This window comes from Pseudomonas sp. A39, from assembly GCF_058145955.1.
In genome coordinates this window covers 1-57,274 of the sequence record NZ_JBYVMD010000036.1, presented here as the reverse complement: position 1 = coordinate 57,274, position 57,274 = coordinate 1, and the positions used below count along the sequence as shown (strand labels likewise).

52 protein-coding genes are annotated in these 57,274 nt (G+C 60.6%); 23 read left to right on the top strand and 29 right to left on the bottom strand.

Going from position 1 to position 57,274, the window contains the following annotated elements:
- Positions 1 to 30: 30 nt before the first annotated feature.
- The 3 genes from tsaB to ppc all read right to left on the bottom strand — a co-directional run bounded on the left by tsaB (position 31) and on the right by ppc (position 4,358).
- Positions 31 to 714, bottom strand: a complete 684-nt coding sequence (tsaB, locus tag AC3ZU9_RS23565) for a tRNA (adenosine(37)-N6)-threonylcarbamoyltransferase complex dimerization subunit type 1 TsaB (protein ID WP_012722568.1) — start codon at positions 712 to 714, stop codon at positions 31 to 33.
- An 88-nt stretch (positions 715 to 802) separates the two neighbouring features.
- The gene (gene adk, locus AC3ZU9_RS23560) at positions 803 to 1,450 is read right to left on the bottom strand and encodes an adenylate kinase (protein ID WP_012722567.1); all 648 of its coding nucleotides are present in this window, start codon (positions 1,448 to 1,450) and stop codon (positions 803 to 805) included.
- Positions 1,451 to 1,730: 280 nt separating this feature from the next.
- On the bottom strand, positions 1,731 to 4,358 hold the full coding sequence (gene ppc / locus AC3ZU9_RS23555; RefSeq protein WP_093544161.1) for a phosphoenolpyruvate carboxylase: 2,628 nt from the start codon (positions 4,356 to 4,358) through the stop codon (positions 1,731 to 1,733).
- 184 nt (positions 4,359 to 4,542) lie between these two features.
- Here ppc and AC3ZU9_RS23550 point away from each other — a divergent pair, with 184 nt between their 5' ends.
- The 3 genes from AC3ZU9_RS23550 (at position 4,543) to lptF (ending at position 6,427) form a co-directional block, all read left to right on the top strand.
- Complete coding sequence (locus AC3ZU9_RS23550; RefSeq protein ID WP_012722565.1) at positions 4,543 to 4,887, top strand: hypothetical protein; 345 nt, start codon at positions 4,543 to 4,545, stop codon at positions 4,885 to 4,887.
- A gap of 288 nt (positions 4,888 to 5,175) precedes the next feature.
- Entirely contained in the window at positions 5,176 to 5,586 is a 411-nt protein-coding gene (locus tag AC3ZU9_RS23545; protein WP_173390380.1) for a DUF4398 domain-containing protein, read from the top strand.
- A 55-nt stretch (positions 5,587 to 5,641) separates the two neighbouring features.
- The gene (lptF, locus tag AC3ZU9_RS23540; RefSeq protein ID WP_012722563.1) at positions 5,642 to 6,427 is read left to right on the top strand and encodes a lipotoxin F family OmpA-related lipoprotein LptF; all 786 of its coding nucleotides are present in this window, start codon (positions 5,642 to 5,644) and stop codon (positions 6,425 to 6,427) included.
- A 29-nt stretch (positions 6,428 to 6,456) separates the two neighbouring features.
- On the opposite strand, the gene AC3ZU9_RS23535 is transcribed toward lptF, so the two are convergent.
- The 16 genes from AC3ZU9_RS23535 to AC3ZU9_RS23460 all read right to left on the bottom strand — a co-directional run bounded on the left by AC3ZU9_RS23535 (position 6,457) and on the right by AC3ZU9_RS23460 (position 23,093).
- On the bottom strand, positions 6,457 to 6,651 hold the full coding sequence (locus AC3ZU9_RS23535; protein WP_012722562.1) for a hypothetical protein: 195 nt from the start codon (positions 6,649 to 6,651) through the stop codon (positions 6,457 to 6,459).
- Between the two features lie 173 nt (positions 6,652 to 6,824).
- The gene (locus tag AC3ZU9_RS23530; protein ID WP_177410680.1) at positions 6,825 to 7,169 is read right to left on the bottom strand and encodes a hypothetical protein; all 345 of its coding nucleotides are present in this window, start codon (positions 7,167 to 7,169) and stop codon (positions 6,825 to 6,827) included.
- A 168-nt stretch (positions 7,170 to 7,337) separates the two neighbouring features.
- A complete protein-coding gene (locus tag AC3ZU9_RS23525; RefSeq protein WP_043204887.1) occupies positions 7,338 to 7,664 on the bottom strand; it encodes a PA3694 family proteiin in 327 nt (108 codons plus the stop codon).
- Complete coding sequence (locus tag AC3ZU9_RS23520; protein WP_046036624.1) at positions 7,661 to 8,566, bottom strand: alpha/beta hydrolase; 906 nt, start codon at positions 8,564 to 8,566, stop codon at positions 7,661 to 7,663. The genes AC3ZU9_RS23525 and AC3ZU9_RS23520 overlap by 4 nt, the downstream gene beginning before the upstream one ends.
- A 27-nt stretch (positions 8,567 to 8,593) precedes the next feature.
- Positions 8,594 to 9,871, bottom strand: a complete 1,278-nt coding sequence (locus AC3ZU9_RS23515) for a flavohemoglobin expression-modulating QEGLA motif protein (protein ID WP_490091421.1) — start codon at positions 9,869 to 9,871, stop codon at positions 8,594 to 8,596.
- A gap of 21 nt (positions 9,872 to 9,892) precedes the next feature.
- Entirely contained in the window at positions 9,893 to 10,441 is a 549-nt protein-coding gene (locus tag AC3ZU9_RS23510) for a hypothetical protein (RefSeq protein ID WP_490091420.1), read from the bottom strand.
- A gap of 16 nt (positions 10,442 to 10,457) precedes the next feature.
- A complete protein-coding gene (locus tag AC3ZU9_RS23505; RefSeq protein ID WP_080567166.1) occupies positions 10,458 to 11,174 on the bottom strand; it encodes a TetR/AcrR family transcriptional regulator in 717 nt (238 codons plus the stop codon).
- A 106-nt stretch (positions 11,175 to 11,280) separates the two neighbouring features.
- Positions 11,281 to 12,783 (bottom strand): lysine--tRNA ligase, encoded by a 1,503-nt coding sequence (gene lysS / locus AC3ZU9_RS23500; protein ID WP_490091419.1) that lies wholly within the window; start codon positions 12,781 to 12,783, stop codon positions 11,281 to 11,283.
- A 95-nt stretch (positions 12,784 to 12,878) separates the two neighbouring features.
- Positions 12,879 to 13,974 (bottom strand): peptide chain release factor 2 gene (gene prfB / locus AC3ZU9_RS23495; RefSeq protein WP_096236834.1). Its coding sequence is split into 2 segments (ribosomal slippage): positions 12,879 to 13,901 and positions 13,903 to 13,974, totalling 1,095 coding nucleotides; the frame shifts between segments, so codons are not numbered across the junction.
- 711 nt (positions 13,975 to 14,685) lie between these two features.
- The gene (locus AC3ZU9_RS23490) at positions 14,686 to 15,687 is read right to left on the bottom strand and encodes a diguanylate cyclase (RefSeq protein ID WP_012722554.1); all 1,002 of its coding nucleotides are present in this window, start codon (positions 15,685 to 15,687) and stop codon (positions 14,686 to 14,688) included.
- A 49-nt stretch (positions 15,688 to 15,736) separates the two neighbouring features.
- A complete protein-coding gene (locus AC3ZU9_RS23485) occupies positions 15,737 to 16,747 on the bottom strand; it encodes a chemotaxis response regulator protein-glutamate methylesterase (protein WP_093541953.1) in 1,011 nt (336 codons plus the stop codon).
- Complete coding sequence (locus AC3ZU9_RS23480) at positions 16,744 to 19,011, bottom strand: hybrid sensor histidine kinase/response regulator (protein ID WP_490091418.1); 2,268 nt, start codon at positions 19,009 to 19,011, stop codon at positions 16,744 to 16,746. The genes AC3ZU9_RS23485 and AC3ZU9_RS23480 overlap by 4 nt, the downstream gene beginning before the upstream one ends.
- Positions 19,008 to 19,706, bottom strand: coding sequence for a chemotaxis protein CheW (locus tag AC3ZU9_RS23475; RefSeq protein WP_012722551.1), 699 nt, complete (start codon positions 19,704 to 19,706; stop codon positions 19,008 to 19,010). The genes AC3ZU9_RS23480 and AC3ZU9_RS23475 overlap by 4 nt, the downstream gene beginning before the upstream one ends.
- On the bottom strand, positions 19,703 to 20,962 hold the full coding sequence (locus tag AC3ZU9_RS23470; RefSeq protein ID WP_064054937.1) for a CheR family methyltransferase: 1,260 nt from the start codon (positions 20,960 to 20,962) through the stop codon (positions 19,703 to 19,705). Before AC3ZU9_RS23470 ends, AC3ZU9_RS23475 begins: the two co-directional genes overlap by 4 nt.
- Complete coding sequence (locus AC3ZU9_RS23465; RefSeq protein ID WP_012722549.1) at positions 20,959 to 21,471, bottom strand: chemotaxis protein CheW; 513 nt, start codon at positions 21,469 to 21,471, stop codon at positions 20,959 to 20,961. The genes AC3ZU9_RS23470 and AC3ZU9_RS23465 overlap by 4 nt, the downstream gene beginning before the upstream one ends.
- Entirely contained in the window at positions 21,471 to 23,093 is a 1,623-nt protein-coding gene (locus AC3ZU9_RS23460; RefSeq protein WP_012722548.1) for a methyl-accepting chemotaxis protein, read from the bottom strand. The genes AC3ZU9_RS23465 and AC3ZU9_RS23460 overlap by 1 nt, the downstream gene beginning before the upstream one ends.
- Positions 23,094 to 23,502: 409 nt before the next feature.
- On the opposite strand from AC3ZU9_RS23460, the gene AC3ZU9_RS23455 reads away from it, so the two are divergent.
- Entirely contained in the window at positions 23,503 to 28,077 is a 4,575-nt protein-coding gene (locus AC3ZU9_RS23455) for a glycosyltransferase (RefSeq protein WP_490091417.1), read from the top strand.
- Positions 28,078 to 28,122: 45 nt separating this feature from the next.
- On the opposite strand, the gene AC3ZU9_RS23450 is transcribed toward AC3ZU9_RS23455, so the two are convergent.
- Complete coding sequence (locus AC3ZU9_RS23450) at positions 28,123 to 28,833, bottom strand: tellurite resistance TerB family protein (RefSeq protein ID WP_012722546.1); 711 nt, start codon at positions 28,831 to 28,833, stop codon at positions 28,123 to 28,125.
- Between the two features lie 168 nt (positions 28,834 to 29,001).
- Here AC3ZU9_RS23450 and AC3ZU9_RS23445 point away from each other — a divergent pair, with 168 nt between their 5' ends.
- The 9 genes from AC3ZU9_RS23445 (at position 29,002) to AC3ZU9_RS23405 (ending at position 41,116) form a co-directional block, all read left to right on the top strand.
- Positions 29,002 to 29,913 (top strand): LysR family transcriptional regulator, encoded by a 912-nt coding sequence (locus AC3ZU9_RS23445; RefSeq protein ID WP_012722545.1) that lies wholly within the window; start codon positions 29,002 to 29,004, stop codon positions 29,911 to 29,913.
- Between the two features lie 132 nt (positions 29,914 to 30,045).
- On the top strand, positions 30,046 to 31,503 hold the full coding sequence (locus AC3ZU9_RS23440) for a gamma-aminobutyraldehyde dehydrogenase (RefSeq protein WP_012722544.1): 1,458 nt from the start codon (positions 30,046 to 30,048) through the stop codon (positions 31,501 to 31,503).
- 73 nt (positions 31,504 to 31,576) lie between these two features.
- A complete protein-coding gene (ydcS, locus tag AC3ZU9_RS23435) occupies positions 31,577 to 32,728 on the top strand; it encodes a putative ABC transporter substrate-binding protein YdcS (protein ID WP_102061729.1) in 1,152 nt (383 codons plus the stop codon).
- A 138-nt stretch (positions 32,729 to 32,866) separates the two neighbouring features.
- Entirely contained in the window at positions 32,867 to 33,901 is a 1,035-nt protein-coding gene (locus AC3ZU9_RS23430; protein ID WP_012722542.1) for an ABC transporter ATP-binding protein, read from the top strand.
- 1 nt (position 33,902) lies between these two features.
- Entirely contained in the window at positions 33,903 to 34,832 is a 930-nt protein-coding gene (locus AC3ZU9_RS23425) for an ABC transporter permease (protein WP_012722541.1), read from the top strand.
- Positions 34,822 to 35,631 carry an ABC transporter permease gene (locus AC3ZU9_RS23420; protein ID WP_012722540.1) on the top strand — a complete coding sequence of 270 codons (810 nt, stop codon included), beginning with the start codon at positions 34,822 to 34,824 and terminating at the stop codon, positions 35,629 to 35,631. Before AC3ZU9_RS23425 ends, AC3ZU9_RS23420 begins: the two co-directional genes overlap by 11 nt.
- A gap of 107 nt (positions 35,632 to 35,738) precedes the next feature.
- On the top strand, positions 35,739 to 37,163 hold the full coding sequence (locus tag AC3ZU9_RS23415) for a gamma-aminobutyraldehyde dehydrogenase (protein WP_490091416.1): 1,425 nt from the start codon (positions 35,739 to 35,741) through the stop codon (positions 37,161 to 37,163).
- Positions 37,164 to 37,263: 100 nt separating this feature from the next.
- Positions 37,264 to 39,126 (top strand): flavin monoamine oxidase family protein, encoded by a 1,863-nt coding sequence (locus AC3ZU9_RS23410; protein WP_490091415.1) that lies wholly within the window; start codon positions 37,264 to 37,266, stop codon positions 39,124 to 39,126.
- 364 nt (positions 39,127 to 39,490) lie between these two features.
- On the top strand, positions 39,491 to 41,116 hold the full coding sequence (locus tag AC3ZU9_RS23405) for a glucan biosynthesis protein D (protein WP_012722537.1): 1,626 nt from the start codon (positions 39,491 to 39,493) through the stop codon (positions 41,114 to 41,116).
- A 53-nt stretch (positions 41,117 to 41,169) separates the two neighbouring features.
- Here the strand turns inward: AC3ZU9_RS23405 and AC3ZU9_RS23400 are convergent, their stop codons facing one another.
- The 3 genes from AC3ZU9_RS23400 to AC3ZU9_RS23390 form a co-directional block, all read right to left on the bottom strand.
- On the bottom strand, positions 41,170 to 41,355 hold the full coding sequence (locus AC3ZU9_RS23400) for a hypothetical protein (RefSeq protein ID WP_012722536.1): 186 nt from the start codon (positions 41,353 to 41,355) through the stop codon (positions 41,170 to 41,172).
- A gap of 270 nt (positions 41,356 to 41,625) precedes the next feature.
- Positions 41,626 to 42,732 (bottom strand): NADH:flavin oxidoreductase/NADH oxidase, encoded by a 1,107-nt coding sequence (locus AC3ZU9_RS23395; protein ID WP_012722535.1) that lies wholly within the window; start codon positions 42,730 to 42,732, stop codon positions 41,626 to 41,628.
- Positions 42,733 to 42,859: 127 nt separating this feature from the next.
- Complete coding sequence (locus tag AC3ZU9_RS23390) at positions 42,860 to 44,761, bottom strand: potassium transporter Kup (protein WP_490091414.1); 1,902 nt, start codon at positions 44,759 to 44,761, stop codon at positions 42,860 to 42,862.
- A gap of 412 nt (positions 44,762 to 45,173) precedes the next feature.
- Here AC3ZU9_RS23390 and AC3ZU9_RS23385 point away from each other — a divergent pair, with 412 nt between their 5' ends.
- The 7 genes from AC3ZU9_RS23385 to tsaA all read left to right on the top strand — a co-directional run bounded on the left by AC3ZU9_RS23385 (position 45,174) and on the right by tsaA (position 49,958).
- Positions 45,174 to 45,497: a type II toxin-antitoxin system RelE/ParE family toxin gene (locus AC3ZU9_RS23385; RefSeq protein WP_093541975.1), complete on the top strand. Its 324-nt coding sequence runs from the start codon at positions 45,174 to 45,176 to the stop codon at positions 45,495 to 45,497.
- The gene (locus AC3ZU9_RS23380; RefSeq protein ID WP_093541978.1) at positions 45,494 to 45,829 is read left to right on the top strand and encodes an addiction module antidote protein; all 336 of its coding nucleotides are present in this window, start codon (positions 45,494 to 45,496) and stop codon (positions 45,827 to 45,829) included. The genes AC3ZU9_RS23385 and AC3ZU9_RS23380 overlap by 4 nt, the downstream gene beginning before the upstream one ends.
- A 181-nt stretch (positions 45,830 to 46,010) precedes the next feature.
- Positions 46,011 to 47,351 (top strand): 30S ribosomal protein S12 methylthiotransferase RimO, encoded by a 1,341-nt coding sequence (rimO, locus tag AC3ZU9_RS23375; protein WP_012722533.1) that lies wholly within the window; start codon positions 46,011 to 46,013, stop codon positions 47,349 to 47,351.
- 97 nt (positions 47,352 to 47,448) lie between these two features.
- Entirely contained in the window at positions 47,449 to 47,916 is a 468-nt protein-coding gene (locus AC3ZU9_RS23370) for a GNAT family N-acetyltransferase (RefSeq protein WP_012722532.1), read from the top strand.
- Positions 47,917 to 48,018: 102 nt separating this feature from the next.
- Complete coding sequence (locus AC3ZU9_RS23365; RefSeq protein WP_012722531.1) at positions 48,019 to 48,729, top strand: rRNA pseudouridine synthase; 711 nt, start codon at positions 48,019 to 48,021, stop codon at positions 48,727 to 48,729.
- Between the two features lie 68 nt (positions 48,730 to 48,797).
- Positions 48,798 to 49,259 carry a YehS family protein gene (locus tag AC3ZU9_RS23360; RefSeq protein WP_012722530.1) on the top strand — a complete coding sequence of 154 codons (462 nt, stop codon included), beginning with the start codon at positions 48,798 to 48,800 and terminating at the stop codon, positions 49,257 to 49,259.
- Between the two features lie 3 nt (positions 49,260 to 49,262).
- Positions 49,263 to 49,958: a tRNA (N6-threonylcarbamoyladenosine(37)-N6)-methyltransferase TrmO gene (gene tsaA / locus AC3ZU9_RS23355; protein WP_012722529.1), complete on the top strand. Its 696-nt coding sequence runs from the start codon at positions 49,263 to 49,265 to the stop codon at positions 49,956 to 49,958.
- Between the two features lie 62 nt (positions 49,959 to 50,020).
- Here tsaA and fpr read toward each other — a convergent pair whose 3' ends face one another.
- Entirely contained in the window at positions 50,021 to 50,800 is a 780-nt protein-coding gene (fpr, locus tag AC3ZU9_RS23350; RefSeq protein ID WP_003189055.1) for a ferredoxin-NADP reductase, read from the bottom strand.
- A gap of 125 nt (positions 50,801 to 50,925) precedes the next feature.
- Between fpr and AC3ZU9_RS23345 the strand changes: the two genes are divergently transcribed.
- A complete protein-coding gene (locus AC3ZU9_RS23345; RefSeq protein ID WP_012722528.1) occupies positions 50,926 to 51,852 on the top strand; it encodes a LysR family transcriptional regulator in 927 nt (308 codons plus the stop codon).
- 3 nt (positions 51,853 to 51,855) lie between these two features.
- Here AC3ZU9_RS23345 and AC3ZU9_RS23340 read toward each other — a convergent pair whose 3' ends face one another.
- The 3 genes from AC3ZU9_RS23340 to AC3ZU9_RS23330 form a co-directional block, all read right to left on the bottom strand.
- Positions 51,856 to 52,224 (bottom strand): diacylglycerol kinase, encoded by a 369-nt coding sequence (locus tag AC3ZU9_RS23340; RefSeq protein ID WP_173390397.1) that lies wholly within the window; start codon positions 52,222 to 52,224, stop codon positions 51,856 to 51,858.
- Positions 52,225 to 52,293: 69 nt separating this feature from the next.
- On the bottom strand, positions 52,294 to 52,944 hold the full coding sequence (gene erdR, locus AC3ZU9_RS23335) for a response regulator transcription factor ErdR (RefSeq protein ID WP_012722526.1): 651 nt from the start codon (positions 52,942 to 52,944) through the stop codon (positions 52,294 to 52,296).
- Between the two features lie 253 nt (positions 52,945 to 53,197).
- Positions 53,198 to 53,917 carry a tRNA-uridine aminocarboxypropyltransferase gene (locus AC3ZU9_RS23330; RefSeq protein WP_012722525.1) on the bottom strand — a complete coding sequence of 240 codons (720 nt, stop codon included), beginning with the start codon at positions 53,915 to 53,917 and terminating at the stop codon, positions 53,198 to 53,200.
- Positions 53,918 to 54,096: 179 nt separating this feature from the next.
- Here AC3ZU9_RS23330 and AC3ZU9_RS23325 point away from each other — a divergent pair, with 179 nt between their 5' ends.
- Together AC3ZU9_RS23325 and AC3ZU9_RS23320 are read left to right on the top strand one after the other, a co-directional pair.
- Complete coding sequence (locus AC3ZU9_RS23325; protein ID WP_034102440.1) at positions 54,097 to 54,537, top strand: PA3611 family quorum-sensing-regulated virulence factor; 441 nt, start codon at positions 54,097 to 54,099, stop codon at positions 54,535 to 54,537.
- A 377-nt stretch (positions 54,538 to 54,914) separates the two neighbouring features.
- Positions 54,915 to 56,027: an LOG family protein gene (locus AC3ZU9_RS23320; protein ID WP_012722523.1), complete on the top strand. Its 1,113-nt coding sequence runs from the start codon at positions 54,915 to 54,917 to the stop codon at positions 56,025 to 56,027.
- 243 nt (positions 56,028 to 56,270) lie between these two features.
- On the opposite strand, the gene recX is transcribed toward AC3ZU9_RS23320, so the two are convergent.
- Positions 56,271 to 56,738: a recombination regulator RecX gene (recX, locus tag AC3ZU9_RS23315; protein WP_012722522.1), complete on the bottom strand. Its 468-nt coding sequence runs from the start codon at positions 56,736 to 56,738 to the stop codon at positions 56,271 to 56,273.
- 8 nt (positions 56,739 to 56,746) lie between these two features.
- Positions 56,747 to 57,274, bottom strand: a 528-nt coding sequence (locus AC3ZU9_RS23310) for a recombinase RecA family protein (protein ID WP_490091413.1), incomplete at its 5' end; no start/stop codon positions are given.

Sequence of the window (57,274 nt, the reverse complement as noted above, 5' to 3'; positions counted from 1 at the left end):
CCCGGCGCGGGGCAAGCCCGCTCACGACAGTTACAGGCCGCGTTCGGCCTTGGTCTGCGCCACTTTATCGCGCAGGTACACAGGTGCGGCCTGATCTGCGGGAATGGCCTCGCCACGCTCAAAAGCAAAACGAGCCAACGTCAGCAGGTCCTCGGCATGAGGCAACATCGCAGCGTCCTGGCCCGCCAACGGCACCGCGATGCGCTCACCATAACCCCAACCGGTGCCCGCACCGAACCAGTCGCCGCTGGCGTCGGCAGGCAGCACCGATGACTCCGGCGGCTGCACGGCTTCAACACCGACCAGGCGCATCTCTCCCGCTGTTTCGCGGTAGCAACCCCAATACACTTCATCCATGCGCGCATCGATGGCTGCCGCAACCTGCTGGGCGCCATGTTCACGCAAGGCGCGCTGGGCCAGCACGGCGAGGTTGGACACCGGCAACACCGGACGCTCCAGCGCAAATGCCAGACCCTGCACCACGCCGATGGCGATACGCACGCCGGTAAAGGCACCCGGCCCACGGCCGAAGGCAATGGCATCGACCGCAGCCAGCGTAGTACCGGCGTCTTCGAGCAGTTGCTTGATCATCGGCAACAGCTTTTGCGCGTGCAGGCGCGGGATCACCTCGTAGTGGCTCGTTACCTTGCCATCGTGCAGCAGGGCAACCGAGCAAGCTTCAGTCGCGGTGTCCAGGGCCAGCAGGGTGCTCATCGGTGTAGGTGTCCAAGTCGAAAAAAGTGCGCCAGTATAAACAACAACGGCCCGCAAGCGGGCCGTTATCCGTGAAGCCGTCGAGGGATCAGCTCAGTGCTTGCAGCACCTTGGCAGTGATCGCTTCGACCGAGCCGACGCCAGGAATGTGGCTGTACTTCGGCTTGCCCTGGGCAGCGGACAGCTTCTGGTAGAAATCCACCAGCGGCTTGGTCTGGGAGTGGTAGACCGACAGGCGATGACGCACGGTTTCTTCAGTGTCGTCTTTGCGCTGCACCAGGTCGTCGCCGGTCACATCGTCCTTGCCTTCAACTTTTGGCGGGTTGTAGACGGTGTGGTACACGCGGCCCGAGGCTTCGTGAACACGACGACCGGCAATGCGCTGGACGATCTCTTCATCTTCAACCGCGATTTCAACCACGGCGTCCAGCTCGACGCCGGCCTTCACCAGGGCTTCAGCCTGGGGAATGGTGCGCGGGAAGCCGTCGAACAGGAAACCGTTCTTGCAGTCTTCCTGGCTGATGCGTTCCTTGACCAGGTTGATGATCAAGTCATCGGAAACCAGGCCACCGCTGTCCATCACGCTCTTGGCGATCAGGCCCAGCTCGGTGCCCGCCTTGACGGCCGCACGCAGCATGTCGCCGGTGGAGATTTGCGGAATGCCGAATTTTTCAGTGATGAACTTTGCCTGAGTACCTTTACCGGCCCCGGGAGCTCCCAGCAGAATGACGCGCATCGATGTGCTCCTCAATTTTTTTATAGAGATGACGCTCGGATTCGCCGCGGGGGGCCAATCGCGTAAAAATAGAATTCGGGCCGCCCAAACGGCCAAAGGCTGATCAAGATACACAGCAGGCCTTAACCACACAAGCCGCCAAAAGTCGCAGGAACCCGCGCCGTGCATGCGTCATAGGTAGGGTGTGCCTGAGTGCAACCCGGCCTCGTAAACGCCGACCGCCCTTTTCAGGGCGGCCGTCGTGGTTTATCTGCAAGCCGTTGAGAACACGCAAAAAACCTTAGCCGGTGTTACGCAAACCGGCAGCAATACCGGCCACGGAGACCAGCAGCGCCTGTTCCAGAGGGCTGTCTTGTGCCGCTTCCTGCTGACGGGAGCGCGCCAGCAACTCGGCCTGCAACAAGTGCAAGGGGTCGAGATAGGTGTTGCGCAGGCGGATGAACTCCAGGGTGTCCGGACTGTGCGCCAGCAATTGCGACTGGCCAGTCAGGCCAAGCACCACGCTGCATGCCTGCGACAATAGGTCGCGCAAATGCGTCCCCAATGGCAGCAGGTCTGGCTGCACCAGGCGCTCGTCATACAGACGGGCGATATCGGCGTCGGCCTTGGCCAGCACCATTTCCAGCATGTCGATGCGGGTACGGAAGAATGGCCACTGCTCGCGCATCTGCCCCAGCAGTTCGCCTTCGCCGCGCTCCAGGGCCTTGCTCAGCGCGGCCTCCCAGCCAAGCCAGGCCGGCAGCATCAGGCGGGTCTGGGTCCAGCCGAAGATCCACGGGATCGCGCGCAGGCTTTCAATCCCGCCCGCACGTCGCTTGGCCGGGCGACTGCCCAGCGGCAAGCGGCCCAGCTCCTGTTCCGGCGTGGACTGACGGAAATACTCGACGAACTGCGGATTTTCCCGCACCACGGCGCGGTAAGCACTGACACCGTCTGCCGCCAATTCGTCCATCAAATGGCGCCAGGCCGGTTCAGGAGGCGGTGGTGGCAACAGCGTCGCTTCCAGTACCGCCGCCAAATAGAGGTTGAGGTTCTGCTCGGCGATATCCGGCAAACCGAACTTGAAGCGGATCATCTCGCCCTGTTCAGTGGTCCGGAACCGTCCTGCCACCGAACCCGGCGGCTGCGACAGGATCGCCGCGTGGGCCGGGCCACCGCCACGACCGACGGTGCCACCGCGACCGTGGAACAACAACAGTTCCACTTGCTGCTCGCGGCAGATATCCACCAGCCGCTCCTGCGCCCGGTACTGCGCCCAGGCGGCGGCGGTGGTGCCGGCATCCTTGGCCGAGTCCGAGTAGCCGATCATCACTTCCTGCGGGCCCTGCAAACGCGTGCGATAGCCCGGCAGCAGCAACAGTTGCTCGATCACCGGGCCGGCGTTATCCAAGTCGGCCAGGGTTTCGAACAGCGGCACCACGCGCATCGGCCGTTGCACGCCCGACTCTTTAAGCAGCAGTTGCACCGCCAACACGTCCGACGCAGCGCCGGCCATGGAGATGACGTACGAGCCCAACGATGCGGCGGGGGCGGCGGCGACTTCCTTGCAGGTGTTGAGCACTTCGGCAGTATCCGCCGACGGCTTGAAATACCCCGGCAGCAGCGGTCGACGATTGGCGAGCTCTTTCATCAAGAAGCTGATGCGCGCCTCTTCATCCCAGTCTTCGTAACGCCCCAGGCCGAGGTAATCAGTGATTTCAGTCATGGCCGCCGAATGACGGCTGGAGTCTTGGCGCACATCCAGGCGCACCAGGAACAAACCGAACGTCACCGCACGCCGCAGGCAGTCGAGCAGCGGTCCGTCGGCGATCACGCCCATGCCGCACTCGTGCAACGACTGGTAGCACAACTCCAGCGGCTCCAGCAGGTCGCGATTGTTTTGCAGCACCTCGGCGGGCGCTGGCGTGCTGCTGCTCAACGCCGTGTGTGCCCACTGGCGCGTGGCCCGCAGGCGTTCGCGCAGTTGCTTGAGCAGAGCGCGATAGGGTTCGACGCTGTCGCCGACCTTGGCTTGCAATGCCGGGCTGGCTTGCTGCATCGACAGCTCGGACGCCAGGTGATCGATATCACGCAGGTACAGGTCGGCCGCCATCCAGCGTGCCAGCAACAGCACTTCACGGGTGACAGGCGCGGTGACATTCGGGTTGCCGTCACGGTCGCCGCCCATCCACGAAGCGAAGCGGATCGGCGCCGCCTCGAGCGGCAAGTGCAGGCCAGTGGCGGCGTGCAGGGCCAGGTCGGCCTTGCGCAGGTAATTGGGAATGGCGTGCCACAGGGAATGTTCGATCACCGCAAAGCCCCACTTGGCCTCGTCTACCGGGGTGGGCCGGGTGCGGCGGATTTCTTCGGTGTGCCAGGCTTCGGCGATCAAGCGTTGCAGGCGCTGGCGAATCTGCTCGCGCTCTGCGGTGGTGAGGTCACGGTGATCCTGCAGCGCCAGTTGGGCGGCAATGGCATCGTATTTCTGGATCAAGGTGCGGCGCGCCACCTCGGTCGGGTGCGCGGTGAGGACCAATTCAATTTCCAGGCGCCCCAACTGGCGGGCCAGGGACTCGTTACTGTGCCCTTCGCTTTGCAGGCGGGCGAGCAATTCCGGCAATACGCGGGACTCAAAGGGTGCCGGTTGCGACTCATCGCGCCGGTGAATCAGTTGGTATTGCTCGGCGATATTGGCCAGGTTGAGGAACTGGTTGAACGCCCGGGCGACCGGCAGCAGTTCGTTTTCCTGCAACTGATTGAGGCTCGCGCTCAATTCATCGCCGGCCCCGCGTCGGTCGGCCTTGGCGCCTTTGCGGATCTGCTCGATTTTGTCGAGAAAAGCATCGCCGTACTGCTCTCGAATGGTGTTGCCCAACAGCTCACCCAGCAGGTGAACATCCTCACGCAAGCGTGCATCGATATCACTCATCAGCCAATCTCCAGCCAGAAATCCGGGACGCGCAGGTCTGTCAGAGTGCCGCTGGCGTCGATTTATGACAAGACTTTAAACCTTGTGAGTTGCAGCTAGTCTCAACACTGAGTCGCCTGCGTTTATCCATGCAGCGACTGGTCACTCATCACCGCCTGCCATCACGGGCTTTATTGAGGTTGCCATGAAAATCCGAGAACTGGCCCAGCATTGGGAAGAAAACGCCAAGGGTCGCTTGACCAAGACCGAGTACGCCATCCACTTGGATGTGGAGTCTGCCGCGAGGCTGGCGGCCATCGCCGAAATGTACCCCAAGCGCCACACTGAAGAACTGCTCGGCGAGCTGATCGGCGCCGCCCTCGAAGAGCTGGAAGCCAGCTTTCCGTACATCAAGGGCCAGCAGGTGATTGCCACCGATGAAGAGGGCGATCCGTTGTATGAAGACGTCGGTCCTACCCCTCGCTTCCTGACGCTGTCGCGGCGTTATCTGCATGATATGTCCGCCAGCAGCGACGAACAGAAGCACTGATACGACCCTGCCAAACCCTTGTACGCCGGGCACTTCACGCGCCCGGCGTACCGCTGCGCAACGCAGAAGTTCCAAGTTTTTTACACTGACCGATCAGTCAGATATTTTTTTAGGCAAATCGCCATCTTCTCTGAACTTTTGAAAAAAGCCTCCGGTCACAGCCAGTAAGCCATCACTTGGAACGGCCGTTTGAAAGGGCTTCTGCTGCTTTATCGCCAGGTCCTCAGCCGCACTCCAGTGACATGGATTTAAATGTTTTTCAGGAGTTATCCAATGGAGTTGAAGACGATGAAGACCAGCACTGCCAAATCCTCGTTTAACCACCTGCGCGGGCTCAAATTGGCCGCGCTGGCAATCGGCACCAGCTTCGTTCTGGCGGGTTGCGCTGGCAATCCTCCGACCGAGCAGTACGCGGTGACCCAGTCCGCAGTCAACAGCGCTGTCAGCGCCGGCGGCACCGAGTACGCAGCTGTAGAAATGAAGTCGGCCCAGGACAAGCTCAAGCAAGCCGAGATTGCCATGCACGACAAGAACTACGACGAAGCCCGTCGTCTGGCTGAACAAGCCGAGTGGGATGCTCGCGTCGCCGAGCGTAAGTCCCAGGCCGCCAAGGCTGAACAGGCTGTGAAGGATTCCCAGAAGGCTGTTGATGAGTTGCGTAAGGAAGGCATGCGCCCGGCTGCTATCCAGCAGAAGTAAGACGCACCCCTTGACCGCATCGCACCTGATATCGAATTGAAAGGACGACACGACTATGCGTAAACAATTGATGATCCCTGCCCTGCTGGCGATGAGCGTTGCACTGGCGGCCTGCTCCACCCCGCCGAACGCGAACCTGGAAAACGCACGGACCAACTTTTCGGCCCTGCAAACCAACCCGCAAGCCACCAAGCTGGCGGCGCTGGAAACCAAGGACGCCAGCGAATGGCTGGACAAGGCTGACAAGGCCTACCGCGATAAGGAAGACGAGAAGAAAGTCGACCAGTTGGCCTACCTGACCAACCAGCGCGTTGAAGTGGCCAAAGACACCATCGTGCTGCGCGAATCCGAAGCCAAGCTGAAAAACGCCGGTGACGAACGCGCCCGCGCTCTGCTGGACGCCCGTGATGCACAGATCAAGCAACTGCAAGACAGCCTGAATGCCAAGCAGACTGATCGCGGCACCTTGGTAACATTCGGTGACGTGCTGTTCGCTACCAACAAGTCCGACCTGAAATCCAGCGGCCTGGTGAACATCACCAAACTGGCTCAGTTCCTGCGCGACAACCCGGATCGTAAAGTGATCGTCGAAGGCTACACCGACAGCACCGGTTCCGACTCGTACAACCAGAGCCTGTCTGAGCGCCGTGCGGCTTCGGTACAACGCGCACTGGCCCAACAGGGCGTGGATATCTCGCGCATCGTGACCCAGGGCTATGGCAAGGAATACCCGGTTGCCGACAACGGCAGCGTATCGGGCCGTGCCATGAACCGCCGCGTTGAAGTGACCATCTCCAACGACAACCAGCCGGTCAAGCCACGGTCTTCCGTTGCTAACTGATTGATTAGCGCAATATAAGAAAACCCACCTCACGGTGGGTTTTTTTTCGACTCATCAAACTGAATAGTGCGATTCGTGTCCTCGGCTGGCATTTCAATCTTCGCGCCCGCCTGCTCATCCATTTGTTGATCGCGCTTGTACCTGCGAGCGGCTTCCTGTTCCAGCGCTACATGCTGCCTTGCCATGGCCAACATGTTTTCCAATACAGGAATATGTATTTTCATCCTCGACCCAATCTATGTAGGTTGCCGCATTTTTTGTGGCATTTGAGAAGAAACGGTTCCGAAATTTCCACAGCAACTGCATGAAGTGCTGCGCCACACATTTCGCGACAGGCTGAATAGCTGTATCAAAATGAAAAAACCGCCCCAAAAGGGCGGTTCAAAAGGGCCGCTGTTTAACCGCCCACCTTGCCTGTGCCCTGAGTCTCCGGCATTTGGATCTGGCCCTGGCCCTGAGCGCCACCTTGACCATCCTGCGCGCCTTGATCGCCCTGCGCACCCTGTGCACCTTGATCATTTTTTTGTTTAAGCAGCTTTTCCAGCAGCTTCATCAGTTCCTCGAGCTCACCTCCGCCCTGGCTGCCCTGTCCGCCTTTAGCACTTTGTGACTGCAGGTCTTTAATTTTACTTTGAACGTCCTGGATCTGCTGATCAAGGCCTTGACTTGACGGGGCGCCACCGCCGACATTACCACCGTTACCCATGCTGCCTACGCCCGATATTCCGTTTATACCTGCCATATATGCTCACTCCAGACTCATAAAAAAATGGACTGATCAGCATTGCCAATCAGTCCATTATCAGTGGTGAGCAAGCGAGGCTGGTTCCGGCCGGCCGAGCGCCTGACAGGCGTTAAATCATTAATCGGTAAGCAAAACGGAGCTTTCCCACACCGATAAAAACCGCGTTCATTGTTGCAATTTAGGGGTTTCCTGCCCCATGCAACGCACGGCCTGCTTCTTGTTGTTGACCAGCACGCCGCTCAGGCCTTTCTGCTCGGTATCGAACATGACCAGCACCCCATCGACGCACTGCGCCACTTGCGCGGCCGGCGTCAGCGAGATCTTGTAGTCCTCGCCCGGCACGGTCTTGAGCAGGGTGAAATCGCTGAGCAACAGCGCATCTTCCGGCTTGGCGAAGTGCAGGTAACCGTAGTACCACAGGCAACCGACGGTACCGATGATGGTGCCGATACCGGTGAGGATCAGCGGGATCATGTTGCGTTCTTCGCTCATTGCGGGCTCTCTGATGAATCAACGTTAGGAGTGGGGTAGTTGGGAATTTCGCCCAGCCGCCGCAGGCCGTTGAAGTGCTGCGGGTCATCGAGGTAACGCAGCATCACGGTTTGCCAAGTCTTGTCGGCAAAGGTCTGTACATGACCGCCTCGGGTCAACTGCAGCACCCTGGGCGGCGGTGCGGCCTGGTACAGGCGAATGCCATTGGCCACGGGCACGATCGGGTCATCCAGACTGTGGAACAACAGCTTCGGCACGCCGGTCAGCTGAGGCATGGCATGGATCGCACTGTCGGCGTCCGGTACCAGCCAGGACAACGGCACCTGAAACGGCCATGTTAACCAGGAGGTGCTCAGGGCGAATTGTCCTACGTCACGATAACTGGCAGGCACGCCGTCCAGCACCAGCGCCTTGAGCCGGGATTGGCGCTCCGGGTGCGCGGCTAGGTAGTGCACCGCCAGCGCACCGCCCAGGCTTTGGCCCAGCACGATCAGTGGCTGGCCTTGGGTTTCAGGCGCTTTGTCGATCCAGGTGAAGGCCGCATCCACATCCTGATAGATCGCGGGCAGCGAGGGCTTGCCTTGCGACAAGCCGTAACCGCGATAATCCAGCAGCAGCACCTGGTAGCCCTGTTCGGGCAGCCACCAACTGCCACCCAAGTGCCAGGCCAGATTGCCACCGTTACCGTGCAGGTGCAGCACCGTGCCCTTGAGCGGCACACCAGGCTTGGCCGGCAACCACCAGGCGTGGAGCTTCACACCGTCGGCGGTGGTGAGGGTGACGTCGCGGTATTGCAGGTGCGCTTTTTCCGGCGTGAACGGCAGGCCGGGTTCGGGGTAGAACAGCAATGAGCTGCAGCCGTTCAATGTGAGGAGCAGGCATAGAATGCCGAGGATTCTCATCCGTTGAAGCCTCGCGAATACCACGGTTTAAAGGATATTGGAGTAATCCGCCTCGATCCGATCCAGGCTCAGGTGGTTGAGGAAGTTGGAGAAGCACATCCACGCCGCCAGCGCGTTCATGTCGCGAAACTGCTCGGGCAGGTACTTGGGCGGCACCACCAGGCCTTCGTCGACCAGTTGGCGCAGGGTGCGCATGTCTTCCAGGGTGGTCTTGCCGCAGAACAGCAGCGGCACTTGTTCCAGCTTGCCTTTGCGCACGGCCAGTTGGATGTAGTTGTAGACCATGATAAAGCCCTTGAGGTAGGACAGATCCTTGGTAAACGGCAGACCGGTCGGCACCGACCCTCGGAATACGCGGCTGGCATTGCCGTAGCTTTCGGCCATCTCAAAGCCTTGCTCGCGGAAGAACTCGAACACCTGCAGAAAATCGGCACCCTCCTCCACCATATGGATCGCGCGGGTGCGGTTGGTCAGCTTGCGCAGACGACTCGGGTAGGAGGCAAACGTGATGATTTCCATCAGGATCGCCAAGCCTTCCTGGGTCACAGTGGACGACGGCGGGCCCTTGGACAGGAAGGTGCAGATGGGCTGGTTCTGGCCATTGAGGGTGGTGCCCACGTGCACCAGGCCTTCATGCACTTCCAGGGCACGCACGTCGCGATCGTTGAACATCGCGTCGGCGCGGATCTTGATGTAGTCCGCGCCCGCCGCCGCGTCGGCGACGATACCGTCGGACTCGAACACGCGGATGGTTTCTTCAGCCTCGCCGAATACTTTATTCAGGCGTGTTTGCAGCAGAGCGACGGCGTCCTTGGCGGTGAGTTTCTTGGCTTCGTCCTTGAGGTCGCCACGGCCGTCGATATTGTTCAGGTAGTCGGACAGCATCAGGCCCAGGTCGGCCAGGGTCGGGTCGCCGGCGTGGAACGCATCAGAGGCGGCGCCGTACAGTTCCTGGGAAATCAGGCCGAAATCCTCGGTGCCACGCGCTTCGAGCATGCGCACCACCATGCGATATTCCCGGCACATGCGGCGCATGATCTGCCCCACCGGGCTGAACTGGCCGAGCCGGCGGGTGATGTCGCGCTCGATGTTCTGGAACTCCAGCTTCACCGCGCTGGAGTCGAACGCCAGTGGCCGGTTGAGATAGTAATCACGGTCAACCGCCGGCATTTCCTTGCCTTTGGCCTTGAGGAACCCCTGACGAATGTTCTCGTCCCACTTCACGGCGTCGAGGACGCGAATCGGTGTTTGCGCCAGCACAATGCGATCAGACAAGGTGCGTATCGTCTGCTGGTAATCGTCCACCCGGTGCTTCCTCTTTAAACGTTATTTGCCCGCACGCCGGTAGCGCACGGCCTCTACGAATACATCGGCATTGGCCGGGTCATCCAGGTAGGCAAACACCTGGTCCAAGGGGCTGTCGACCAGCACCCCGGCGCCTTCGACGGTTTCCACAGTACTGCCATGCAAGTTTTTTTGGCCTATCGCTTGATGAATCTGCTCAAGGTCGAGGGTGTAGACCACCAATTCGTGCTTTTCGCTGATTTCAAAACCCGCCAGGATGAAATGCCCGCCCAGCTTGGCCGGCAACGGCGCTGACAGGTACCAGCGGTTGCCATGGCGCGACACACTGAACAGGTACTCGTCACGCTGGCCTGGCTTGGCTGTAGGGTAGCTCACGGCTTTATAACGGTGCTCACCGACGCGGGTGATGTGCAGGTTGAGCGGCTCGCCCCAGGCGTTTTTGCTGGTCCATTGGCCCAGCAGGGCCGGCGGCGCGGCGTCATGGGCCGGCAGCGGCTCCTTGAAGGTCACCAGGCAACCGCTGAGCAGCAGGAACGACAAGGCGATTACAACCAAACGCCAGGTTTTCATTGGACATCCCCCGGTGTCAGACCGAGGCCAACACCAAATGCATGTAACGCTTGAGGATCTCAAGCATTTCTTCACCGGTCAGAGGCTCTGCGCCGCCCAACAGGCCCTGATATTCCATCCGACTGATTATCGCCGTCAACACTTTGGCATCCTGTTGCGGCTCGCGGGAGCCCAACACCTGGAAAAACTGCCCGGTGCCCTGCAACAGAATTTGCTGATGGGAGCGCACCAGTTCCGCCAGGCGCGGGTTGAGCAAGGCTTCCTGGCGAAAAGCCTGTTCGGCCATCAGGTGTTCGCGACGGTTGGTCAATTGGCGTAGCACATAGTCGGCGGTCAGCCGCGCAATGTCATCGGCCAACTGCGAGCGCGAGGCGGGGCTGCCGTCACCATAGGCGACCATTTCACGCAGCAGGCCTTCGTTACGCACCCACAGCTTGCCCATGAACGCGGCGCTGCGTTCAACGTATTGGGCAAACGTATCGGTGAGCAGGTCATCGATATCCTTGAAATAGTAGGTGGTGGCCGACAATGGCACCCCCGCCTCCGCCGCCACTGCCCGATGGCGCACAGCCCGTACGCCGTCACGCACCACGATGCGCATGGCGGCATCGAGAATGTCTTGCCTGCGCTGCTCGCTGCCCCGACGGCTGGCCTTGCGGCCCTGGTACTGGACGCTTTCAGCCACGGCAGCAGCAATGCCGGCGGCACCTTCTTGAGCCATTACGCGGTTCACGACACACATCCTTGAATAGATCAAAACCTGGCGCTGTTTGCTTGACGCTTATAAACGCCACATAAAAAAGCCGCCTTATAAAAGGCGGCTTCGGATTTCGCTACGGTTACGCTTGCGGCCGCATGTGCGGGAACAAGATCACGTCACGGATCGACGGCGAGTTGGTCAGCAGCATCACCAGGCGGTCGATGCCGATACCTTCACCGGCGGTGGGCGGCATGCCGTATTCCAGGGCGCGTACGAAGTCAGCATCGTAGTGCATGGCTTCGTCATCGCCGGCGTCCTTATCGGCCACCTGGGCCATGAAGCGCTCGGCCTGGTCTTCCGCGTCGTTGAGCTCGGAGTAGGCGTTGGCGATTTCGCGGCCGCCGATGAACAGCTCGAAACGGTCGGTGACGTTCGGGTTGTCATCGTTGCGACGGGCCAGCGGCGACACTTCGAACGGGTACTGAGTAATGAAGTGCGGCTGCTCGAGCTTGTGCTCCACCAGCTCTTCGAAAATCATCACCTGCAATTTGCCCAGGCCTTCGAAGCCCAGCACCTTGGCGCCGGCTTTCTTGGCGATTGCACGAGCCTTGTCGATGTCGTTCAGGTCGTCGGCGGTCAGCTCAGGGTTGTACTCGAGGATCGAATCGAATACCGACAGACGCACGAACGGCTCGCCGAAGTGGAACACCTTGTCGCCGTACGGCACGTCGGTGCTGCCCAGAACCAGCTGCGCCAATTCGCGGAACAGTTCTTCGGTGAGGTCCATGTTGTCTTCGTAGTCGGCGTAGGCCTGGTAGAACTCCAACATGGTGAATTCTGGGTTGTGACGGGTCGAGACGCCTTCGTTACGGAAGTTGCGGTTGATCTCGAACACCTTCTCGAAGCCGCCAACAACAAGGCGCTTGAGGTACAGCTCAGGCGCAATACGCAGGAACATTTCCAGGTCCAGCGCGTTGTGGTGGGTTTCGAACGGCTTGGCTGCGGCACCACCGGGGATGGTTTGCAGCATCGGGGTTTCCACTTCCAGGAAGTCACGCTGCATCAGGAAGCTGCGGATGTGGGCGATGACTTGCGACCGCACGCGGAAGGTCTGGCGCACGTCTTCGTTGACGATCAGGTCAACGTAGCGCTGGCGATAGCGCTGTTCGGTGTCGGTCAGGCCGTGGTGCTTGTCCGGCAGCGGGCGCAGGGATTTGGTCAGCAGCCGCACGCTGGTCATTTCCACGTACAGGTCGCCCTTGCCGGAACGGGCCAGGGTGCCTTCGGCGGCGATGATGTCGCCCATGTCCCAGGTTTTCACCGAGGCCAGGGTGTCTTCGGACAGGGTCTTGCGGTTGACGTAGACCTGGATACGCCCGGTCATGTCCTGGATCACCATGAACGAGCCACGGTTAAGCATGATGCGACCTGCCACCTTGACCGGAATCGCAGCCTCTGCCAGCTCTTCCTTGGTCTTGTCCGCGTATTGCTTCTGCAAGGCATCGCAGTAGTTTTCGCGGCGGAAGTCGTTGGGGAAGGCATTGCCCTTGGCGCGCTCGGCAGCCAGCTTTTCCTTGCGCAGGGCGATCAGGGAGTTTTCTTCCTGTTGCAGGGCTTGCGGGTCGAGTTGTTGGTCGCTCATGTCTTTTGAAATTCCATCACAGGTTCGTTGCCCCCAGCCTTCGGCTGGGGATCGCCGGGCAGGGACGCTGCGTCCCCCCGGCTCCTACAGTCTTTTTACAGGCCCGATTTCAGGCTGGCTTCCAGGTATTCGTCGATATCGCCGTCGAGCACCTTGTCACAGTCGCTGCGTTCGATGTTAGTGCGCAGATCCTTGATCCGCGACGCATCGAGCACATAAGAACGGATCTGGTGACCCCAGCCGATATCCGACTTGGTGTCCTCCAGCGCCTGGGAAGCGGCGTTGCGCTTCTGCATTTCCTGCTCGTACAACTTGGCCCGCAGCATTTTCATGGCGGTGTCCTTGTTGGCGTGCTGGGAACGTTCGTTCTGGCAGCTGACCACGGTGTTGGTCGGTACGTGGGTAATCCGTACGGCCGAGTCAGTGGTGTTTACGTGCTGACCACCGGCACCAGAGGAGCGGTAGGTGTCGATACGCAAGTCGGCCGGGTTGATCTCGATTTCCACCTTATCGTCGATCTCTGGCGAGACGAACACGGCGGAGAACGAGGTATGGCGACGGTTGCCGGAGTCGAACGGGCTCTTGCGCACCAGACGGTGAACGCCGATCTCGGTCCGCAGCCAACCAAAGGCGTACTCACCCTTGATGTGCACGGTCGCGCCTTTGATACCCGCGACTTCACCGGCCGACAGCTCCATGATGGTCGCGTCGAAACCGCGCTTGTCGGCCCAGCGCAGGTACATGCGCAGCAGGATGTTGGCCCAGTCCTGGGCCTCGGTGCCGCCGGAACCGGCCTGGATGTCCAGATACGCGTTGTTCGGGTCCATTTCATGGCTGAACATGCGACGGAATTCAAGCTTGGCGAGGTTTTCCTCGAGACGGGCCAGCTCGGCGACGACATCGCCCACTGCGCCTTCGTCGTTTTCTTCGACGGCCATGTCCAGCAGGTCACGGCAATCACCCAGGCCGGTGTTCAGCTCATCGAGGGTGTCGACGATCTGTGCCAGCGCAGCGCGCTCGCGGCCCAGCTCCTGGGCGTATTCAGGTTTGTTCCAGACAGCCGGATCTTCAAGCTCGCGATTGACTTCGGTCAGACGCTCATGCTTTTGATCGTAGTCAAAGATACCCCCGAATAGTTTCGGAGCGCTCGGACAGGTCCTTGATGGTGTTAAGGATCGGGTTGATTTCCATGGCGGGCAGCACTCGTTGGCGAACTTTTGAAAGCCGGCGAGTATAACGGCAAACGGGGGGGAGCGGCAGTCCGCTGGGCGAAAAGGCGCGGGGCTGGATCATTGGAGTACATATCCGTTTTTTAGGTAACGGCGGCTTATGGTTCCGCTCTTACAGCGGCTCACTTTTGAAAAGCCCAAAAGTAAGCAAAAGGCTCTTGCCCCAACACTCGGCACCTCGCCTAGGCTCGGTGTGCCCGTAATCCGACAGTGATTTGGGGGGCCGCCTAAGATCAAGATCAAAAGCCAGATCAAAAGTAGGGCAAAGCAGGGCAAAAGCAGGCTGATATCTACCTGATGTATGCAGTTCAAACTGTGGGAGGGGGCTTGCCCCCGATGGCAGTGTGACAGCCACAGATGCATCAACTGACACACCGCCATCGGGGGCAAGCCCCCTCCCACATTTTTAACCCAGTAACGCCCCCCCCCAACCCCGGTCGGCTCTAAGGCCGCCGCGCTTTTGCTTTTGATCTGAGGCGCCCCGTCAAACACGCTGGCCGAACGCAGGATTGAATCCGGAGTGAGGGTACACCGAGCCTAGGCGAGGTGCCGAGTGTTGGGGCGAAGCGTTTTTGGTTACTTTTTGCGCTTTTCAAAAAGTGACCCGCTGTAAGAGCGGAACCATTAGTGGCCGTGACCGCAGCAACGGATATGTACACAGAAGCACTCAGCCCTACTCAATCCCCACCTGATTGCGCCCATTATGCTTAGCCGTATACAACCCCTTATCCGCCGCCACTATTACCTGCCGACAATCCGTCCCCTGCTGCGGCGTCATGGTCGACAGCCCAATACTGATGGTCAGACTCGACCCCTCAGTCGGCGCAATGTGCGGAATTTTCAGCGCGGCAACCGCCATCCGCAGCTTCTCAGCCACCAACCGCGCCCCGCCCGGCGAGGTATTAGGCAGCACCAGGGCAAACTCCTCCCCCCCATAGCGCGCCGGCAAATCCGAAGGCCGACTGCTGGCCTCACGAATGGTCGCCGCAACCTTGCGCAAAGCCTCGTCACCTTCGACATGCCCAAAGCTATCGTTGTAGGTCTTGAAGAAATCCACATCAATCATCAACAACGACAGCTGAGTCTGATCACGCATGGCACGGCGCCATTCCAGTTCCAGGTACTCGTCGAAATGGCGACGGTTGGACAGCCCCGTGAGGCCATCGGAGTTCATCAGCCGTTGCAGCACCAGGTTGGTGTCCAACAGCTGCTGCTGGCTGACCCGCAACGCGCGATAAGCCGCATCCCGTTGCAACAGGGTCATGTAGGAGCGCGAGTGATAGCGGATGCGCGCCACCAGCTCGATGTTGTCCGGCAGCTTGACCAAATAATCGTTGGCCCCGGCCGAAAACGCCGCGCTCTTGATCAGCGGGTCTTCCTTGGTGGAAAGCACGATGATCGGGATGTTCTGCGTGGCCGGGTGGTTGCGGTACTCGCGCACCAGCGTCAGGCCGTCCAGACCTGGCATCACCAGATCCTGCAGGATAACCGTCGGCTTGATACGGATCGCCTGGGCAATCGCCTGGTGTGGGTCGGCGCAGAAGTGGAAATCGATATTTTCTTCATGGGCCAGGCCACGCCGCACGGCTTCACCGATCATGGCCTGGTCGTCGACCAGCAACACCATGGCGGCGTTTTCGTCGGTCTTGATGTCGTCGATCTGTAAATCATTCATGTGCAGTCACCTGAATTACTGCCTGCAAGCCAGCCGCGAGAGGTCATGTTCATTTGGCAAAGACCTCCAGCAACCGGGGCGCAATTCTATCCAGTGGGCGAATTTCAACAGCAGCATCGATCGCCGCCGCCGCTTTGGGCATGCCATACACCGCCGAGCTTTGCTGATCCTGGGCGATGGTCAAATAACCTTGTTCACGTAGCAATTTGAGGCCCTGGGCCCCGTCGCGCCCCATGCCGGTCAGCAGCACACCGACGGCATCGCCATTCCAGTGGCTGGCCACGCTTTCGAAAAACACATCGATCGATGGCCGGTAAATTTCGTTCACCGGCTCTGCCGTATAGGCTAGCGTGCCATTCTTCAATAAACGAATGTGGTGGTTCGTGCCGGCCAGCAGCACCACGCCGCTTTGCGGCGGCTCGCCTTCGCGGGCCAGGCGTACCGGCAGGCCCGAGGCGCTGCTCAGCCACTCGGCCATGCCCGCCGCGAACACTTGGTCCACATGCTGCACCAGCACGATGGCGGCTGGAAAGTCGCGAGGTAAACCCTTGAGCAGGATTTCCAGGGCAGCCGGACCACCCGCCGAGGAGCCGATAGCCACCAGGCTTTGACGTTTGCCGGATGCGCGCGCCGGCACGGTTTCGGCGCGCACGCGGGTGCCGCGCTGGCCGATCAGCCAGCCGATATTGAGGATCTTGCGCAGCAACGGCGCCGCCGCATCCTTGGGGTTGCCCACGCCGAGCGGCGGGGTGTCCACCACGTCCAGGGCGCCGTGGCCCATGGCCTCGAACACCCGGCTCACGTTGGCCTGGCGGTCGACGGTCACGATAACGATGGCGCACGGCGTCTCGGCCATGATCTGGCGAGTGGCTTCCACGCCGTCCATCACCGGCATGATCAGGTCCATCAGGATCAGGTCCGGCGTCAGTTCGGCGCAGCGTTGCACCGCTTCCAGCCCATTGCTGGCCACCCACACCACTTGGTGCGCAGGCTCGAAGCTCAAGGCGCGGCGCAAGGCCTCCACTGCCAGGGGCATGTCATTGACGATCGCAATCCTCATGCCCGTGCGCCTCCGATCAGTTCCACCACGGCGTCCAGCAGGGCGTCATCGTGGAAACTGGCTTTGGCTAAATAATAGTCCGCACCGGCGTCGAGTCCTCGACGTCGGTCTTCTTCGCGATCTTTGTAGGACACCACCATCACCGGCAACGATTGCAGGCGACTGTCACGGCGCAAGAGTGTGACCAATTCAATACCGTCCATGCGGGGCATATCAATATCAGTGATCAACAGGTCAAAGTCTTCGGAGCGCAAGGCGTTCCAGCCGTCCATGCCATCGACCGCCACGGCCACTTCATAACCACGATTAAGGAGCAATTTGCGTTGCAGCTCACGCACGGTCAGCGAGTCATCGACCACCAGCACGCGCTTACGCGGTGCCTCGGTGGTTTGTTGGCTGCGCCGCGCAATACGTTCCAATCGGCCGGTGTTCAGCAGTTTGTCCACCGAACGCAACATGTCTTCAACGTCGACGATCAACACCACCGAGCCATCATCCAGCAAGGCACCGGCGGAAATATCCTGGACCTTGCCCAGGCGATCATCGAGCGGCAACACCACCAGCGTACGCTCACCGATAAAGCGCTCCACGGCAATCCCGTACACCGTATCGCGCTCGCGGATCACCACCACTTTCAGCGTTTCTGACGGACTCTGCCCCGCCGGGCGCTGCAACAACTGGCTGGCGGCGACCAGGCCAACATGCCGGCCCTCGTGCCAGAAATGCTGGCGACCTTCCAGTTGCACGATGTCATCGGGCGCGAGGTCACACATGCGTTCGATATGCGCCAGCGGGAACGCATAGGCTTCCTCACCGACTTCCACCACCAGGCTGCGTACCACCGACAGGGTCAACGGCACCTCAAGGTGGAAACGACTGCCCTGCCCCGCCGTCTGCTCCAGCACCACCGCGCCGCGCAGTTGGCGGACCATGTGCTGCACCGCGTCCAGGCCCACGCCGCGCCCGGACACTTCGGTGACCGTGTCACGCAGGCTGAACCCCGGCAGGAACAGGAACGTCAGCAACTCTTCTTCGCTCAGGCGCAGGGCGGTTTCGACCGGTGACAGGTGCCGATCGACGATGGTGCCGCGCAGCCGCTCCAGGTCGACGCCATTGCCGTCATCACTGAGCTCCAGCACCAGCAAACCGGCCTGATGGGAGGCACGCAGGCGGATCAAGCCTTCAGCCGGCTTGCCCGCCAGCAGGCGTTGCTCAGGCATTTCGATGCCGTGGTCGACGGCATTGCGCAACAAATGGGTGAGCGGCGCCTCAAGTTTTTCCAGTACGTCACGGTCGACCTGGGTCTTTTCGCCCTCGATCTCCAGGCGCACTTGCTTGCCGAGGCTGCGGCCGAGGTCGCGCACCATGCGCACTTGCCCAGCCAATACATCGGCAAACGGGCGCATGCGGCAGGCCAGTGCAGTGTCATACAACACTTGGGCGCGCTGCCCGGCCTGCCAGCCGAACTCGTCCAGCTCGGCGTGCTTTTCCGCCAGCAAGGCCTGGGCTTCGCTCAACAAACGGCGCGTGTCGGCCAGGGCTTCCTGGGCCTCGAGGTTCAGGACTTGGGTCTTGAGTTGCCCGTCCAGCGTATCCAGCGCCCGTATCCCCTGGCTTTGAATGCGCTTGAGACGTTGCAGGCTGGCCAGGTACGGCTTGAGCCGCTGGGTTTCCACCAGGGATTTGCTCGACAGGTCCAGCAGGCTGTTCAAGCGCTCGGCGGTGACGCGCAGTACGCGTTCGCCGCCTTCGGTCATGCGCTTGCCTTGACGCGGCGGCTCGCTGGTCACCGGCGGCGCGGGTTCGGGTTCCGGCGGCAGTTCTTCGACGACGGGCGCTGGCTCCGGCGGCGGCGCGACGTTGACAGGCGCCTGGGACGGATCCAGCAGACGCTCCATCAACGCGACGTAGGCCTCGACATCCGCCGGCCCGACGTCATTGCCTGGCGTGGCGATGCGCATCAGCAGATCAGTGCCCTGCAGCAGCGCATCGATATGTTCGGGTTGCAGGTACAGGCGGTTTTCCTGGGCGCTGACTAGGCAATCCTCCATGACGTGGGACACGCTGACCCCGGCATCCACCCCAACGATGCGCGCGGCGCCCTTGAGCGAGTGCGCCGCGCGCATGCAGGCTTCGAGCTGGTCCGCCTGGGTCGGGTTGCGTTCCAGGGCGAGCAGGCCCGCGCTCAACACCTGGGTCTGCGCATCGGCTTCCAGGCTGAACAATTCCAGCAGCGAGGCATCACGCATCTGGTCGGGGGTCATGAGAGGCTCCGGGTCACGGCGGACAACAATTGCGCCTCGTCCAGCCAGCGCAGGCTGCGGCCTTTCCACGGCAATACACCCTGGGTAAAGCGCGCGCTGGCCTGGGTGCCGGACGCCGATGCGGCCTTCAAGGTGCGCTCATCGATGGCATGGATGCCGTCGACTTCATCCACCGGCACCACCACCGGGCCATCCTGGGCGGCAATGATCAACATGCGCGGCATGATGCGCCCGCCGGTGGCGCCGCTGCTGGTGGCGTCCAGGCCCAGCAGTTCCACCAGCGACAAGCACGCCACCAGCGCGCCGCGCACGTTGGCCACGCCGAGCAAGGCGCGGGAACGTTGATGCGGCAGGGAATGGATCGGTTGCAACGGCGCGACTTCCACCAGGCAGCGTGTAGCGATGCCCAGCCATTCTTCGCCGAGGCGGAACATCAAGAGCGAACGGGTGACCACCTCCGTGTCGACTTCGGCCGCCTGCGGGCGTCGGTCGTCCTGCTGCAAGGCGTAGCGGTCCAGCAGACGCGTGGCGGCGGCGGAATACACCGAGCAGTTGCGGCAATGGATATGGTCAGCCAGTAGTGGGCAGGACTTATCGCCATGGATACCGATGCGGTTCCAGCAGTCGTCGATGGCTTGAGTGTCGGCCAGGGTCAGGTCCAGGCCGGTGGTGTCGAGCGCCTCGGTGTTACTCATGGTTTGGACTCACTGTCGGCTCGCTCGCTACGGGCGGCTCGCGCCTGCAGACGGCGCGCCCCCGCACTGTCGCCCCGGGACTCGAGCAACGCGGCCAGGTGCATCAAGGCCTGCGGGTGCTGGGGTTCCAGGTACAAGGCTTTTCGATAATAGCCCTGGGCTTCCAGGGCACTGCCGGCCACGTCGCTGAGCAGCCCCAGCCAGTAAAACACCTGCGCGGCCGGCGGGTGGCTGTTCAAATAGTCTTCACACGCGGCCCGGGCCTCGGCACTTTTGCCTTCGTTGGCCAGGGTGGCGATCCGGCTGAGCAAGGTGCCTGCATCGGAGGGCGCAGCCTTGATCGGCAAGACGTGGGCGCTGACGGTGCTGAACGGCCGAGGTTTAGCTGAAATCGGCGCCGTGCTGCGCGGAGGCGTGGGAGCAGGCGTCGGTATAAACGCTGGCTCGGGCAGCTGCGGCGAGCCCTGCCGGCTGAACGCAAAGGACTGCGGCACCCCAATCGAACGCATGCCGTGGCGCCCCAGCAGGCTGCCTTCGGCCGGGCCGATAAACAGCACACCGTCCACGTGGGTGAGGCCTTTGAGCACGTCGAAGACTTGTTTCTGGGTGGGCTGGTCGAAGTAGATCAGCAGGTTGCGGCAGAACACGAAGTCGTAGGCGGCCTCATTGGCCAGCAGCGCCGGGTCGAGCAGGTTGCCGACTTGCAGGCGCACTTGTTCGCGCACCCGATCGGCGATGTGGAAGCCGTCGCCGTATTCAGTGAAGTGGCGGTCACGGAAGGCAATATCGCCGCCGCGAAAGGAGTTCTTGCCGTACACCCCGCGTCGCGCACGCTCCACCGACAGCGGGCTGACGTCCATCCCCTGTACCTTGAACTGATGCGGCGCGAGGCCCGCATCGAGCAGCGCCATGGCAATCGAATAGGGTTCTTCGCCGGTGGAGCACGGCAGGCTGAGGATACGCAATGCGCGCATCTGCTTGATATCGACCAGGCGGGCCTTCGCCAGGCGCGCCAGGGTCGCAAAGGATTCGGGGTAACGGAAAAACCAGGTTTCGGGGACGATCACTGCTTCGATCAGCGCTTGCTGTTCGTCCTGGGAGCTTTGCAGGTGCTGCCAGTATTCGCCCGGCGTGGGTGCCTGGACGATCTGGCTGCGCTGGCGCACGGCGCGCTCGATGATGGCTTCGCCCACCGACGCGACGTCCAGGCCGATGCGCTCTTTAAGAAAGGCAAAAAAACGCGGGTCGTTGCTCATACGCTCAGCTCGGCAGAAAACAGCACGGCGCGCACGTCATCGGTCAGCAGGTCGTTTACACCGATCCATTGCATCAGGCCCAGCGCATCTTCGCGCACCGGCCCCAGGTAGGGTGCCTGGCGGTTGGCCAGACCGTAGGGCTGGAACTCGGCGGGGTCGCAACGCAGGGTGTCGGTGGCCTGCTCCAGGATCAGTCCCAGCCAACGCGCTTGGGACCCGGCGTCGGGTTGGTAATTGACCAGCACCAGCCGCGTGCTGGTGCGGGCCTGGGCCGGGTTGCCGAAGGTCAAGGCGCTGAGGTCAATGACCGGCACCAGCGCCCCACGATGGGCAAAGATCCCGGCGACCCACAGCGGTGCATGGGCAATGGGTTTCAAAGGCAGGCGCGGCAGCACTTCGGCCACTTCGGTAGCCTTGAGGGCATAGCGTTCCTGACCGATATGGAACACCAGGAACAACGCCTTTTTCGCTGCCGGGACGGCGCCGCGTTTAGCCGCGAGTTCGCTCATCAGACTTTGAAACGCGACACGCCGCTGCGCAGACCCACCGCAACCTGGCTCAGTTCATCAATGGCAAAGCTGGCCTGGCGCAGGGACTCCACCGTCTGGCTGCTGGCATCGCCCAGTTGCACGAGGGCGTGGTTGATCTGCTCGGCGCCGGTGGCCTGGGCCTGCATGCCTTCGTTGACCATCAACACCCGCGGCGCCAGCGCCTGTACCTGGTGGATGATCTGCGACAACTGCTCGCCCACTTGCTGCACTTCGAACATGCCGCGGCGCACTTCTTCGGAGAACTTGTCCATGCCCATCACCCCCGCAGACACTGCGGACTGGATCTCGCGCACCATCTGCTCGATGTCATAGGTGGCCACGGCGGTCTGGTCCGCGAGGCGGCGCACTTCGGTCGCGACCACGGCAAAACCGCGACCGTACTCGCCGGCTTTTTCCGCTTCGATGGCGGCGTTGAGCGACAGCAGGTTGGTCTGGTCGGCCACCTTGACGATGGTCACCACCACCTGGTTGATGTTGCCGGCCTTCTCATTGAGGATCGCCAGCTTAGCGTTGACCAGGTCGGCCGCGCCCATCACCGAGTGCATGGTCTCTTCCATGCGCGCCAGTCCTTGCTGGCCGGAGCCGGCAGCCACCGACGCCTGGTCGGCGGCGGTGGACACTTCGGTCATGGTGCGGACCAAGTCCTTGGAAGTCGCCGCGATTTCGCGCGACGTGGCACCGATCTCAGTGGTCGTCGCGGCCGTTTCAGTCGCGGTGGCCTGTTGCTGCTTGGACGTGGCGGCAATTTCGGTCACCGAGGTGGTGACCTGCACCGACGAGCGCTGGGCCTGGGACACCAGGGCCGTGAGCTCGGTCATCATGTCGTTAAAGCCGGTTTCGACGGCGCCGAACTCGTCCTTGCGCTCCAGGTTAAGGCGTTTGCTCAGGTCGCCGTCGCGCATGGTTTCGAGGATATCGACGATGCGTTGCATCGGCGCCATGATCGCACGCATCAGCAACAGGCCGCACAGCCCAGCAGCCAAGATGGCGATGAGCAGCGACACGGCCATACTGATCTTGGCCGACAGTACCGCCTCGTCGATCGCCGCCGTTGCCCGGTCAGACACGTTCTTGTTTTCAGTAATGATGTCGTTGAGCTTCATGCGCCCTTCGGTCCAGATCGGCGTCAATTGCTCCTCGAGCAATTGATTCGCGCCCGGCAGGTCATTGGCTTCAACGCGTTCCAGCACCTGGGCCAGCACTTTGTTGTAGTTGATGTGCGCCGCCTTGAAGTTATCGAACTCCATGCGGTCAGCTTGGCCATGAATGGTTTTTTCGTAGTTGGCCATCTGCTGTTCAATACGCGCTTCGAACGACTTGTAGTCGTTCTTATCGGTATTGGTGAAGGTTTTGTCGTCGCGCAGGCCGATGATGTCGATGGTCTGCAAATAGCTGTCGACCCAGGCGCTGCGGATCATCGAGCTGAGGTAAACGCCCGGCACCGCGTCGTCCCGGACGGCTTCCTGGCTGGTTTCGATCTTCAGCAACCGTGAATAGGAGACCACGACCATTAACAGCATGATGGCGATAATGACCGCAAAACTTGCCAAGATGCGTTGGCGCAAGGTCCAGTTCTTCACAGTAATTCCTCGAAGGGCCATTCAAATGGAGGGGAGTATAGCTGAGGCAGTGCCATCGTTTATCAATGGGTTATCGGATAGAACGCTCGACAGGCAAAAAATCCTCGCGGGGTGATTGCCGCCCCCTCCTACCTCAACACCGCCTCCACTGACGTGCTCCTCGCTGAATATCAGGACGGGTCGAATCCGAAATCGGAAGGCGGGGACCCACCTCCGCAACGTCAAGCCGTGTTCTTTTTTTTACAGTGGACAATAGAAGATACAACCCTCGCACCCAGGTTTTACGCAGGCCGGAGCCGCTCGGAAACACCCGAAAAAACAAACGCACTCTGCGAGACAGCGACGAGGGCGTAGAACTGCCTGCCCACGCCTGGCGCTTCAGCGCCTATCCCTGCAAGGAGCATAACCATTGAATATTTCCGCCCCCTCTACCCCGCTAGCCATTACCCCGCTGCCAAACACAAGGATCGCCCCTCCTACCACCGGCAACCCATTCAGCCAGCATCGCAGCGACAGAGCCTCCACAGATTCCTTGCCCGAGACCGCCAAGACGCCAGCAAAGTCGCCGTTGCCGTTGAGTCTGCTGCCTTCAAATAGAGCGAAAGCCAGCATCGCCGCAGGCAATGCTTTAGCGATGGGTTACCCGGACAAGCTCCTGGCAGGTTACTACGGCGACGCGCTGGCGCGCGCGCGCGGCGGGGACAGCCAACGAGAGGTGATTGTTGCCGGCATTCCCCCCGACTCGACGTTCGGAAAATGGTGGCAATACTTTCGGGAGACGTTGAATAGCGCGGACTTCACCGCCTGGATGCTTTCGGAGGGCCTTGATAGCAGCACTGTCGAGATCATTCCCTCCAAAGGCGCATTACACGCCAGGCGAAAAGCCGACCAGAGCGTCGTCAGTTTTACCCTCAACAACGATGCGCGCTGGGCGGCGGTGGCCGGGCCCATACTCGAAGCCGGCAAGGTGATCGCGCCCGATACCTTCAGTATCAGGAACCCCGCAATGCTACCTGTACACAGCGCGCCCTTTGAGCTTATCGGGCGGTTCTATGGGGAAAACCTCGACAACCTCAGCCGGGCCCAGGTGGCAACGCGTGTTGCACAATTGAATGAAGGCCAGGGTTTCCGACCACTCGCCCCCTCGGATGGGTTAAGACCTCCCCATACACGCACCCCTGAAGCCCTCGAGCTTCAGAAACAAAACCTGGGTGACAGACGCAACCGACTAAGCCTTATCCATACGCTCACCCGTATCAGTGTGCTGGCCTCAACGAATTCAAACACGACGCTGGCCGAACACATCGATTCGCACCGTGTCCCCGTCCACCCGGATTCCGTATTCGCGAAGACTTACCCAGGCATGCCGGCAAGCGGTTTGAAGCTTGAGCCGTTTTTGCATGCGCACGGCTTGATGATTCCCCAGGACAAGGCCGAGCTGTCGAACCTTATTGCCGTTCTGTCAGACCCGGTACCACAACCGCCTGACAACTCGAGGCACTGGGGACTGCTGTCGGACACGCGCCAACTCGGACGTGACGAGCGCGAACGCGTCCAGAACATCGTCAGTGAAGAGGCACAAAATGGGTTGGAGGGGGGCACCTGCCTTCTCAACCACCTGGCTAAAAAAACTCCCGATCTCACCACCGCTGATAGCCCCGCGCAACGCCTGCAGGCTCTGATTGCCAGTCCGCAGGCACAGGCGCTGGGTAAGCGCCTGCAAAGCGCGTTCGCGGACACCTGGTCAACCAGCACAGCCAGCGACTGGGCGATGACCGCGCTGGCGCTCGACCTGGACCCCGCCGTGGGCACCCAACGCAACGTCGTCGCCGGTTACGACCTGGCCCAGGCAGCTCACCGGGGCTTGTCACCTGCCGCTATAACAGCGCGACTCGTCGAGCATCTTAAGCAGCAAGGCCGAGTCGATCACGACCTGGCCCCTGCGGCGGCACAGCTATTGCTCGCCAGTGCAGCCCCTGCGTTCCTGGTCAAGGACCTCCCTGGCGGCTTGGTGTATGGGTCCCACACCTGGGCCAGCCTGAGCACCGCTGTCGCGCGCATTGAGGCGCTGGAGCCGGGCGCCACCCGTAACATGACGTTTGGCCAAGTCATGAGTTTTGGCAACAGAAGCCCGGTCACGCTTAAGGATGCTGGCATTGAGGCGGGGGCTCAGACACATGCCGTCATCGATTGGGCCATCGCCAATGACGTCCTGAATAAGGCTAACGATGATGCGTTTACGCCCGAACAGATCACCGTTGCGCGAGACAAATTCAACGCATTGCTAGAAACATTAGGCACTACCAATAAAGGCCTCACCGCCTTTCTGCCTACGCGCAGGGCATTGGCCTGCGCAGAATTGAAGAAGGTATATGGCGACTATGACTTCGAGCAGCCGCTGACCCCCATCGTCAACCTTGACGGCAGTGAGACCAAGCATGCACTGGTGGACATTTATACGGCAGGGAAGATGGACCGTATCGTTGACCAGAGCGTCGTATTGAGCCCGACCCGCCGCACGGGGGTCAGACCCCTTCCGGACATCACGGCCATTTTCAATGAGCAGTTCGATGCCTACATCAAGGGATTGAGGACAGGCATAAACACCGCGATGCAATACCAATTTTCCCAACTGTCTCTTGATGAACGCCAACATATCGCGGTCGGCGACATCACCTTCCACTCTGTGCGCGAAGCCAACGGCGACACTGAGACACCCGCTCAAGTCGACGCTTCCAGAGCACGTCACGGTCTACTGATGTGTGTAAAAAACAAAGGTGACGTGCGGATTTACGAAGTGTTGCCGATGCAGGGGCTCGTTCGCCGCAACCATCAGCTATGGGGCAGCAGCGTTCATCAAACGCCCCTACGTGGCTACGATGACCCGGATGATTACTTTCTTGAAAAGGCCAAAGGCAAGTCGCTCGACATTGACTTGGACGCCTACAAAACCGGCGCGCCGCCAAAGGAGGTCGTGTCTTCAGGCCTTTCCATTGATCCGGTGCCTTTTTCTTTTCCAAAGGCATGGGGAGAAAAGACCGGGCAAGACCGTTCGCCTACAGCGCCATGGGCCAGTGAGCGTGAGCAACACTTGGCCAACGAGATCGAAAAGTTTGTCCTCTATGGCCGCGACGCGCTCAAGACCTACGCCAGTGGAACCAATGCTGTTGAAGAGCAAGAAAAACAGTTGGTGGATGAACTGGGCGCCGTCATGGACTTCCTGCCCCTGAAAAGCGGTATTGAAAAGGCAGTAAAAGGCGACGTATGGGGGGCCGTTGGGGACTTCGCTCTGGACCTGCTGGGTTTTGTTATTCCGGTGGGCAAGGCGGTCAGCCAGGCGACCAAGCTCACTGGAAAACTCGGAACAAAACTGTTCACCGGGGCCAAAATAATCGGCGCCGCGGCAGTCGGCGCCCTTAACCCGGCGGACGGCCTTGGCGCGCTGGCCGAGGGTTTGGGTCAAGGCACGCGCCAAATGCTTTCAACGGCTGCTCGCACGTTCAAGTTGAAGCATCCACCCGGCCTGCCGGGTGAACTCGCAGTGGTCGAAAAATACACAGTTTCACCCTCGCGCCTCGTCGGCCTGAGCCCGGATAGCAAAGGGGTTTACCACAGCCTCGATGGCCAGAGTCAATACATCCGCCACGTCGACAAATCTGGCAAGGCTTCTGTCTATCAGGTTCGAGAAGCTTCGGGCGGTAGCCCCATGAGTTCGGTGCAGGTTCGTGTCATCAACCCCAAGACCTACCGACAAACTGAATTCATATTAAACAAAACCGGCGCCGATCAATGGCAACGCCTGGGGCTGCCGGGCGGTGTCGAGGGAATGCCTTATAAAAGCTATGAAGTCCCAATGGACGAAGTCAACCGCGTACTTAGTGATGATGGCAAGACAAGGCTTTATGCCAATTTTTGCGTTTTAGTAGAGTTTGATGTAGCCAATGACGTTTGGCGCAAGCTAGGCGACGGTAAAACCCTGGGTGCCCCTTTTTGGCGAACAGGCCCCTACGAGTGGAAAAGTGGCAGCCTGGACGAGTTCTTGCGGGTCAAGGCGACACTGCCCAAGCCAACCACCTTTGAAACAATTCACGCAGCCCTTCCCCCCGTTCCCACGGCCGTTACGCCGATCAAGAAGGAAATCAACTACATATGGGCTGGCGCCATGATTCCGGATGATCGGCTCAGCCTGATTCTGGAGAATGCACGTAAGACACCCGGTTTCCAATCTGTGGTCCATGTCGACGCAGACAGCCCGGAAAAGTTTGCATCGATCAAAGCGGCCCTGGACAAAAAAACGCCCAACCTGGAAGTGCGAAATCTGAATGAAGATCCTTTCTTCCAAGAGTTCAAGACCACGCAAGCCGGTGAGATGTACCAGTATTTTCGTCAGGGCAAAACCCACAACTACGCGGCGGCTTCAGACGCTCTGCGCTATCCGCTGATCAACCACCGGGGCGGCATCTACCTGGACAGTGATGACTTGATCACCAAGCAGATTGGAGATATCGAGCTCAAAGCAGGTACCGATGACCTATTGCTCAACTCCCATGTGAAGCATTCCGAACTCTCGTTCTCGGGCTACAACACTAACGTGTTCGCCAGCCATCCCAACAACCGGGTCCTCAAAGAGATCAGTGAGGAATCCTACAAACGATTCCGGGAAAACAAACCATGGCTGGACACACACCGACCTTATCTTGAGAGGGAAAATCCCAGCCCTGAGGCCATACGGGAATTCAATGAGTATGAGAGCAAGATATTTGAAGTAACGGGGCCTGACGTCTTTAACGATGTCTTGAAGAAAAGCCGGCCCGACTACTACGGGCTCAGCGAAACGATCGGTAACAACGCGCGAGCCGGCGTCATTTTTCCGAGGGCGGATGCACTCGCAGAGCAGGCCGCCGTTGACTATTACCTACCCTTCCATCGTCGTTTTGAAATAGACATAGGCGGCGGCCACTCTATGGTCGACAGAGTCAGCTGATACCGAGAACACGACCCTGATCGTTCCCAGCCATGGGGACGGTCATCACTCTGTCGCCTGACGCACCTGTTTTTCCAGCTCCTGCTTCAAACCAGGCTCAAGTTTCAGTTGGCGTGCCAGCTCATCCAGGTACGCTTTCTCCATAAAGTTCTCCTCATCCACCAGCATCACACTGGCGATGTACATCTCAGCCGCCATCTCCGGGGTACTGGCCGCCCGTGCTACATCGGCCGGGTCCAGGGGCTTGTTCAGTTCCGCGTGCAGCCAGCTTTGCAGCTCGCGGTCGTTATCCAGCTTGGTGAACTCGCCTTCGATCAGCTCGCGTTCGCGCGCATCCACATGGCCGTCGGCCTTGGCGGCGGCGACCAGCGCCTTGAGAATGCCCTGGCTGTGTTGCTCGACCTGGGCCGGTGGCAGGCGGTCGATGGTCTGCGGTTCGCCCTGCGGCGCATTGGCTTGATTGGCCTGCCAGTTGCCATAGGCTTTATAGGCAATCACCCCCAAGGCCGCCAAGCCGCCGTAAGTCAGGGCCTTGCCGCCAAATTTGCGCGCCTTCTTGTTGCCCATCAGCAAGCCCATGGCGCCGGCCGCCAGGGCGCCGCCACCCGCTCCACCGAGCAAACTCCCCAGCCCGCCACCGCCCAGCAAACCGCCGAGAGCGCCTTTGTCATCCTGCTTGCGTTGGCCGCCAGCCTTGTTTTGCAACATGTCCTGGCCAGACTTGAGCAGTTGATCGAGCAATCCACGGGTATTCATTCGTAGCCTCCAGACACTTGGGTTCATAGGACCAATAGGCCCCCAGCGTAAAACTAAGTGCCAAAAAGCCTCGATCTAGATTGCTTCCAGATGTAACGCGGGCGCCCTTCGCAAAAACCGATATACACTCGAGTGAATATATAAAAACACCTCACTGGTAATTCCAGCATGATGACCTTGCGTCAAATCCGGCACTTTATCGCCGTGGCCGAGACCGGCTCGATCTCCGCCGCCGCGCAGACCGCGTTTATTTCCCAGTCGACACTGACCCTCGCCATCCAGCAACTGGAACAGGAAATCGGCGTCAACCTGTTCAACCGGCATGCCAAGGGCATGACCCTCACCCACCAGGGCCATCAATTCCTGCGCCAGGCGCACTTGATCCTCGCCACCGTCGATAACGCCAAGCGCAGCCTGCAACAGAGCACCGACCAAGTGGCGGGCCAGTTAATCATCGGCGTGACCAGCCTGGTGGCCGGTTATTACCTGGCCGATCTGCTGACGCGCTTCCAACGCGCCTACCCCAACGTGGAAATCCGCGTGATGGAGGACGAACGTCCGTATATCGAGCATTTACTGGTCAGCGGCGAGATCGACGTTGGCGTGCTGATCCTCTCCAATCTCGAGGACCGCCACGCGCTGCAGACCGAAGTGTTGACCCACTCGCCCCACCGTTTGTGGCTGCCGGCGCAACACCCATTGCTGGAACACGACAGCATCAACCTGGCCGATGTGGCGCGTGAGCCGTTGATCCAGCTGAATGTCGATGAAATGGGCCACAACGCCCAACGCCTATGGGCTGGAGCCGGGTTGCAACCTCGGGTGACCTTGCGCACCGCGTCGACCGAAGCGGTGCGAAGCCTGGTGGCGGCGGGTCTCGGCGTGTCGATTCAGCCGGACATGACCTACCGGCCCTGGTCCCTGGAAGGCGACATTATTGAAGCGCGGCCGATTGCCGACCTCAGCCAGACCCTCGACGTGGGCCTGGCCTGGCGCCGTGGCACCGCGCGTCCGGCGCTGGTCGACCCCTTCCTGACCGTGGCCCGCGAACAGCCGCATCCGCGCAAGCCATCTATTTAATCGAATGCTGCATTCAGTATTTAGTATTTGTTGACCTCGCGCCTGGCCTCTACTCTCAGCTAATCCATAAGAGAACGCCGGGCGCCTTGTAAGAGAACGCCCATGGCCACACAAGAAAAGAGATCGCGAAAAATGTCCGGCGCGCCCACCCCGCTGCTCACTGCGTTGCTGATCGACGGCGAACTGGTCCAGGGCCAGGGTTTTGCCGAGCCGATCCTCAACCCGGCCACCGGTGAAGTGCTCACCCAGATCGCCGAAGCCAGTACCGAGCAGGTCGAAAGCGCAATCCTCGCCGCCCACCGCGCCTTTGCCGGTTGGTCACGGACCACGCCGCAGCAACGCTCGAACATCCTGCTGGGCATCGCCGACGCCATCGAAAAACAAGCCGACTACCTGGCCCGCCTGGAATCACTGAATTGCGGCAAGCCGTTGCACCTGGCGCGCCAGGATGACTTGAGCGCCACCGTCGATGTGTTCCGCTTCTTCGCCGGGGCCGTGCGCTGCCAGACCGGGCAACTGAGCGGCGAGTACCTGCCAGGCTACACCAGCATGGTGCGCCGCGATCCGATTGGTGTGGTGGCCTCCATCGCGCCGTGGAATTACCCGCTGATGATGGCCGCGTGGAAGATCGCCCCGGCCCTGGCTGCCGGTAATACCTTGGTGTTCAAGCCGTCGGAACACACGCCGCTGTCGATCCTGGCCCTCGCCCCGGTGCTTAAAGATCTGCTGCCGCGCGGCGTGATCAACATTCTGTGTGGCGGCGGCGAAGGTGTTGGCAGCCATCTGGTCAGCCACCCCAAGGTGCGCATGGTGTCGCTGACCGGCGATATCGTCACCGGGCAGAAGATCCTGCAGGCCGCCGCCAAAACCCTAAAACGCACGCACTTGGAACTCGGCGGCAAAGCCCCCGTGATCGTATGCAACGATGCCGACCTGCAAGCCGTGGTCGAGGGCGTGCGCGCCTATGGTTACTACAACGCCGGCCAGGATTGCACCGCCGCGTGCCGCATCTACGCCCAGGCCGGAATCCACGACAAACTGGTCGCCGAACTGGGCGCGGCCGTGAGCAGCCTGCGCTTTGCCGGCAAACGCGATGCCGATAACGAACTCGGCCCGCTGATCAGTACGCGCCAGCGCGACCGCGTCGCCAGTTTTGTCGAACGTGCCCTCGGCCAGCCGCATATCGAACGCATCACCGGCGCCGCCGTGCATTCCGGTGCGGGTTTCTATTACCAACCTACCCTGCTCGCCGGCTGCAAACAGAACGACGAAATCGTGCAGCGCGAAGTGTTCGGCCCGGTCGTCACGGTGACGCGCTTCGACGAGTTGGAACAGGCGGTGGACTGGGCCAACGACTCCGAATACGGCCTGGCCTCGTCGGTGTGGACCCAGAACCTCGACAAGGCCATGCAAGTGGCCGCGCGCCTGCAATACGGCTGCACCTGGATCAACAGCCATTTCATGCTGGTCAGCGAAATGCCCCACGGCGGCTTGAAGCGCTCGGGGTACGGGAAAGACCTGTCCAGCGATTCGCTGCAGGACTACAGCGTGGTACGGCACATCATGGCGCGCCACGGCCAACATCTTTAAAACAACAACTAAGCTCTTGCGTTACCGGTTGCACACAACTGCCCCGACCATAATTAAAGAAGAGGGAACCCCCATGTCTGCGCACAAGACCGCACTGCTCAGTGCCCTGACCACAGCGTTGCTGGCCAGCGTCAGTCTCCAGGCCGCCGAACCGCTCAAAGCCGTTGGCGCGGGTGAAGGCCAGTTGGATATCGTCGCTTGGCCCGGCTATATAGAACGTGGCGAAAGCGACAAGGCCTACGACTGGGTCAGCGGTTTCGAGAAGGAAACCGGCTGCAAGGTGAATGTGAAAACCGCCGCCACCTCGGACGAAATGGTCAGCCTGATGGCCAAGGGCGGGTATGACCTGGTCACCGCGTCGGGCGACGCATCGCTGCGCCTGATCGTCGGCAAGCGCGTGCAGCCGATCAACACCGCGCTGATCCCCAACTGGAAGAACATCGACCCGCGCCTGAAGGATGCGCCGTGGTACGTGGTCGGTCAGCAAACCTATGGCACCCCGTACCAGTGGGGCCCGAACGTGTTGATGTACAACACCAACGTGTTCAAGACCGCGCCCACCAGCTGGGACGTGCTGTTCAACGCGCAGAACCTGCCGGACGGCAAGCCGAACAAAGGCCGCGTGCAGGCGTATGACGGGCCGATCTACATCGCCGACGCGGCGCTGTACCTTAAGTCGACCAAGCCGGAACTGGGCATTCAAAGCCCATACGAACTGACCGAAACCCAGTACAAGGCCGTGCTCGATCTGTTGCGCGCCCAGCAACCGCTGATCCACCGCTACTGGCACGACACCACCGTGCAAATGAGTGACTTCAAGAACGAAGGCGTGGTGGCCTCCAGCGCTTGGCCGTATCAGGTCAACGGCCTGCAGAACGAGAAGCAGCCGATTGCTTCGACGATTCCGAAGGAAGGCGCCACCGGCTGGGCCGACACCACGATGTTGCACACCGAGGCCAAGCACCCGAACTGCGCCTACAAGTGGATGGACTGGTCGCTGCAGCCGAAGGTCCAGGGCGATGTCGCCGCCTGGTTCGGTTCGTTGCCGGCCGTGCCTGCGGCCTGCAAGGAAAGTGAACTGCTCGGCGCCGAGGGTTGCAAGACCAATGGTTTCGACCAGTTCGAAAAAATCGCCTTCTGGAAAACCCCGCAAGCTGAAGGCGGCAAGTTCGTGCCGTACAGCCGCTGGACCCAGGATTACATCGCGATCATGGGCGGCAGGTAAGGCCTTCCAAACGACCTAGGTCCCCTGTGGGAGAGGGCAACCCCCCTCCCACATTGACCGCACTCATAGATGTTTTGTTTTTTCAGAAGTCCAGGCCGGGCCGCTGCGACGACCCGCGCCTTTTCGGAGCACCGCACCATGACGCTTGCAGTCCAATTCACCCACGTTTCCCGTCAGTTCGGCGAAGTGAAAGCCGTTGACCGGGTTTCCATCGATATCCAGGACGGCGAGTTCTTTTCCATGCTCGGCCCTTCCGGCTCAGGCAAGACCACCTGCCTGCGCCTGATCGCCGGGTTCGAGCAGCCGAGCGCAGGCTCGATCCGCATTCATGGCGAGGAAGCCGCCGGCTTGCCGCCGTATCAGCGTGACGTAAACACCGTGTTCCAGGATTACGCGCTGTTCCCGCATATGAATGTGCGCGACAACGTCGCCTACGGCCTCAAGGTCAAGGGCGTCGGCAAGGCCGAACGCCTGAACCGTGCCGAGGAAGCCCTGGCCATGGTCGCCCTCGGCGGCTACGGCGACCGCAAGCCGGTGCAGCTCTCCGGCGGCCAACGCCAACGGGTGGCCCTGGCTCGCGCCTTGGTCAATCGCCCGCGGGTATTGCTGCTGGATGAACCACTGGGCGCCCTTGACCTCAAGTTGCGCGAGCAGATGCAAAGCGAGCTCAAGAAGCTGCAGCGCCAGCTGGGCATCACGTTTATCTTCGTGACCCACGACCAGACCGAAGCCCTGTCGATGTCCGACCGTGTGGCGGTGTTCAACAAAGGTCGCATCGAGCAAGTCGACACCCCGCGCAACCTCTACATGAAACCGGCCACCGCGTTCGTCGCCGAGTTCGTCGGCACCTCCAACGTGATTCGCGGCGAGCTGGCCCAGCGCCTCAGCGGCAGCGCGCAGCCGTTCTCGATCCGCCCGGAACACGTGCGCTTTGCCGACGGCCCGCTGGGCGCCGGCGAGGTAGAAATCAGCGGTCTGCTCCACGATATTCAATACCAGGGCAGCGCCACCCGCTATGAACTGAAGCTGGAGAACGGCCAGGCGTTGAACATCAGCCAGGCCAACAATCAGTGGCTGGACATCAGCAGCGGCCATCAGGTCGGCCAGTCCATCACCGCCCGTTGGGCGCGGGAAGCCATGACCCCGCTGACCGACAGCGCAGGCGAGGTGTGACATGAGCCTGGCCCTTTCCCACCCGCCGATGCGCAGGTTTTCCAACCTGCTGTACCGCAAGCCCAACCTCTACCTGGCGATGCTGCTGGTGCCGCCGCTGATCTGGTTCGGTGCCATCTACCTCGGCTCGCTGCTGACCCTGCTGTGGCAAGGTTTCTATACCTTCGACGACTTCACCATGGCGGTCACGCCGGACCTGACCCTGGCCAACTTCGCCGCGCTGTTCCAGCCGTCAAACTTCGACATCATCGTGCGCACCTTGAGCATGGCGATTGTGGTGTCGATCGCCAGCGCCATCGTCGCCTTCCCCATCGCCTACTACATGGCGCGCTACACCACGGGCAAGACCAAGGCGTTCTTCTATATCGCGGTGATGATGCCGATGTGGGCCAGCTACATCGTCAAGGCCTATGCCTGGACCTTGCTGCTGGCCAAGGGTGGCGTGGCGCAGTGGTTCGTGCAACACCTGGGGCTGGAGCCGGTGTTGCAGTTCGTGCTGGGCATTCCCGGCGTGGGCGGCAGCACCTTGAGCACCTCGCACCTGGGGCGCTTCATGGTGTTCGTCTATATCTGGCTGCCGTTCATGATCCTGCCGATCCAGGCCTCCCTGGAACGCTTGCCGCCCTCGTTGCTGCAAGCCTCGGCGGATTTGGGCGCCAAGCCACGCCAGACCTTTATGCAGGTGATTCTGCCGCTGTCGGTGCCGGGGATTGCCGCCGGTTCGATCTTCACGTTCTCGCTGACCCTGGGCGACTTCATCGTGCCGCAACTGGTCGGCCCGCCGGGTTACTTCGTCGGCGGCATGGTGTACGCGCAGCAAGGCGCCATCGGCAATATGCCCATGGCCGCGGCGTTCACCCTGGTGCCGATCGTGCTGATCGCGGTTTACCTGTCCATCGTCAAACGCCTGGGGGCCTTCGATGCACTCTGAAAAATCGTCTATGGGCCTGAAGATCGCAGCGTGGGGTGGACTGGTTTTTCTCCATTTCCCGATCCTGATCATCTTCCTCTACGCCTTCAACACCGAAGAAGCCGCGTTCAGCTTTCCGCCCCAGGGCTTCACCCTGAAGTGGTTCAGCGTGGCCTTCGCCCGGCCGGACGTGCTGGAAGCGATCAAGCTGTCGTTGCAGATTGCGGCCATCGCCACCCTGATCGCCATGGTGCTCGGCACCCTGGCTTCGGCTGCGCTGTATCGCCGCGAGTTCTTCGGCAAGCAAGGCGTGTCGTTGATGCTGATCCTGCCGATTGCTCTGCCGGGGATCATCACCGGTATCGCACTGCTGGCGACCTTCAAGACACTGGGCATCGAGCCGGGGATGTTCACCATCATCGTCGGCCACGCGACCTTCTGCGTGGTGATCGTCTACAACAACGTCATCGCGCGCTTGCGCCGCACGTCCCACAGCCTGATCGAAGCTTCGATGGACCTGGGCGCCGACGGCTGGCAGACCTTCCGCTACATCATCATGCCCAACCTGGGCTCGGCGCTGCTGGCCGGCGGCATGCTCGCCTTTGCGCTGTCGTTCGACGAAATCATCGTCACCACCTTCACCGCCGGCCACGAGCGCACCTTGCCGCTGTGGCTGCTCAACCAGTTAAGCCGCCCACGGGATGTGCCGGTGACCAACGTGGTGGCGATGCTGGTGATGTTGGTGACGATGTTCCCGATTCTCGGTGCCTATTACCTGACGCGCGGCGGTGAAAGCGTGGCCGGTAGTGGCGGTAAATAACGTTGCCATTGAAGGAACACGGTTCAAATGAGGGAGGGGGCAAGCCCCTCCCACATTTAGAGCCAGTTTATTCAAGGAAATAACAATAGTTTGTGGAGAGCTGAACCATGCAAACCAAATTACTGATCAACGGCCAACTGATCGAAGGCGAAGGCCCGGCCCAAGCCGTATTCAACCCGGCCCTCGGCCGCGTACTGGTAGAAATCAAGGAAGCCAGCGAAGCCCAGGTCGACGCCGCCGTGCGCGCCGCCGATGCGGCGTTCGAAGGTTGGTCGCAAACCGCGCCCAAGGATCGCTCGCTGCTGCTGCTGAAATTGGCAGATGCGATCGAAGCCCACGGTGAAGAGTTGGCCAAGCTGGAGTCGGACAACTGCGGCAAGCCCTACAGCGCCGCGCTCAATGATGAAATCCCGGCGATTGCCGACGTGTTCCGCTTCTTTGCCGGCGCCAGCCGTTGCATGAGCGGTTCGGCGGGCGGTGAATATTTGCCCGGCCACACCTCGATGATCCGCCGCGACCCGGTGGGCGTGATCGCGTCCATCGCACCGTGGAATTACCCGTTGATGATGGTCGCCTGGAAAATCGCCCCGGCCCTGGCCGCCGGTAATACCGTGGTGCTCAAGCCGTCGGAACAAACCCCGCTGACCGCGCTGCGGATGGTCGAACTGGCGGCGGATATCTTCCCGGCCGGCGTGCTCAACCTGGTGTTCGGCCGTGGGCCGACAGTGGGCAACCCGCTGGTGACTCATCCTAAAGTGCGCATGGTGTCACTGACCGGCTCCATCGCCACCGGCGCGAATATCATCTCCAGCACCGCCGACAGCGTGAAGCGCATGCACATGGAACTGGGCGGCAAGGCGCCGGTGATCATCTTCAACGACGCGGATATCGACGCGGCCGTGGAAGGCATTCGCACTTTCGGCTTCTACAACGCCGGCCAGGATTGCACCGCTGCGTGCCGGATTTACGCGCAAGCGGCGATCTACGATGCGTTTGTCGAGAAGCTCGGCGCAGCGGTCGCCAGCATCAAATATGGCTTGCAGGATGATCCGGCCACCGAGTTGGGCCCTTTGATTACCGCGCAACATCGCGACCGTGTCGCCGGGTTTGTCGAGCGCGCCGTGGCACAGCCGCACATCCGCCTGGTCACCGGCGGCAAGGCGGTGGAAGGTAATGGCTACTTCTTTGAACCGACCGTGCTGGCCGACGCTCAGCAGGACGACGAGATCGTGCGCCGCGAGGTGTTCGGCCCGGTGGTATCGGTGACCAAGTTCACCGATGAAGCGCAGGTGCTGGGCTGGGCCAATGATTCGGACTACGGCCTGGCGTCATCCGTGTGGACCGCCGAAGTAGGACGCGCCCATCGCTTGGCCGCGCGCCTGCAGTACGGCTGCACCTGGGTGAACACCCACTTCATGCTCGTCAGCGAAATGCCCCACGGCGGTCAGAAACTGTCGGGGTATGGCAAGGATATGTCCATGTACGGGTTGGAGGACTACACCACCGTTCGCCATGTGATGTTCAAGCACTGACGAGGAGCGAGCTTACTGTGGCGAGGGCGCTTGCTCCCTCGCCATAACAATGCGCTCCGACAACGCCGCTCTCATAACAATAAAATTCAGGTTCTCCCCCATGGATATCACCCGCCGCGACTTCCTCAACGGCGTCGCTGTCACTATTGCCGCCGGTATGACCCCGCTGCAAATCCTGCACGCCGCCCCCGACGGCCGCTACTACCCACCCGCCCTCACCGGCTTGCGCGGCAGCCATGTCGGCTCGTTCGAAGTGGCGCACCAGATGGGTTGGGAGAAGAAGGTGTTCGACACCGATAAGCTGCCGATCACCGAGGACTATGACCTGGTGGTCGTCGGCGGCGGCTTGAGCGGTTTGTCGGCGGCGTGGTTCTACCGTGAGAAGCACCCCAAAGCGAAGATCCTGATCCTGGAAAACCACGACGACTTCGGCGGCCATGCCAAGCGCAATGAGTTCCAGGCCGGTGGCCGCATGCTCATCGGCTACGGCGGCAGCGAGGCGTTCCAGTCGCCCAACCACCTGTACAGCAAGGAAGTGAACGGGCTGTTGAAGAAACTCGGGGTAAACATCAAGCGCTTCGAAACCGCCTTTGACCGTCAGTTCTACCCAAGCCTTGGGCTGTCGCGCGGGGTGTTTTTCGACCAGGAAAACTTCGGCGAAGACAAACTGGTGACCGGCGACCCGACGCCGATGGTCGCCGATGACATCGCGCCGGACCAACTGAATGCGCGGGCCATCAGCGATTTCATCAATGACTTCCCATTGCCGCCGGCTGACCGCCAGGCCCTGATCGCCCTGCACACGGCGCCCAAGGACTACCTGCCGGGCAAGTCTGCCGAAGAAAAGGCCGACTACCTGGCGGCCACCAGCTACCGCGATTTCCTGCTCAAGAACGTAGGGTTGTCGGAAGGTGCAGTGAAGTATTTCCAGAGCCGTACCAATGACTTCATGGCCCTGAGCATCGATGCAGTCGCCTCGTCCGATGCCTACAGCGTGGGTTTTCCGGGCTTTGCCGGGATGAACCTGGCGCCGATCAGCGAAGAGGCGGCGGCGGAAATGGAAGAGCCCTACATCTACCACTTCCCGGATGGCAATGCGTCGGTGGCGCGGTTGCTGGTGCGCAGCCTGATCCCAGGTGTGGCGCCGGGGCACACCATGGACGATATCGTGCTGGCGGCGTTTGACTACGCCAAGCTCGACCAGCCCAAGGCGGCCGTGCGGTTGCGCCTGAACAGCACGGCGGTCAGCGTGCGTAACGTCGGCGATAGCGTGCACATCGGCTACAGCCGTGGCGGACAACTCGCACAGGTACGCGGCAAACGCTGCATCCTGGCCTGCTACAACATGATGATTCCGTATCTGTTGAAGGATTTACCGGCGCCGCAAGCCCACGCGCTGAGCCAGAACGTGAAGTACCCGCTGGTGTACACCAAGGTGGTGATCCGCAACTGGCAGTCGTTCCAGACACTCGGCGTGCATGAAATTTATGCGGCGACCCAGCCTTACAGCCGGATCAAGCTGGACTACCCGGTGAGCATGGGCGGCTACGACCACCCGCGTGACCCGACGCAGCCGATTGGCTTGCACATGGTCTACGTGCCCACCAGTCCCAACAGCGGCATGAACGCCCGCGACCAGGCCCGTGCCGGGCGGGGCAAGTTGTATGGGCAGACGTTCGAACAGTTGGAAGCGCAGTTGCGTGATCAGTTGCAGCGCATGCTGGGGCCGGGAGGGTTCAACCATGAGACCGATATTCTGGCGATCACTGTCAACCGCTGGTCACATGGGTATGCGAGCTTCTCTAACAGTCTGTTTGATGACGCCGATGAAAGCGAAGCGTGGATGAACCTGGCGCGCAAGCCGGTGGGGCACGTGAGCATCGCCAACTCGGACGCGGCGTGGAGTGCGTATGCGCATGCAGCGATTGATGAGGCTTACCGCGCAGTGGGTGAAGTGAGCTGAACTGAGGACTTGTAGTGAGCGGGCTTGCCCCGCGCTGGGCAGCGAAGCGGCCCTAACCGGATCACCGCATGCCTTCAGGTATTTCGCGGCGCCTGGATTTGGGGCTGCTTCGCCGCCCAGCGCGGGGCAAGCCCGCTCACTACAGGGCTGCCTGACAATTGCAAAGGTCTTGTGGAAATGTCTTGTCGCATTTGCAACGCCATCACCCCGCTATCAATCAATTTTCCTACGTCATCGAACCGCTTAAGCTATCCGGCGTCTGTTTAATGTCCGTTGCGTTTGGCCGAAGGCATGTCCGAACCGTAATTTCTGATCCAGCACGTGCCAGGAACGGCGCGGGATTTGCTCACGACAGGTTGTCTCTATGCACCGCAGGAATTTGCTCAAAGCGTCCATGGCCATTGCGGCTTACACCGGTTTATCCGCCAGCGGCCTGCTTGCCGCCCAGGCCTGGGCCGGGAACCGTGCCGCCGATGGCAAGGCCGTGGCGTTCGATTTCGAATCGCTCAAGGCCCAGGCCAAACAACTCGCCGGAACCGCTTACAAAGACACCCGACAGGTGCTGCCGCCGACCCTGGCGACCATGACCCCGCAGAATTTCAATGCCATCGGCTACGACGGCAACCATTCGCTGTGGAAGGAATTGAACGGCCAACTCGACGTGCAGTTCTTCCACGTCGGCATGGGGTTCAAGACGCCGGTGCGCATGCACAGCGTCGACCCCAAGACCCGTGAAGCGCGTGAGGTGCATTTCCGCCCTTCGCTGTTCAATTATGAAAAAACCACGGTCGACACTAAGCAATTGACCGGCGATCTCGGTTTCTCCGGCTTCAAGCTGTTCAAGGCACCCGAACTGGACCGGCATGACGTGCTGTCATTCCTCGGCGCCAGCTACTTCCGTGCGGTGGATTCAACCGGTCAGTACGGCCTGTCGGCCCGTGGCCTGGCCATCGACACTTACGCGAAAAAACGCGAAGAATTCCCCGACTTCACACAGTTCTGGTTTGAAACCCCGGACAAGAACGCCACTCGCTTCGTGGTCTACGCCCTGCTCGACTCGCCCAGCGCGACCGGCGCCTATCGCTTCGACATCGACTGCCAGGCCAACCAGGTGGTGATGGCCATCGACGCCCATATCAATGCGCGCACCACCATCGAACAACTGGGCATCGCGCCGATGACCAGCATGTTCAGCTGCGGCACCCACGAGCGCCGCATGTGCGACACCATCCACCCGCAAATCCACGACTCGGACCGCCTGGCGATGTGGCGCGGCAACGGTGAGTGGATCTGCCGCCCGCTGAATAACCCGGCCAAGCTGCAATTCAACGCGTTTGCCGATACAGACCCGAAAGGCTTCGGCCTGGTGCAGACCGACCATGAGTTCGCCAGCTACCAGGACACGGTGGACTGGTACAGCAAGCGCCCGAGCCTGTGGGTCGAACCGACCACCGCATGGGGCGAAGGCTCGATCGACCTGTTGGAAATTCCTACCACCGGCGAGACCCTCGATAACATCGTGGCCTTCTGGACCCCGAAAAAACCCGTGGCGGCCGGCGATTCGCTGAACTACGGCTACAAGCTGTACTGGAGCGCGCTGCCACCGGTGAGCACGCCGCTGGCGCAGGTCGATGCCACCCGTTCCGGCATGGGCGGCTTTACCGAAGGCTGGGCACCGGGTGAGCACTACCCGGAAGTCTGGGCCCGCCGATTTGCCGTGGACTTCAAGGGGGGCGGCCTGGATCGCCTGCCAGCGGGCACCGGGATCGAGCCAGTGGTGACCTGTTCCCACGGCGAAGTGAAGGACTTCAGCGTGCTGGTACTCGACAACATCAAGGGCTACCGCATCCTGTTTGACTGGTACCCGACCAGCGACAGCGTGGAACCGGTGGAACTGCGCCTGTTTATCCGCACGCAAGACCGCACCTTGAGTGAAACCTGGCTGTATCAGTACTTCCCGCCGGCACCCGAGGCGCGTAAATACACATGATGCCAACTGTGGGAGCGGCGCACCGCCGCTCCCACAGGGCTCAAAGGCAGGCATCAGAACCGCGACACACTCTTCATCGCCCCAATCAGATACCGCATTGCCACTTGATCGTTCTCGGTCAGGGCGCGGTACTGCGCCAGCAATTCCACTTCATCCGAACTCAACCTTCGCCCCCGTAGAGACACCCTGCGCGTCAGAAAACACACCACCACACCCGCTACACCATAGGACTTGGCCATGGACTGCTTCTCCTGATATCCATCAAAAACTCCTGTTGCCCATTACCCGCCTCCCATGAAGCGCAATGCCTCAGTGAGCAAACCGACTGACTTCCTGGGCCAGAAGTCAGCTTTACCCTAAGCGTAGAAACGATCTCGAAATCTGTGGGATTTTTTTAGAGTATTCACTTAAAAAAGTATCGCGGTAACAAAGACCTACAGCCATTTCCCACGCTACAGCCGTAAAAAACCCACCGGGTCAGGGTGGGCTCTGGTGAAGCGCGCAGCGGCTCAATCCCTCAAGTCAGACTCATGGATCGGCTGGTCACGATGGGTGGCGCGCTGATACTGCGCAGGCCAGGTGGCCTTGCGCCCGCCCAGGTCATCATCGGCATGCAGCGGCCAGTACGGATCACGCAGCAGCTCACGGGCGAGGAAGATGATGTCGGCCTGACAGGTGCGCAGGATGTGCTCGGCCTGGGCGGGTTCGGTGATCATGCCGACGGTGCCGGTGGCCATCCCCGACTCTTTGCGCACGCGCTCGGCGAAGCGGGTCTGGTAGCCGGGGCCGGTGGGGATCTCGGCGTTGGCGGCCGTGCCCCCGGACGAGACGTCGATCAGGTCGACCCCCAGGTCCTTCAGGCGACGTGCCAGCTCCACGGTTTCATCCGGGTTCCAGCCATCCTCCACCCAGTCGGTGGCCGACACCCGCACAAACAGCGGCAGTTCCTGGGGCCAGACTTCGCGCACGGCTTGGGTGACTTGCAACACCAGCCGGATGCGGTTTTCAAACGAGCCACCGTACTGGTCCTGACGCTGATTGCTGATGGGCGAGAGGAATTGGTGCAGCAAGTAACCGTGGGCCGCATGGATTTCCACCACTTCAAAACCTGCGGTCAGGGCACGCTTGGCGGCGGCGACAAAATCGGCGATCACTTGCTGGATCTGCCCTTCGTCCAAAGGCTTGGGTTGGGTGTGCTGAGGGTCGAAGGCAATCGGCGATGGCCCTACCGGCACCCAGCCGCCGTCTTCCGGCTTGACGCTGCCGTGCTTGCCGATCCAGGGCCGATGGGTACTGGCTTTGCGCCCGGCGTGGGCCAGTTGAATGCCGGCCACCGCGCCTTGGGCCGCGATGAAACGCGTGATGCGTTGCAGCGGTTCGATCTGCTCATCTTTCCACAGGCCGAGGTCTTCGGCGGTGATGCGGCCATCGGCGGTCACGGCGGTGGCTTCGGTGAAAATCAACCCGGCGCCGCCGACGGCACGACTGCCGAGGTGGACGAGGTGCCAGTCATTGGCCAGGCCATCGACGCTTGAGTATTGGCACATGGGCGAAACCGCGATGCGGTTGAGCAGGGTCAATTGGCGCAGGGTGTAGGGTTCGAGCAGCTGACTCATGGCGCACCTCTTCTGGGTTCTGTGGGCACTATTCAAACAGTGCTTAGAGCCTAGTCGACAACGCTGGATTGCACAGGGTTCAGAAAGGAAAGCGGGAGCCGATTGCCGGCTCCCGTGCTGCAAAAGCCTACATTTCGACCTGGGTACCCAGCTCGATCACGCGGTTTACCGGGAGTTTGAAGAAGCGCAGGTTGCCGTTGGCGTTCTTCAGCATGAAGGCAAATAAAGCTTCGCGCCAACGGGCCATGCCCTTGATTCGCGAGGCGATGACCGTCTCGCGGCTAAGGAAGTAAGTGGTGCGCATCGGGCTGAAGTCCAGCTCATCGAGGTGACACAACTTCAGCGCTTGGGGCACATCCGGCTCGTCGGTGAAACCAAAGTGCAGGATGACGCGGAAGAAACCTTCGCCATAGGAATCCACCTCAAACCGCCGTGCGGCCGGAACGCGCGGAATGTCTTCGTAGACCACGGTCAGCAGCACCACTTGCTCATGCAATACCTGGTTATGCAGCAGGTTGTGCAACAACGCGTGAGGCACGGCGTCCGGGCGCGCGGTGAGGAACACGGCGGTGCCCTGCACCCGATGGGGCGGTTGCACACGGATACTGCTGATGAAGATCGGCAGCGGCAGGCCACCTTCGTCAAGACGCTCCACCAGCAATTGCTTGCCGCGCTTCCAGGTGGTCATCAGCACGAACAACACGATCCCGGCCAATACCGGGAAGGCGCCACCCTGGATGATTTTCGGCACGTTGGCGGCAAAGTACAGCCCGTCGACCAACAGGCAGCAGACCAGAACCGGCACGGCCAGCACCGGCGGCCATTTCCACAGCAGCAGCATCACCGCCGACACCAGGATGGTGGTCATCAGCATGGTGCCGGTCACCGCGACGCCGTAGGCCGACGCCAGGGCGTTGGAGGACTCGAAGCCCAGCACCAGCAGGATCACGCCGACCATCAGCGACCAGTTCACCGCGCCGATATAGATCTGGCCTTGCTCGGCACTGGAGGTGTGCTGGATATGCATACGCGGGATGTAACCCAGCTGGATCGCCTGGCGGGTCAGCGAGAATGCGCCGGAGATGACCGCCTGGGAGGCAATCACCGTCGCCAGGGTGGACAACACCACCAGCGGGATCAGCGCCCAGCTCGGCGCCAGCAGGTAGAACGGGTTACGCGCGGCTTCAGGGTCGCCGAGCAGCATCGCGCCCTGGCCGAAATAATTGAGCACCAGCGCCGGCAGCACCAAGATGAACCAGGCCCGAGCGATGGGTTTGCGGCCGAAGTGGCCCATGTCGGCGTACAACGCTTCGGCACCGGTCAACGCCAGCACCACCGCGCCGAGGATGGCCACGCCAATGCCAGGGTGAGCCTCGAAGAATCGCACGGCCCACATCGGGTTCATGGCACTGAGCACCTCAGGGTGCAGGGTGATCCCATACACACCGAGGCCGCCCAGCACCAGGAACCAGGTCACCATCACCGGCCCGAACAGCTTGCCGATGTGGTCGGTGCCGTGCTTCTGGATCAGGAACAGCGCCACCAGTACCACCAGGGCGATGGGCACGACCCATTTTTCCAGACCGTCGAAGGCCAACTCCAGGCCCTCAACCGCGGACAACACGGAAATCGCCGGGGTGATCATGCTGTCACCGTAGAACAGCGCCGCGCCGCACAGGCCACACACCACCAGGAAACTGCGCAGCTTCTTGCGCTCCCCCGCTGCCCGTCGTGCCAGTGCAGTCAGGGCCATGATCCCGCCCTCACCCTGGTTATCGGCGCGCAGCACGAACAGCATGTATTTGATCGAGACCACCCAGATCAGTGACCAGAAGATCAGCGCCAGGATCCCCAGCACACCGTCGTGGTTGACCTGAACTCCATAACCGCCGTTGAACACCTCTTTAAGGGTGTAGAGCGGGCTGGTCCCGATATCGCCATACACCACCCCGACCGCTGCCACCAGCATGCCAATCGGCTTGGCGTTTGACTGCTCGGCACCTGCTGCCTGATTACTTGCCTGACCCATCAACCACTCCTGCCCTTTGACCTGAGGTCTTTTATAAACAACGCATCTAAGCTGACCCTAGCATGCGCTGTTTTACTTCTCGTAACAGACGTTTTGTTGACCTTAGGATTTTACCTACCCGCAACGGCGCGAAGCATAGCGCAGCACTCGTCGCATTTCGCTGTTGAAGTGATTTGGGCTCGGTTTTCTGCTGTCATTGATAGTGGTCAGGGCATTTTGGAGTCTTTTCGCCTGCATTGATCACATTACGGCCGGCCGTATATTTTGGCCCGGCTCAGTAGTGCTGCCTTAGCGGCGTAAGCGGGCACTCCCCGGCTGGCTTACCCGATCAATAAATCGTGCTCCTGCATGGCGCGCGCAGTCGATATAGAAACTCAATCATCGCCCTGTCTCTTTTAAGGTACAGTCCTGAATGTACGAAGTGAAACACGTACTATCCGTCAATGGCGTGGATATCTACCAAGCCTGGCTAGACACCGTGCAAGACGCGCGTGCGAAAGCAAGAATCACCACAAGAGTGGACCGAGCGGCCCTTGGGCACTTTGGCATTACCGAGCCGGTGGGTGATGGGGTCTTTGAGATGAAGCTCGACTTCGGACCTGGGTTTCGCGTGTATTACGCAATTCAGGATCGAAGAATTGTTTTCCTATTGGGCGGTGGCTCAAAGGCCAGACAACAGAACGACATCAATCAGGCCAAGGCTCTCTGGAAATCTTACAAGGTGCAGCAACAATGACCACTCGTACTCGTTCTCATGAGGATAGCGTTCTTGAAATGCTTCGAAACGACGAAGCGTTTGCCCTCGAATATCTTTCTGTCGCACTTGAGGAAATCGATGAGGAAGGGGGTGAGGACGCCTTCCTGGTCGCTATCCGTCGAGTCGCGGAAGCGCGTGGAGGCATGCTGAGTTTGTCGCAGAACACGGGGCTCAATAGAGCAAATCTCTACAGATCCATCGCTGTCGGCGGCGATCCAAAGCTCTCCACCCTCCTGAAAGTGCTTCAGGCGTTAGGTGTAGGCATGTCTAAAGTTGTCTCGCACCGCGCGGAGCAAGACATCCGGGTTTAAGAGCGGGGCAAGGGCCGTGCGAATGACCCACTGCAGCACTCGTCGCATTTCCCTGCATAAAGCTGGTCAAGTGCGCTGCCCGTCGCTAGAATTGCGCACTTTTTGATCAGAGGCACACCAAGTGCCCATCCGCAGCCCTGTCGTGCCCGACTGGCGGCGTCATTCAATACCGAGGTTAGACATGTCCACCACCACCGCAAAAGCCAACCCCAAGGTTGGCTTTGTTTCCCTGGGTTGCCCGAAGGCTCTGGTCGACTCCGAGCGCATCCTCACGCAACTGCGTATGGAAGGCTATGACGTTGTGTCCACCTACCAGGACGCCGACGTGGTGGTGGTCAACACTTGCGGCTTCATCGACTCGGCCAAGGCAGAGTCCCTGGAAGTGATCGGCGAAGCCATCAAGGAAAACGGCAAGGTCATCGTGACCGGCTGCATGGGCGTGGAAGAAGGCGCTATCCGCAACGTGCACCCGAGCGTGCTGGCGGTGACCGGCCCGCAGCAGTACGAGCAGGTGGTCAACGCCGTGCACGATGTAGTGCCGCCGCGCCAGGACCACAACCCGCTGATCGACCTGGTGCCGCCGCAAGGCATCAAGCTGACCCCACGCCACTATGCGTACCTGAAGATTTCCGAAGGCTGCAACCACAGTTGCAGCTTCTGCATCATCCCGTCGATGCGCGGCAAGCTGGTCAGCCGTCCGGTCGGTGACGTGCTCGATGAGGCCCAGCGCCTGGTCAAATCCGGCGTCAAAGAGCTGTTGGTGATCTCCCAGGACACCAGCGCCTACGGCGTCGATGTGAAGTATCGCACCGGTTTCTGGAACGGCGCGCCGGTGAAAACCCGCATGACCGAACTGTGCGAAGCCCTCAGCAGCCTGGGTGTGTGGGTGCGCCTGCACTACGTTTACCCGTACCCGCACGTGGACGAACTGATCCCGCTGATGGCCGCCGGCAAGATCCTGCCGTACCTGGACATCCCGTTCCAGCACGCCAGCCCGAAGGTGCTCAAGGCCATGAAACGCCCGGCCTTCGAAGACAAAACCCTGGCGCGCATCAAGAACTGGCGCGAGATCTGCCCGGAACTGATCATCCGTTCGACCTTCATCGTTGGCTTCCCCGGCGAAACCGAAGAGGACTTCCAGTACCTGCTGGACTGGCTGACCGAAGCCCAACTGGACCGCGTCGGCTGCTTCCAGTACTCGCCGGTCGAAGGTGCCCCGGCCAACCTGCTGGACCTGGCCGTGGTGCCGGACGACGTCAAGCAGGACCGCTGGGAGCGCTTCATGGCACACCAGCAGGCCATCAGCTCGGCGCGTCTGCAGCTGCGTATCGGCAAGGAAATCGAAGTGTTGATCGATGAAGTCGACGAGCAAGGCGCCGTCGGCCGTTGCTTCTTCGATGCGCCGGAAATCGACGGTAACGTGTTTATCGACGACGCCAGCGGCCTGAAGCCGGGCGACAAGGTCTGGTGCACCGTGACCGACGCCGACGAATACGACCTGTGGGCTGAAAAGCGCGACTGATCGGTAACCCTGTAAAAAGCCCTGCATCTGATCAAGATGTGGGGCTTTTTTAGGTCTATCGTTTGCCCATCGCCAATCATCGGCAGGGGCAGCGAGCATGCGTCGGCATTCGGTTATCCACACACCTAAAACCAGCGATTATCAAAAACTGACTGAAATATGGGAGTCCTCCGTGCGGGCGACCCATGATTTTTTGCCGGATAGCTACATCGAGCACCTGAGGCACCTGGTGCTGACTCACTATCTGGACACGGTGATGCTGATTTGCACCAAAGACTCGCACCAACGCATCACCGGGTTTGCCGGGGTGGCCACAGGTAAAGTCGAAATGTTGTTTATCGACCCGAAATACCGGGGCCAGGGCCTTGGCCGGCAATTGCTGCGCTATGCGATCGAGCATATGAACGCCGACGAGCTGGAAGTGAACGAGCAGAACCCCCAGGCGCTGGGCTTTTACCTCAAACAGGGGTTCGAGGTGATCGGACGCACGGAGCATGATGGCCTGGGACAGCCGTATCCGTTACTGCGTATGCGTTTGTGCCAGCAGCAACAGCGCAGTGGCTGACGAAACGCAGCGCCCACAAAAAGACAAAGCACTGAAATGGGGCCGGGATTAACCGGCGCCAGGCAGGTACAATAGCCGCCCCCTTTTGTTACGGCCCTTGTCATGACTGACCCCATACGCCTCTCCAAACGCCTTATCGAACTGGTCGGTTGCTCCCGTCGGGAGGCTGAGCTGTTCATTGAAGGCGGCTGGGTCTCGGTGGACGGTGAAGTGATCGACGAGCCGCAGTTCAAGGTCACCACCCAGAAAGTCGAACTCGACCCCGAAGCGAAGGCCACCGTGCCCGAGCCGGTGACCATCCTGATGCACGCGCCAGCAGGTATGGACGCAGAAACGGCGATGGCCTCGATCAGCGCCGAGACCCTGTCCGAAGAGCACCGCTTCAGCAAGCGCCCGCTCAAGGGCCACTTCCTGCGCCTGACCGCCAGCGCCGACCTGCAAGCCAAGGCCAGCGGCCTGCTGGTATTTACTCAGGACTGGAAGATTCTGCGCAAGTTGACCGCCGATGCCGCCAAGATCGAGCAGGAATATGTGGTGGAAGTCGAAGGCGACATGGTTGCCCACGGCCTCAACCGCCTTAACCACGGCCTGACCTACAAAGGCAAAGAGCTGCCGGCGGTCAAAGCCAGCTGGCAGAACGAGAACCGCCTGCGCTTTGCGATGAAGAACCCGCAGCCGGGTGTCATCGCGCTGTTCTGCGAAGCGGTCGGCCTCAAGGTTATCGCTATTCGCCGCATCCGCATCGGCGGCGTGTCCATCGGCAAAGTGCCAGTGGGCCAATGGCGGTACCTGTCCGGCAAAGAGAAGTTCTAAGCCGCTCCCCTATTATCGACATCGCCTGCCTGGGCGGTGTCCACCGTTGAAAACCAGGATTGCCCACCATGATTCACAATGACGTACTGCGCAGCGTGCGCTACATGCTCGACATCAGCGACAACAAGATGGTCGAGATCACCCAGCTCGGCGGCATGGAAGTCACCAAAGAAGACCTGCTGACCTACCTCAAGAAAGATGAGGAAGAAGGCTTCGTGTTCTGCCCGGATGAGGTCATGGCCCACTTCCTCGATGGCCTGGTGATCTTCAAGCGCGGCAAGGACGAAAGCCGCCCGCCGCAGCCGATCGAGACCCCGGTGACCAACAACATCATCCTCAAGAAACTGCGCGTGGCCTTCGAACTGAAGGAAGACGACATGCATGCGATCCTCAAGGCCGCCGAGTTTCCGGTGTCCAAGCCTGAGCTGAGCGCGCTGTTCCGCAAGTTCGGCCACACCAACTACCGGACCTGTGGCGACCAGCTGCTGCGTAACTTCCTCAAGGGCCTGACGCTGCGGGTTCGTGCGTAAGCCATGAGTTACAACGTCTCGCCCGTCGGGTTCGTGCGCTCCTGCTTCAAGGAGAAGTTTGCCATCCCACGCCAACCACAGCTGGCGCCGGCCGCCCGTGGTGTATTGGAGTTGGTGGCGCCGTTCGACGGCGGTGACGCGGTGCAGGGTCTGGAACAGGTCAGCCATGTATGGCTGCTGTTCCTGTTCCACCAGGCGCTGGAAGACAAACCCCGCCTGAAAGTGCGCCCTCCCCGCCTGGGCGGTAACACGTCCATGGGCGTGTTTGCCACGCGCGCGACCCATCGACCCAATGGCATTGGCCAGTCGGTGGTGAAGCTGGACAAGGTGGAACCGGGGCGGTTGTGGATTTCCGGGATCGACTTACTGGATGGCACGCCGGTGCTGGATATCAAGCCGTATGTGCCGTATGCCGACATCGTCGACACGGCCACCAATGACATCGCCAGCGGTGCGCCGCAGTTGATCCCCGTGCAGTGGCTGAAGACCGCCCTGCAACAGGCACAAGGCCATGCACAACGCCTTGGCGAGCCGCTGGTGGAATTGATCGATCAGTGTTTGGCGCAGGATCCACGGCCGGCGTACCAGACACCGGGACCAGAGCGGGAATACGGTGCGCAATTCTGGGATGTGGATGTGCGTTGGCACTATCCGGAGGCTGGGGTGATTTGTGTGCTTGAAGTGCTGCCAGCTAACTGAATAAACCGGAAACAAAATGTGGGAGGGGGATTGCCCCCCTCCCACATTTTTTTGACCGGTGTTTATTTCTCGACGAACGCGCGCTCGATCAGGTAATCACCCGGCTCACGCATGCGCGGCGAAACCTTCAGACCGAAGCTGTTCAACACTTCGCTGGTTTCGTCCAGCATGCTTGGGCTGCCGCACAGCATGGCGCGGTCATCTTCAGGATTGATCGGCGGCAGGCCGATGTCGCTGAACAACTTGCCGCTGCGCATCAGGTCGGTCAGGCGGCCTTCGTTTTCGAACGGCTCGCGGGTCACGGTCGGGTAGTAGATCAACTTGTCACGCAGGGCCTCGCCGAAGAATTCGTTCTGCGGCAGGTGCTCGGTGATGAACTCGCGGTAAGCGACTTCGTTGACGTAACGCACGCCGTGGCACAGGATCACTTTTTCGAAACGCTCGTAGGTTTCCGGGTCCTGGATCACGCTCATAAATGGCGCCAGGCCAGTACCGGTGCTGAGCAGGTACAGGTGTTTGCCCGGCTTCAAATCGTCAAGCACCAGGGTGCCTGTCGGTTTTTTGCTGATGATGATCTCGTCGCCTTCCTTCAAGTGCTGCAATTGGGAGGTCAGCGGACCATCCGGCACCTTGATGCTGAAGAACTCCAGATGCTCTTCCCAGTTCGGGCTGGCAATGGAGTAAGCGCGCATGAGCGGGCGGCCGTTGGGCTGTTGCAGGCCGATCATCACGAACTGACCGTTCTCGAAGCGCAGGCCCGGATCGCGGGTGCACTTGAAGCTGAACAGAGTGTCGTTCCAGTGATGAACACTGAGGACACGCTCGTGGTTCATGTTGCTCATGTACGGGGGACTCCTGGAAATGGGTCTGCGCCAAAGGTGTGGATGCGCAATTGCACAGCATTCTAATGGCGGCGACAATATCTGTTAACTGGATTATTAAGATAAGGGTTATCGGTTATATCGATATGCGATTTACTCTCCGTCAACTGCAAGTCTTCGTCGCCGTCGCCCAGCAGGAAAGCGTCTCACGCGCTGCTGGCCTTCTGGCCTTATCTCAATCCGCAGCCAGCACTTCCATTACTGAGCTGGAGCGTCAATCCAGCTGCCAATTATTCGACCGCGCCGGTAAACGCCTGAGCCTCAACGCCCTCGGCCACCAGCTGCTGCCTCAGGCCGTGGCGCTGCTGGACCAGGCCAAGGAGATCGAGGACCTGCTGAACGGCAAGTCCGGCTTTGGCTCCCTGGCGGTCGGCGCTACCCTCACCATCGGCAACTATTTGGCCACCCTGCTGATCGGCAGCTTCATGCAACAGCACCCCGAGAGCCAGGTGAAGCTGCATGTGCAGAACACTGCCCATATCGTGCACCAGGTCGCGCATTACGAAATTGACCTGGGTCTAATCGAAGGCGACTGCAGCCACCCGGATATCGAGGTGCAAACCTGGGTCGAGGATGAATTGGTGGTGTTTTGTGCGCCGCAGCATCATCTGGCCAAGCGTGGCATGGCGAGCATGGATGAGTTGACCCACGAAGCGTGGATCCTGCGTGAACAGGGTTCGGGCACGCGCTTGACGTTCGACCAAGCCATGCGCCACCACCGCAGCACGCTGAATATTCGTCTGGAGCTGGAACACACCGAGGCAATCAAGCGTGCGGTGGAGTCGGGGTTGGGGATCGGCTGCATTTCGCGGCTGGCGCTGCGCGATGCATTCCGCCGTGGCAGCCTGGTGCCGGTGGAAACCCCGGACCTGGACCTGGCCCGGCAGTTCTACTTCATCTGGCATAAACAGAAGTACCAGACCTCGGCCATGCGCGAGTTCCTGGAGCTGTGCCGCGCCTTCACCGCCGGGGTCCAGCGCAGCGACGAGATCGTGCTGCCGAGCATTGCCTGAGGGTCAGACCAGGATCACGGCCCACACCAGAGTAATCATGGTCAGCGCGACGAACTGGGCGGCGCTGCCCATGTCCTTGGCGTTTTTCGACAGTGGGTGGCGGTCCAGGGAGATGCGGTCGATCGCCGCCTCCACCGCCGAGTTGAGCAACTCGACGATCAACGCCAGCAGGCACACGGCGATCAGCAAGGCCCGCTCGACCCGACTGACATTCAGGAAAAAGCTCACCGGGATCAGGATCACGTTGAGCAGCACCAGCTGGCGGAACGCCGCCTCGCCGGTGAACGCTGCGCGCAGGCCGTCCAGGGAATATCCCCCTGCATTGAAAATACGTTTGATACCGGTTTGACCCTTGAAAGGCGACATAGAGATAGGCAACTGAACCAAAGGAGTGGGGAAACTAGATCACGCAAAGTCAAAAAAGCGTGAAGCGGTGAACGCCTAGTGCTGCGAAATTGACTCAAGTTGTTGCAAGAGCAGCGCCGCCTGGGTACGTGTACGCACGCCCAGCTTGCGGAAAATCGCCGTCACATGGGCCTTGATTGTCGCTTCCGACACGCTCAGTTCGTAGGCAATCTGCTTGTTCAACAAGCCCTCACAGACCATGGTCAGCACCCGGAACTGCTGGGGCGTCAGGCTGGCGAGGCCATCACGGGCGGCCTTGGCCTCGTCGGACACATTGATTTCTTCAAACGCCTGCGGCGGCCAGGAAACATCGCCATCCAGCACGGCGCGCACCGCTTTCTGGATCTCTTCCATCGCGCTGGACTTGGGAATGAAACCGCTGGCGCCAAACTCCTTGGAGCGCACCACCACATCGGCCTCTTCCTGGGCGGAGACCATCACCACGGGGATCTGCGGGTATTGCCCACGCAACAGCACCAGCCCGGAGAAACCGTAGGCGCCGGGCATGTTCAGATCGAGCAGCACCAGGTCCCAGTCGGATTTTTCGGTGAGGCGGGCTTCCAGCTCGGCAATGCTGGCCACTTCGACCAGGCGCACGTCCGGGCCAAGGCCCAGGGTCACTGCTTGGTGCAGCGCGCTGCGAAACAGCGGGTGGTCGTCGGCTATCAGGATTTCGTATGTGGCCATTGATTAAATGATCCTGTTTTTTATGGGAGCCCTGATGGGTTCAGGGTTCGCCAGTACACAAGGCGACAGCCAGGCAGCTATCGCCACAGGGCACGCTCAACGTCAAAAGCCCCTGGAACGACGTCGAAAAATTCACGGTTGCACCCCAATCGGCGCCCAGCATGCCCAGCGTAGCCTGGGGGGTCAAGCACTACGCCCATGGGCATTTTAGCGGCGTGCGGGTTTAGGGTGCCATCATGCAAACGTCGTCTGGTTATACCGCCGTTACATAGGGCGCAAGACGAGTATGGACGATGTCCGTCGGGTCCAGGGGTAATTGGAACTTGGCCGCCAGGTAATGGGTGCTGAACACGTCCAGGTAGGCGTCGAGTACTTCGCAGGCGGCCTGGTCATCCGCCAGCTCAAGGCACAGGGCGGCGACTTCGGCGGTACAGAAGTGGTCGTCGCGCTTGGAACGACGCAGTTTGTAGCGTGACAGCTGTTCCGGCGCCAGGCTGAGTACCGGTAGATGCTCCAGGTAGGGGCTTTTGCGGAACATCTTGCGCGCCTCACTCCAGGTGCCATCGAGCAAGATGAACAATGGGCGCTTGCCCTCTGCCACCGTCACTTCGCTGACGACACGCTCGGGCGCGACGAATTCGCCGGGGAACACAATATACGGCTGCCATTGTGGGTCGGCCAGCAAGGTGAGCAATTCAGGGTCAACTTCGGTACGCGACCAGGCGAACGCCGTGGTGTCGTCGATGACATCGGCGATCAGCCAGCCGGTGTTGCTGGGTTTCATCGGCTCAACGTCATGCATCAGCAGGCACATGGCGGATTTCGCCGCGACCTTGGGCCGCCAGGCACACAGGCAGTATTCAGGGATGACCCGGCAGCCAGGGCAACGCTCGGCACGCGAACCACGGTTGAGGAACGGCCGGACGGCGCGGGCCAGGCGCTGGGTGCGCAGGCGGGAAACGGCGTGGCTCATCGGATGCGCCGTGGGAACGGGTAAATCGACACGGTAAAAACTCGTGGAAGGCGGAAGTGGCCGCAGTTTACCAGCGATACGCCTGGCTGTAGTGGCAGGGGCTCACCTATAATTGCGCGCCACTGAACGCACAGCGCAGTGGCTGGTCTATGCACCAGTAACCGAATCAGGAGAGTTTCATGCTGCGTTCCATGCTGCGTTTTGTCGCCCCATCCGTCGCCCTCGCGCTGGTATTGCCCGTGTGCGCCCAGGCGGCCTCGCTGCTGGAGGCCCAAATGAACCGCAAGCTGCAAAGCGTCGCGGCGGAGAGCAACAAGGACCTGCCCCGGGAAATCGACGAAAAAACCCTGGAAGTCGCCTACACCGTAGAAGGCATGCAGCTGATCGATCACCTCAGCGTCTTGCCCGACCGCGCCGAACAGATGCGCGCCAACCCCAAGGCGGTGTATTTCCAACTGGGCCAGAGCGTGTGCCTGAACAAAGGCTACCGCGAGCTGATGGCCAAGGGCGCGGTGATGCGCTACGAAATCACCGAGAACAAGACCAACCGTCCTGTGGCATCGGTAAAGTTCGTCGAAGCGGATTGCCCGGCACCGGCTGCGGCGAAGAAGAAAAAGTAACCTTGGCCTGACCGTCGCGCGCTGCTGTCCGGTGGCGCGCACTCCCCCCGCTTCAACGCCCTGTGCGCGGCTAAACTCCCTGATGAGTGACCAATAAGCGGTTGCCAGCCAAGGGTTTTTCGGCCCATGATCAAGCCATCCCAACCACCCGTTAACAACGGTTTTCACGCCGTTCTGTAACATTTTCAGGGCAAAAGAGGGTTGCCCTCCTGCGACGTGCAGTGCAAAGGTTTTTAAATCACAAGGAACATACAGAGCCCGTTTGCCGCCTGGCGAACATGTGCAATGCCTTGGGCATGCAGCGACACATGCAGTGTCGCGGCCGCCGGACGAATTTCTCGCCGCAGGCCCCGCCTCTGTGAAGAAGGAGAAGTTGAATGCCTTACGAACCGAATGACAGCCTGCTCCGGCATTTTGAAGAAAACGGCGCCGACCTTACACAGCAGGTCGAAGCCCAACTCCAGCTGATCGCTCCCAACAGCCCTAATATCCCTCTGTATCGCGACATGATCCTCACCGTGCTGCGCATGGCCCAGGACGACCGCAACCGCTGGAACGCCAAAATCACCCTGCAAGCCATCCGCGAACTCGACCACGCCTTCCGCGTGCTGGAACAGTTCAAGGGCCGACGCAAGGTCACCGTGTTCGGTTCGGCACGCACCCCGGTGGAAAGCCCGCTGTACGCCCTGGCCCGAGAAGTTGGCGCTGCACTGGCGCGCTCGGACCTGATGGTGATCACCGGCGGCGGTGGTGGCATCATGGCCGCCGCCCACGAAGGCGCGGGCCTGGAACATAGCTTGGGGTTCAATATCACGCTGCCGTTTGAGCAGCATGCCAACCCGACCATCGATGGCACGGAGAACCTGCTGTCTTTCCACTTCTTCTTTACCCGCAAGCTGTTCTTCGTCAAGGAAGCCGATGCATTGGTCTTGTGCCCGGGTGGTTTTGGCACCCTGGATGAAGCGCTGGAAGTACTGACACTGATCCAGACCGGCAAGAGCCCGCTGGTGCCGGTGGTGCTGCTGGACGCGCCAGGCGGCGGGTTCTGGCAAGGCGCCCTGGACTTTATCCGCAGCCAGTTGGAAGCCAACCGCTACATCCTGCCTACCGACCTCAAGCTGGTACGCCTGGTGTACAGCGCCGAAGAGGCGGTTGAAGAGATCAACCAGTTTTATGCCAACTTCCACTCCACACGCTGGTTGAAGCGTGAGTTTGTGGTGCGCATGCATCACCCACTCAGTGACCGGGCCTTGGCCCATCTGCAGAGTGAGTTTGCCAGCCTGCGGTTGAGCGGGGAGTTTCAGCAGCTTGCGTACACCGGCGAGGAGCATGATGAGCCGAGGTTCGGCCATTTGACGCGGTTGGTGTTCAACTTCAATGGTCGCGATCAGGGGCGGTTGCGCGAGTTGGTGGATTACATCAACTTGCCGGAGAACTGGGCGCAGGCTCAGGGGAAGGCGCAGCAGCGGGTGGCACCGGAGCCGGCTTGATTTTTTGAGGGCAAAAAAAAAGACCCACTATTTTCATAGTGGGTCTTTTTTGGGGGGGCTCAGTGGGGGGGATGGGGGTGATGGTGATGGGGCTGCTTCGCAGCCCAGCGGGAGCAAGCTCCCTCGCCACAACAAGCTCCCTCGCCACAGCTAGCTCCCTTGCCACAACAAAGCTCCCTTGCCACAGCAAGCGCCTTAGCCACGGTACGCCCGCTCACCACAACGGCCTGTACACCGAGATACTCAGTCGTCCATATCTCGACCGCTCAACAAGCGGCTGATCATCTCCATCGAAAACCCGCGATAACTCAGGAATCGCCCCTGCTTCGCACGCTCCCTGGCATCAATCGGAAGATGGCCAGAGAACTTACGTCGCCAGGTGTCTTCAAGCTGCGCCTGCCAACTGATACCGCACTCACGCAGGGCAAGGTCGATGTCCGCACGTTGCAGACCACGTTGGCTCAGCTCTTCACGGATGCGCGCTGGGCCGTAGCCGGAGCGGGCTCGGTAGGAGACAAAACTTTCAAGGTAACGAGACTCGGAAAGCAGCCCCTCTTCCGTCAAGCGGTCGAGGGCAGTTTCGATCATCTCGGGCTCCGCGCCGCGCTGACGCAATTTACGCGTCAGCTCGACTCGACCATGCTCGCGGCGAGCGAGCAGGTCCATTGCGGTGCGCCGAACGGCGACGAGTGTATCCAGTACAACAGTCATCGTTTGCTTCAGATGTCAGTGTCAGCTTCTTCAACTTCTGCAACCGGTTCACGGTTGGCGGCAGCTTTCACGTCTGGTGCTGCAGTCAGCAGCTTGTCGCGAATCTGCTTTTCAAGCGTGGCAGCGATGTCCGGGTTGTCCGCCAGGAACTTGGCCGAGTTGGCCTTGCCTTGGCCGATCTTGCTGCCGTTGTAGGCATACCATGCACCGGATTTCTCGACGAAACCGTGCAGCACGCCCAGGTCGATCATCTCGCCGTTCAGGTAGATACCCTTGCCGTAGAGAATCTGGAACTCAGCCTGACGGAAAGGCGGTGCCACTTTGTTCTTCACGACTTTAACGCGGGTTTCGCTACCCACCACCTCGTCACCTTCTTTCACCGCGCCGGTACGGCGGATATCCAGACGGACCGAAGCGTAGAACTTCAGCGCGTTACCACCGGTGGTGGTTTCCGGGCTACCGAACATCACGCCGATTTTCATACGGATCTGGTTGATGAAGATCACCAGGCAGTTGGCGTTCTTGATGTTACCGGT

Coding starts and splice junctions, on each gene's coding strand:
- tsaB (WP_012722568.1), bottom strand. CDS start 714: ATGAGCACCCTGCTGGCCCTGGACACCGCGACTGAAGCTTGCTCGGTT.
- adk (WP_012722567.1), bottom strand. CDS start 1,450: ATGCGCGTCATTCTGCTGGGAGCTCCCGGGGCCGGTAAAGGTACTCAG.
- ppc (WP_093544161.1), bottom strand. CDS start 4,358: ATGAGTGATATCGATGCACGCTTGCGTGAGGATGTTCACCTGCTGGGT.
- AC3ZU9_RS23550 (WP_012722565.1), top strand. CDS start 4,543: ATGAAAATCCGAGAACTGGCCCAGCATTGGGAAGAAAACGCCAAGGGT.
- AC3ZU9_RS23545 (WP_173390380.1), top strand. CDS start 5,176: ATGAAGACCAGCACTGCCAAATCCTCGTTTAACCACCTGCGCGGGCTC.
- lptF (WP_012722563.1), top strand. CDS start 5,642: ATGCGTAAACAATTGATGATCCCTGCCCTGCTGGCGATGAGCGTTGCA.
- AC3ZU9_RS23535 (WP_012722562.1), bottom strand. CDS start 6,651: ATGAAAATACATATTCCTGTATTGGAAAACATGTTGGCCATGGCAAGG.
- AC3ZU9_RS23530 (WP_177410680.1), bottom strand. CDS start 7,169: ATGGCAGGTATAAACGGAATATCGGGCGTAGGCAGCATGGGTAACGGT.
- AC3ZU9_RS23525 (WP_043204887.1), bottom strand. CDS start 7,664: ATGAGCGAAGAACGCAACATGATCCCGCTGATCCTCACCGGTATCGGC.
- AC3ZU9_RS23520 (WP_046036624.1), bottom strand. CDS start 8,566: ATGAGAATCCTCGGCATTCTATGCCTGCTCCTCACATTGAACGGCTGC.
- AC3ZU9_RS23510 (WP_490091420.1), bottom strand. CDS start 10,441: ATGAAAACCTGGCGTTTGGTTGTAATCGCCTTGTCGTTCCTGCTGCTC.
- lysS (WP_490091419.1), bottom strand. CDS start 12,783: ATGAGCGACCAACAACTCGACCCGCAAGCCCTGCAACAGGAAGAAAAC.
- AC3ZU9_RS23490 (WP_012722554.1), bottom strand. CDS start 15,687: ATGAATGATTTACAGATCGACGACATCAAGACCGACGAAAACGCCGCC.
- AC3ZU9_RS23485 (WP_093541953.1), bottom strand. CDS start 16,747: ATGAGGATTGCGATCGTCAATGACATGCCCCTGGCAGTGGAGGCCTTG.
- AC3ZU9_RS23480 (WP_490091418.1), bottom strand. CDS start 19,011: ATGACCCCCGACCAGATGCGTGATGCCTCGCTGCTGGAATTGTTCAGC.
- AC3ZU9_RS23475 (WP_012722551.1), bottom strand. CDS start 19,706: ATGAGTAACACCGAGGCGCTCGACACCACCGGCCTGGACCTGACCCTG.
- AC3ZU9_RS23470 (WP_064054937.1), bottom strand. CDS start 20,962: ATGAGCAACGACCCGCGTTTTTTTGCCTTTCTTAAAGAGCGCATCGGC.
- AC3ZU9_RS23465 (WP_012722549.1), bottom strand. CDS start 21,471: ATGAGCGAACTCGCGGCTAAACGCGGCGCCGTCCCGGCAGCGAAAAAG.
- AC3ZU9_RS23450 (WP_012722546.1), bottom strand. CDS start 28,833: ATGAATACCCGTGGATTGCTCGATCAACTGCTCAAGTCTGGCCAGGAC.
- AC3ZU9_RS23445 (WP_012722545.1), top strand. CDS start 29,002: ATGATGACCTTGCGTCAAATCCGGCACTTTATCGCCGTGGCCGAGACC.
- AC3ZU9_RS23440 (WP_012722544.1), top strand. CDS start 30,046: ATGTCCGGCGCGCCCACCCCGCTGCTCACTGCGTTGCTGATCGACGGC.
- ydcS (WP_102061729.1), top strand. CDS start 31,577: ATGTCTGCGCACAAGACCGCACTGCTCAGTGCCCTGACCACAGCGTTG.
- AC3ZU9_RS23430 (WP_012722542.1), top strand. CDS start 32,867: ATGACGCTTGCAGTCCAATTCACCCACGTTTCCCGTCAGTTCGGCGAA.
- AC3ZU9_RS23425 (WP_012722541.1), top strand. CDS start 33,903: ATGAGCCTGGCCCTTTCCCACCCGCCGATGCGCAGGTTTTCCAACCTG.
- AC3ZU9_RS23420 (WP_012722540.1), top strand. CDS start 34,822: ATGCACTCTGAAAAATCGTCTATGGGCCTGAAGATCGCAGCGTGGGGT.
- AC3ZU9_RS23415 (WP_490091416.1), top strand. CDS start 35,739: ATGCAAACCAAATTACTGATCAACGGCCAACTGATCGAAGGCGAAGGC.
- AC3ZU9_RS23410 (WP_490091415.1), top strand. CDS start 37,264: ATGGATATCACCCGCCGCGACTTCCTCAACGGCGTCGCTGTCACTATT.
- AC3ZU9_RS23405 (WP_012722537.1), top strand. CDS start 39,491: ATGCACCGCAGGAATTTGCTCAAAGCGTCCATGGCCATTGCGGCTTAC.
- AC3ZU9_RS23400 (WP_012722536.1), bottom strand. CDS start 41,355: ATGGCCAAGTCCTATGGTGTAGCGGGTGTGGTGGTGTGTTTTCTGACG.
- AC3ZU9_RS23395 (WP_012722535.1), bottom strand. CDS start 42,732: ATGAGTCAGCTGCTCGAACCCTACACCCTGCGCCAATTGACCCTGCTC.
- AC3ZU9_RS23390 (WP_490091414.1), bottom strand. CDS start 44,761: ATGGGTCAGGCAAGTAATCAGGCAGCAGGTGCCGAGCAGTCAAACGCC.
- AC3ZU9_RS23385 (WP_093541975.1), top strand. CDS start 45,174: ATGTACGAAGTGAAACACGTACTATCCGTCAATGGCGTGGATATCTAC.
- AC3ZU9_RS23380 (WP_093541978.1), top strand. CDS start 45,494: ATGACCACTCGTACTCGTTCTCATGAGGATAGCGTTCTTGAAATGCTT.
- rimO (WP_012722533.1), top strand. CDS start 46,011: ATGTCCACCACCACCGCAAAAGCCAACCCCAAGGTTGGCTTTGTTTCC.
- AC3ZU9_RS23370 (WP_012722532.1), top strand. CDS start 47,449: ATGCGTCGGCATTCGGTTATCCACACACCTAAAACCAGCGATTATCAA.
- AC3ZU9_RS23365 (WP_012722531.1), top strand. CDS start 48,019: ATGACTGACCCCATACGCCTCTCCAAACGCCTTATCGAACTGGTCGGT.
- AC3ZU9_RS23360 (WP_012722530.1), top strand. CDS start 48,798: ATGATTCACAATGACGTACTGCGCAGCGTGCGCTACATGCTCGACATC.
- tsaA (WP_012722529.1), top strand. CDS start 49,263: ATGAGTTACAACGTCTCGCCCGTCGGGTTCGTGCGCTCCTGCTTCAAG.
- fpr (WP_003189055.1), bottom strand. CDS start 50,800: ATGAGCAACATGAACCACGAGCGTGTCCTCAGTGTTCATCACTGGAAC.
- AC3ZU9_RS23345 (WP_012722528.1), top strand. CDS start 50,926: ATGCGATTTACTCTCCGTCAACTGCAAGTCTTCGTCGCCGTCGCCCAG.
- erdR (WP_012722526.1), bottom strand. CDS start 52,944: ATGGCCACATACGAAATCCTGATAGCCGACGACCACCCGCTGTTTCGC.
- AC3ZU9_RS23330 (WP_012722525.1), bottom strand. CDS start 53,917: ATGAGCCACGCCGTTTCCCGCCTGCGCACCCAGCGCCTGGCCCGCGCC.
- AC3ZU9_RS23325 (WP_034102440.1), top strand. CDS start 54,097: ATGCTGCGTTCCATGCTGCGTTTTGTCGCCCCATCCGTCGCCCTCGCG.
- AC3ZU9_RS23320 (WP_012722523.1), top strand. CDS start 54,915: ATGCCTTACGAACCGAATGACAGCCTGCTCCGGCATTTTGAAGAAAAC.
- recX (WP_012722522.1), bottom strand. CDS start 56,738: ATGACTGTTGTACTGGATACACTCGTCGCCGTTCGGCGCACCGCAATG.